At 63.8% G+C, this 41,079-nt stretch carries 39 protein-coding genes and 2 tRNA genes; 22 read left to right on the forward strand and 19 right to left on the reverse strand.

All coding sequences use genetic code 11. The annotated features are described in order from the left end of the window. From M9890_07235 to M9890_07255, 5 genes are all read right to left on the reverse strand, one after another. Window positions 1-1,108: AarF/UbiB family protein (locus M9890_07235; protein ID MCO5176748.1), on the reverse strand; the 1,108-nt coding region annotated here is incomplete at its 3' end. A 1,625-nt stretch (window positions 1,109-2,733) separates the two neighbouring features. After that, window positions 2,734-3,396, reverse strand: a complete 663-nt coding sequence (locus M9890_07240; protein MCO5176749.1) for a phosphatase PAP2 family protein — start codon at window positions 3,394-3,396, stop codon at window positions 2,734-2,736. 234 nt (window positions 3,397-3,630) lie between these two features. After that, window positions 3,631-5,085 carry a M20/M25/M40 family metallo-hydrolase gene (locus M9890_07245; protein ID MCO5176750.1) on the reverse strand — a complete coding sequence of 485 codons (1,455 nt, stop codon included), beginning with the start codon at window positions 5,083-5,085 and terminating at the stop codon, window positions 3,631-3,633. A 136-nt stretch (window positions 5,086-5,221) separates the two neighbouring features. Next, a complete protein-coding gene (gene moaD / locus M9890_07250; protein MCO5176751.1) occupies window positions 5,222-5,923 on the reverse strand; it encodes a molybdopterin converting factor subunit 1 in 702 nt (233 codons plus the stop codon). 45 nt (window positions 5,924-5,968) lie between these two features. Next, window positions 5,969-6,898, reverse strand: coding sequence for a YihY/virulence factor BrkB family protein (locus M9890_07255; GenBank protein MCO5176752.1), 930 nt, complete (start codon window positions 6,896-6,898; stop codon window positions 5,969-5,971). A gap of 132 nt (window positions 6,899-7,030) precedes the next feature. Here M9890_07255 and M9890_07260 point away from each other — a divergent pair, with 132 nt between their 5' ends. Next, a complete protein-coding gene (locus M9890_07260) occupies window positions 7,031-7,318 on the forward strand; it encodes a hypothetical protein (GenBank protein ID MCO5176753.1) in 288 nt (95 codons plus the stop codon). Between the two features lie 16 nt (window positions 7,319-7,334). Here M9890_07260 and M9890_07265 read toward each other — a convergent pair. After that, window positions 7,335-7,407 (reverse strand) — tRNA-Arg (locus M9890_07265). A gap of 167 nt (window positions 7,408-7,574) precedes the next feature. Here M9890_07265 and M9890_07270 point away from each other — a divergent pair. After that, window positions 7,575-8,612, forward strand: a complete 1,038-nt coding sequence (locus tag M9890_07270; protein ID MCO5176754.1) for a flippase-like domain-containing protein — start codon at window positions 7,575-7,577, stop codon at window positions 8,610-8,612. Here the strand turns inward: M9890_07270 and M9890_07275 are convergent. The 5 genes from M9890_07275 to M9890_07295 form a co-directional block, all read right to left on the reverse strand. Further along, window positions 8,601-8,957, reverse strand: a complete 357-nt coding sequence (locus M9890_07275) for a hypothetical protein (GenBank protein MCO5176755.1) — start codon at window positions 8,955-8,957, stop codon at window positions 8,601-8,603. The two genes, M9890_07270 and M9890_07275, sit on opposite strands and share 12 nt — an antisense overlap. Before the next feature lie 19 nt (window positions 8,958-8,976). Continuing rightward, on the reverse strand, window positions 8,977-9,705 hold the full coding sequence (locus M9890_07280) for a metal-dependent hydrolase (GenBank protein ID MCO5176756.1): 729 nt from the start codon (window positions 9,703-9,705) through the stop codon (window positions 8,977-8,979). A gap of 33 nt (window positions 9,706-9,738) precedes the next feature. Beyond that, window positions 9,739-11,334: an amidohydrolase gene (locus M9890_07285; GenBank protein ID MCO5176757.1), complete on the reverse strand. Its 1,596-nt coding sequence runs from the start codon at window positions 11,332-11,334 to the stop codon at window positions 9,739-9,741. A gap of 68 nt (window positions 11,335-11,402) precedes the next feature. Continuing rightward, the gene (locus M9890_07290; protein ID MCO5176758.1) at window positions 11,403-11,798 is read right to left on the reverse strand and encodes an endonuclease domain-containing protein; all 396 of its coding nucleotides are present in this window, start codon (window positions 11,796-11,798) and stop codon (window positions 11,403-11,405) included. Between the two features lie 65 nt (window positions 11,799-11,863). Further along, window positions 11,864-13,492: an amidohydrolase gene (locus tag M9890_07295; GenBank protein MCO5176759.1), complete on the reverse strand. Its 1,629-nt coding sequence runs from the start codon at window positions 13,490-13,492 to the stop codon at window positions 11,864-11,866. 169 nt (window positions 13,493-13,661) lie between these two features. Here M9890_07295 and M9890_07300 point away from each other — a divergent pair, with 169 nt between their 5' ends. Further along, window positions 13,662-14,210 (forward strand): MotA/TolQ/ExbB proton channel family protein, encoded by a 549-nt coding sequence (locus tag M9890_07300; protein ID MCO5176760.1) that lies wholly within the window; start codon window positions 13,662-13,664, stop codon window positions 14,208-14,210. Between the two features lie 78 nt (window positions 14,211-14,288). Here M9890_07300 and M9890_07305 read toward each other — a convergent pair whose 3' ends face one another. From M9890_07305 to M9890_07335, 7 genes are all read right to left on the reverse strand, one after another. Next, window positions 14,289-14,669, reverse strand: a complete 381-nt coding sequence (locus M9890_07305; protein MCO5176761.1) for an RDD family protein — start codon at window positions 14,667-14,669, stop codon at window positions 14,289-14,291. A gap of 281 nt (window positions 14,670-14,950) precedes the next feature. Beyond that, entirely contained in the window at window positions 14,951-15,604 is a 654-nt protein-coding gene (locus M9890_07310; GenBank protein MCO5176762.1) for an RDD family protein, read from the reverse strand. Between the two features lie 5 nt (window positions 15,605-15,609). Then, window positions 15,610-16,410, reverse strand: a complete 801-nt coding sequence (locus M9890_07315; protein MCO5176763.1) for a polysaccharide deacetylase family protein — start codon at window positions 16,408-16,410, stop codon at window positions 15,610-15,612. A 3-nt stretch (window positions 16,411-16,413) separates the two neighbouring features. Next, window positions 16,414-17,235 carry a creatininase family protein gene (locus tag M9890_07320; protein ID MCO5176764.1) on the reverse strand — a complete coding sequence of 274 codons (822 nt, stop codon included), beginning with the start codon at window positions 17,233-17,235 and terminating at the stop codon, window positions 16,414-16,416. Window positions 17,236-17,296: 61 nt separating this feature from the next. Next, on the reverse strand, window positions 17,297-18,472 hold the full coding sequence (locus M9890_07325) for an aminotransferase class V-fold PLP-dependent enzyme (protein ID MCO5176765.1): 1,176 nt from the start codon (window positions 18,470-18,472) through the stop codon (window positions 17,297-17,299). 85 nt (window positions 18,473-18,557) lie between these two features. Next, window positions 18,558-19,703, reverse strand: coding sequence for a PLP-dependent aspartate aminotransferase family protein (locus M9890_07330; protein ID MCO5176766.1), 1,146 nt, complete (start codon window positions 19,701-19,703; stop codon window positions 18,558-18,560). 198 nt (window positions 19,704-19,901) lie between these two features. Next, the gene (locus M9890_07335; protein MCO5176767.1) at window positions 19,902-21,062 is read right to left on the reverse strand and encodes an aminotransferase class I/II-fold pyridoxal phosphate-dependent enzyme; all 1,161 of its coding nucleotides are present in this window, start codon (window positions 21,060-21,062) and stop codon (window positions 19,902-19,904) included. A gap of 175 nt (window positions 21,063-21,237) precedes the next feature. Between M9890_07335 and M9890_07340 the strand changes: the two genes are divergently transcribed. From M9890_07340 to M9890_07350, 3 genes are read left to right on the forward strand one after another with little or no spacing between them, the layout of a single operon-like run. Continuing rightward, the gene (locus M9890_07340) at window positions 21,238-21,489 is read left to right on the forward strand and encodes a hypothetical protein (GenBank protein MCO5176768.1); all 252 of its coding nucleotides are present in this window, start codon (window positions 21,238-21,240) and stop codon (window positions 21,487-21,489) included. Continuing rightward, window positions 21,486-22,232 carry an ADP-ribosylglycohydrolase family protein gene (locus tag M9890_07345; protein ID MCO5176769.1) on the forward strand — a complete coding sequence of 249 codons (747 nt, stop codon included), beginning with the start codon at window positions 21,486-21,488 and terminating at the stop codon, window positions 22,230-22,232. Before M9890_07340 ends, M9890_07345 begins: the two co-directional genes overlap by 4 nt. Then, a complete protein-coding gene (locus M9890_07350) occupies window positions 22,229-22,915 on the forward strand; it encodes an HAD family phosphatase (protein MCO5176770.1) in 687 nt (228 codons plus the stop codon). Before M9890_07345 ends, M9890_07350 begins: the two co-directional genes overlap by 4 nt. 696 nt (window positions 22,916-23,611) lie before the next feature. Here the strand turns inward: M9890_07350 and M9890_07355 are convergent. After that, window positions 23,612-24,097: a hypothetical protein gene (locus M9890_07355; GenBank protein MCO5176771.1), complete on the reverse strand. Its 486-nt coding sequence runs from the start codon at window positions 24,095-24,097 to the stop codon at window positions 23,612-23,614. Between the two features lie 212 nt (window positions 24,098-24,309). On the opposite strand from M9890_07355, the gene dnaJ reads away from it, so the two are divergent. From dnaJ to thiL, 16 genes are all read left to right on the forward strand, one after another. After that, entirely contained in the window at window positions 24,310-25,440 is a 1,131-nt protein-coding gene (gene dnaJ / locus M9890_07360) for a molecular chaperone DnaJ (GenBank protein ID MCO5176772.1), read from the forward strand. A gap of 61 nt (window positions 25,441-25,501) precedes the next feature. Then, window positions 25,502-25,572, forward strand: a tRNA-Gln gene (locus M9890_07365). A 60-nt stretch (window positions 25,573-25,632) separates the two neighbouring features. Then, window positions 25,633-27,087: a bifunctional UDP-N-acetylglucosamine diphosphorylase/glucosamine-1-phosphate N-acetyltransferase GlmU gene (gene glmU, locus M9890_07370; GenBank protein ID MCO5176773.1), complete on the forward strand. Its 1,455-nt coding sequence runs from the start codon at window positions 25,633-25,635 to the stop codon at window positions 27,085-27,087. A gap of 16 nt (window positions 27,088-27,103) precedes the next feature. Further along, window positions 27,104-28,042 carry a ribose-phosphate pyrophosphokinase gene (locus M9890_07375; protein ID MCO5176774.1) on the forward strand — a complete coding sequence of 313 codons (939 nt, stop codon included), beginning with the start codon at window positions 27,104-27,106 and terminating at the stop codon, window positions 28,040-28,042. Window positions 28,043-28,197: 155 nt separating this feature from the next. Continuing rightward, on the forward strand, window positions 28,198-29,391 hold the full coding sequence (locus M9890_07380) for a hemolysin family protein (GenBank protein ID MCO5176775.1): 1,194 nt from the start codon (window positions 28,198-28,200) through the stop codon (window positions 29,389-29,391). Continuing rightward, a complete protein-coding gene (locus M9890_07385) occupies window positions 29,388-29,930 on the forward strand; it encodes a biotin--[acetyl-CoA-carboxylase] ligase (protein MCO5176776.1) in 543 nt (180 codons plus the stop codon). Before M9890_07380 ends, M9890_07385 begins: the two co-directional genes overlap by 4 nt. 131 nt (window positions 29,931-30,061) lie before the next feature. Continuing rightward, window positions 30,062-31,279 (forward strand): acyl-CoA dehydrogenase family protein, encoded by a 1,218-nt coding sequence (locus M9890_07390; protein ID MCO5176777.1) that lies wholly within the window; start codon window positions 30,062-30,064, stop codon window positions 31,277-31,279. 110 nt (window positions 31,280-31,389) lie between these two features. Further along, on the forward strand, window positions 31,390-32,580 hold the full coding sequence (locus M9890_07395; protein ID MCO5176778.1) for an acetyl-CoA C-acetyltransferase: 1,191 nt from the start codon (window positions 31,390-31,392) through the stop codon (window positions 32,578-32,580). Window positions 32,581-32,676: 96 nt separating this feature from the next. Then, a complete protein-coding gene (locus tag M9890_07400; GenBank protein MCO5176779.1) occupies window positions 32,677-33,213 on the forward strand; it encodes a gamma carbonic anhydrase family protein in 537 nt (178 codons plus the stop codon). Window positions 33,214-33,242: 29 nt separating this feature from the next. Then, entirely contained in the window at window positions 33,243-34,019 is a 777-nt protein-coding gene (locus M9890_07405) for an enoyl-CoA hydratase-related protein (protein MCO5176780.1), read from the forward strand. 56 nt (window positions 34,020-34,075) lie between these two features. After that, the gene (locus M9890_07410; GenBank protein MCO5176781.1) at window positions 34,076-34,828 is read left to right on the forward strand and encodes an electron transfer flavoprotein subunit beta/FixA family protein; all 753 of its coding nucleotides are present in this window, start codon (window positions 34,076-34,078) and stop codon (window positions 34,826-34,828) included. A gap of 46 nt (window positions 34,829-34,874) precedes the next feature. Beyond that, a complete protein-coding gene (locus M9890_07415) occupies window positions 34,875-35,861 on the forward strand; it encodes an electron transfer flavoprotein subunit alpha/FixB family protein (GenBank protein ID MCO5176782.1) in 987 nt (328 codons plus the stop codon). 33 nt (window positions 35,862-35,894) lie between these two features. After that, complete coding sequence (locus M9890_07420) at window positions 35,895-37,193, forward strand: FAD-dependent oxidoreductase (protein ID MCO5176783.1); 1,299 nt, start codon at window positions 35,895-35,897, stop codon at window positions 37,191-37,193. Further along, entirely contained in the window at window positions 37,175-38,341 is a 1,167-nt protein-coding gene (locus tag M9890_07425) for an MFS transporter (protein ID MCO5176784.1), read from the forward strand. The genes M9890_07420 and M9890_07425 overlap by 19 nt, the downstream gene beginning before the upstream one ends. A 103-nt stretch (window positions 38,342-38,444) precedes the next feature. Beyond that, entirely contained in the window at window positions 38,445-39,608 is a 1,164-nt protein-coding gene (locus tag M9890_07430) for a glycosyltransferase family 4 protein (GenBank protein MCO5176785.1), read from the forward strand. After that, window positions 39,605-40,666: a thiamine-phosphate kinase gene (thiL, locus tag M9890_07435; protein ID MCO5176786.1), complete on the forward strand. Its 1,062-nt coding sequence runs from the start codon at window positions 39,605-39,607 to the stop codon at window positions 40,664-40,666. The genes M9890_07430 and thiL overlap by 4 nt, the downstream gene beginning before the upstream one ends. Window positions 40,667-41,079: the final 413 nt, after the last annotated feature.

A 41,079-nucleotide genomic window follows, 5' to 3' on the forward strand; every position in this document is an offset into this window, starting at 1 on the left:
GATCGATCTCCCCGACCGGCATGCGCTGGTAGCGATCAATCAGGCGTTCGATGTCGCGCGTGAGTGCGTGCCGATCGAAGCGGCCCTGAATGATGCCGAGACCCGTCGCTGCGTCGATGATGCGATCGGCGTCCTCGCGCGTGGTTGCCCAGAGCAGCGACAGCAGCAGTCGTGAGTTGCGGGCACTCAACCTGCCAACCATGCCGAAGTCATAGGCCGCGATGCGCCCGTCATTGAAGACGGCGAAGTTCCCCGGGTGCGGATCGGCGTGAAAGAAGCGGTGGACGAAGACCTCGTCGAGGATGATGCCGGCAGCACGCCGGGCAAGCGCCGGGCGGTCGATCCCGGCGGAATCGAGCGCGGCGAGATTGTCGATACGGAGGCCCTCGATGCGCTCCATTGTCAGGACTCGATTCGTGGTCAGGTCCCAATGGATTTCAGGGATAACGAGGTCGTTCGACTCAGCGAAGTCTTCGCGGAACGCGTCGGCGTTGCGACCTTCGCGGAGGTAATCAAGCTCGTTCCGCAGCGTCCAACTGAACTCTTCGGCCAGATCGACCAGGTCGTACTGCTCAGCGAGCGGCGAGTGGCGCTGCGCGAACGACGCGAGCTGATGAAAGACGTGCAGGTCCTCGTTGATGCGCTCCAGTACGCCCGGCTTTTGCACCTTGACGACGACCGCGCGGCCATCGGGCAGCGTCGCGCCATGGACCTGACCGATCGATGCGGTGCCGACCGGCACGCGCTCAAACGTCGCGAAGATGTCACCGATTTGCCCATCCAGCTCGCGTTCGATCACGGCGATGATCGCGTCCGCCTCAACCGGCGGGGCGTTCTCGCGCAGCTTGCTCAGCTGATTGACATACTCGGGCGGCAGGAGATCATCGCGCGTCGACAGGATCTGACCCAGCTTGATGAACGTGGGACCGAGCTCTTCAAGCGCCAGCCGCAGATGCTCAGCCTGCGACACGCCGCCGTCGCGACCGCCGCGGAAGCCGAGACGCCCGAGCACCGGGACGCGATCGAGCCCGAACTGCTGGACCAGCCACCACAGCCCGTGACGCGAGACAACGCCAGCGATCTCCCGGTAGCGGTGGTGATAGCGCAACATACGAACGCTCAGAGTCCGGCCCCTTTTCGCGACTGACCGTGCGCCAGATCACGGTCATCTTACGAGTTTCGCGCGCCATCACGCGCATCGTTATCGACGACCTGCGCCGCTGGTACGATTTCGAGGCGCAAGAACCGAGTGCAGCATCTGTGCCGCGCGGAAAGGTGTCGATGGACAGTCCCCGGCAGACATCGCAGCCAGCAACCGAACCAGCGCCGGAAGCTATAGAGTGGCGACCGTTGGCATTCCTCAGCCTTCTGGCCGTTGGCATGGTCGTGCCTGCCATCTATTTCGCGTTGCGCTACCCACTGGCCGAGCACACCTGGGAACTCAGAGATATCGGGCAACTATCCAACTACAGTACCCGATCGTTCCAGATCTTTGTGACCGGGATGGTGGCGTGGTTCCTCATCAACATCAGCGGGTACATCGTCGCACGCCGCAGTAACCAGCAGATCGCGCTCGTCATCGTCCTGACGGCAGCAGCTATCGCCGGCCTGTTCCTTGTCGCGATGTACCCGGTCAACGCCACCGACCTGCACATGTACGCGGCACGCTCGCGGCTCTTCACCGAGTATGGTGTTGACCCAATCGCGGTGACGCCGAACGCATACCCGATGGACCCGTGGCACCGGCTGGTCAGTGGCGAGTGGGCGACCCACACGTCACCATACGGACCGCTCTGGAATCTGATCGCGGCCCCGATCACGGCGCTGGCCGGGGACCATCTCCTCCGTGCGCTGCTCGGATTCAAGCTGCTGGCGTTCAATGCGTTTCTCGCAACCGGCTGGCTCATCGCGAAAGGAGCGTCGCAGGAACCATCGGGGCGTCCAGCAGCGGCGGCGCTGCTGTTTCTCTGGAATCCGCTCGTTCTCTGGGAGGGCATCGGCAACGGGCATAACGATACGGTCGTCGCCCTGCTGCTGGTCGCGAGCGTTGTAGCGTGGCGCTACCGCCGCATCGGACTGGTCATACCGATACTCATTGCCGCCGTTTTGCTGAAGTACGTTGCGCTGATACTGCTGCCTCTCGCTGCGGTTGCAGTCTTCCAGCATGCACGAGCGCACGGCACGCTGCGCCGCACGTCGGTGCTGACCATCATGATGAGCGCAATTGTCCTCGTCGGCGGCCTGGCTCCGTTCTACGACATCGGCGCGATTCGCGCGAGCATCGCCGCGCAAGGCAGGATCTACGCGACATCGCCCGCCTCGATCGCGATTCGGGAACTGCAGTATTTCTTCACCGAGCCGAATGCGTTCCGTATCGTCCAGACGGTGGGTTGGCTCGCCGTAGCCATTGCCGGTCTGGTGTGGGTGTGGCGGCTGATGAAGCGGCCGGAGCGACTGCCGGATGCCATGTTCGAGGTCATCTTCATCTTCCTGCTGCTCGCGACGATGAATTTCCGCAGCTGGTATCTCATCTGGCTCGTTGCGCTCTCTGGTTTGTCCGCTTCGCGCTGGGCTGCAGCGCGCACCATCGCCTGGTCGGTCGGTGCGATGGCGGCGTATCCGCTGCTGATCTGGATCTGGGGCTGGAGCGGGTACACATTCCAGCGCGTGGAGGATATCGTCGTCCTGCTCATGTTCGGTCCGCCAGTTGTCGTATCGCTATGTGGGCTCGCGTCACTGCCGTTCAGTCGTCTGAAGCGTCAGTCGCTGGAACCAGCGGTCAGCAGTGGCAAGCACCAACAGCAGCGTGATCGTGCCCCAGAGCTGACCGCCGAGTACATCCGTGGGCCAGTGCGCACCGGACACGACCCGGCTGTAGGCGGTCGCGACCAGCGCGACACCCGCAGATACCCGGATGATGATCCTGCCGAACCTCGATGTTGAGAGCATCGGCGCGACGACGAACAGCGCTCCGGCGATCAGAACCGTGCCGTAAACGTGGCCGCTCGGAAAGCCGTTACCAGAACTCTGCCGGAGCACCTCGACCTGTTCGGCTGTTGGTCGCGAGCTGTCGATCAGGATCTTCGCCAGGACGTTGAACGGTCGCAGTGCGGCGGAGCCAACCAGCACTGCCGCAACCCAACGCTCGCCCCGCCGAAACTGCCACAGGGCGATCAGCAGTACAAACGGCACCGCAATCGCTGACGAACCGACCCAGTAGCCGAACAACTCCACCCAGCGGTCGGCTGGGAAGGCGAATGCCTGGACGGCGTGCGAAATGCGCAGGTCAATGGCAAGCGTGCCGGGGCCGACGACGATCAGCGACAGCGTGATGGCTGCGGCGAGCAGGACGCAGGCGATCGCGAACCGGGCTCGGGGGTGGGTGCTGGCAGTCACGGCGGGGTATCCAATGGGCTGTTCTGGTCAGCGAGATATGTTCGGTCGAATGTCATTCCTTTTTCCTGCCATCTCGCACTCGTCTGATTCAGCCCAGGGTGCAGGTTGTCGGCGCGGACTGCTCTGCATTATCGGCACCGACGACCTGCACCCTGGGCTGCTCAATGCAGGACGAGAACGAGGGCACATTGCTGCGCCCTCGCATCTGCAACATGACGTGACTCGCAAGCTCGCTTAGTCGTGGTCGACGACCGTGTCCCAGGCGAGCGCAACCAGGTAGCGCGTGATCGACATGATGGAGTTGAGATCGACCGACTCGTTGATGTTGTGCGCGCCGGACTTGCTCGGGTCGGAATCCGGGTGGCCCGGCATGAAGCCGTAGGCGACGTTGCCGAGCGGGCGCACGAATCGTGAATCGGTGAAGCCGACGGTCAGCCCCGGCACGAACTCGACGTCGTCGCGTCCGATCGCCTTCTTCGTGGCGGCCATGATGTAGTCTGCCAGCTCGGAATCGTAGGTCGACGCATTTGACACCGCTGTGTTGATCACCTCGACGCGAACGCCATCGAGGCCGGACATCAGGTTCTCGATCTGCGCCTGCACGTAGGCCGGGGACTGATGCGGCAGCGAGCGGACATCGCAGGTGATCGTGCAGTTCTCGGCGACCGAGTTGGACTTCACGCCGGCGTTGATCATCGTCGCGACGAAGGTCATGCGGCTGGCGGCACGCAGGTACGACGCCAGGCTCGGGTTCACTTCGTTGACCTGAGCCAACACCTCTTCCAGATTGTCGACTGACACCGCCTCGTCGATACCGGCCAGCGTCTTCAGGTCGGTGAATGCGGCGTTGTCGACCGAGACTTCCGGCTCGTAGCCTCGAATGCGGCGGATAACTTCCTCGGCCTTATAGATGGCGTTGTCAGCCTTCCACGGCTGCGAGGCGTGGAAGCCACGCCCGACGATGTGGATGCGCACTTCCATGCGCCCCTTCTCGCCGACGTTAATCGGGTAGATCAGGCGGTCGCCGACCTTGATCGGTGCGCCGCCACCCTCGTTCACCGAATAGTCCGCGCGCAGCACCTCGGGGTAGTGCTGCGCCATCCAGCCAAACCCGTACGCCCCGCCGGACTCTTCGTCCGAGCAGACCGCCAGGGTGAGTTCGCCCTTGAGCTTGACGCCCGCACGCTTAAACAGGATGAGCGCCATCGTTTCGGCTGCGACGATCTGCTTCATGTCCGACGCGCCACGACCCCAGAGGCGGCCATCGACGATCTCGCCGCCGAACGGGTCATGCGTCCACTGCGATACGTCCTCGACCGGCACGACGTCGATGTGCGACAGCATCAGCAACTTCGGGCGAGCGCCCGGTGTGCCGAGGCTGGCGACGATGTTTCCACGATTCTCGCCCGGGATGTAGATCGTGGAGTCAATGCCGTCGGCTTGCAGCTTGTCGCGCAGCAGCTCGGCGGCCGGCAGCTCGTCGCCCGTGCGGGTCGTGCCGCTGCCATCAAATGGCACGATCGGCTCGGGATACGGCTCGCCGGGTGCCGGCTTGCCGGTCGGCGGCCATGGTGCTTCGGCGTTGACTCCCGTATTTACGCTCGGGATCTGCACGAGCTTCTGCGTGAGCTCGATCACCTCATCCCGCGCGTCCTCAACCATTTTGAGCATGTCATCCAGCGTCACCATGTCTTGTCACCCTCCCTGATTCCCATAGACCGTTGGCGGTTCGGCGCACTCTAGACCGCTTTCGGGGCAGGCGCAAGCCTTTCGTGTAGCTCGCGAAGGCAACCTGCGCGCTCCAGTGCAAGCCTTTCAAGGGTCACTATTGAGGAGCTGGAGTTCTGCCAGTCTCGACCTGATAGGCAGCCTCGCTGCCAATCCAGACCTCGCCGTCGGCATAGGCTTCCTTCTTCCAGATTGGCACGATCTCCTTGATACGTTCGATGCAATAGGCGCACGCCTCAAACCCGGCGGCTCGATGCGCAGAGGAAACGGCAATGACAACGCTCGCCTCGCCGATCTGCAACCTGCCTGTGCGATGCTCAATCGCGACCGCCAGCACTGGCCAGCGTTCGCGCATCTCAGCGCAAATCTGGGTCAGCATCTTTTCTGCCGCCTCGGGATACGCTTCATAATCCAGCCACAGCACGCCGCGTCCGCGTGCGTTATCCCGCACCACTCCGGCGAACGTGACGATCGCTCCCGCACCCGGATGCTCGGCGTGGGCCGCAATTGCCACCTGGTTGAGCGGCTCATCGGTCACACGCACGTGATCGTCACTACCACCAGAAACCGGCGGAATAAACGCAATCTCGTCGCCATCTTTCAGCGCCTCACCACGGCCAACGTACTCCTGATTCAGCATGACCATTGACGCCCGGAACAGCGGCGCGATCTCGGAGAACTCGCCATCAACCCAGGCCATTACATCGGCAACCGTGCTCCCCGCAGGCAACTCAATGGTCCGCTCGGACTCACCGATGCGTTCTCGGACGATCGCGAAGAACCGCAGCGAAATCTTCAACGGAGAAACCCTTCAGATGATGCAGTCGATTCCGACAGGTCAACCTTACTCCGAGCCGGGCGCGTGTGGATCGGGAACATGGTCGGCGGAGTCAACGGCCCGGCGTATAGCAAGCTCGCGGGTGACCTCGGCAGCCAGGATCACAATCATGGCGGCGAAGTAGATGAGGCCGAGGAACGAGATCAGTCCGCCTAGCGCGCCGTAGACCCCATCATTGTCGGCAACCACCGCAACAAACCAGGCAAATACACGTGTGAGAAATTCCAGCCCGATTGCCGAGAATAGCGCGCCAATCCAGATATCGCGCAATCCGAGCCCATGCTGAGGAACCCAGCGAAAGATGAGCAGGAAGGTGAGGAACGACAATGCAACCGGGAGCGCTGCAAAGAAGATTGACCAGAGCCGGTCAGAATACAGCAAATCGAACCGGCCGAATGCTCGCGTTCGCAAAATACCGACAGTGATGGTCAGGATCGTTGAGGACAACAAGAGTAGTGATAGACCAAGCACCGACGCCAGATCCTTCAGCCGCGCATGGACCATCGATGGCCGTACCGCGACATCGAACGCGCGATTGAGCGAACGACGCAACGCGCCGAAGAAACCGCTGGCTGTCCAGGCTGCACCAATGATGGCTGGAATCGCCAAGACCGTACTCTGAATATTTGCGACCGATTCGACGGCACTCGCAATCGGCTTATCCAGATTCGCATCAGCCGGAAGATACGCAATGATGCTGTTGGTGATCCGCAGCTGCAAATCAGGATCGCGAATGAAAAAACTGATAACTGCGACCAGAAAGATGACGAACGGGATCAGTGACAGCAGCGCGAAATAGGTAATCGCTGCTGCGTAAATGGTGCCGTCATGAGACAGAAAGCTCATGTATGCGCGATAGATCGGGTTGGACGTGACGAACGAGTGCGCCCGGTCGTACTGATTCCGCACCCCGGAGGGCACTGCAGGAAGGCGCATGCTGGCAGAAACCCTTCGACCACTCGCGGATCGTGGAAGTCGCGGCGAGCGACTTGCTGTACGAACATATGCAGCACGCCAGGCTATCTGCGTGCTCAACGCCTGAAGATCATATCCAAAAGGGAAGAACCGATGTCCGTAAACAGATTCACCCTGACCGATGGGTCAGCCGTGACGATCCATGATTCATCCGTCACGCTGGAGCCACGCGCTGGCGCATCGCTGCTGATCGACTGCACGCAGATCACCACCGTCAGTCGCGGCGGCACCGAGCTGATCGTCGCCCGGCGCGAAGCCGACCCGCTGCGCATGCAAGCCGCGTCCATCGCCGACGCCCGCGCTATCGAGCAGGCGCTCCAGACCTGCTGCGGCATCAGCCCGCTCTATCGCGCGCGCTGGAACCCGGAGGAGGATGCTTAAGGTTGTCGGGTGAGAGTGCCCCCGGCAGGACTCGAACCTGCGACATGCGGCTTAGAAGGCCGCCGTTCTGTCCCCTGAACTACGGGGGCGGGCGTGGAGCATGCATCCGGCTCGCTCAGAAGGGAGTCGAACAGGTATCTCCAACAGCGAATTCTATCCCAGCCGCGGTGGCTTCGCTGGATCACGTCGGCACCTGCCGTCGGGTATCCTCGTGCGACGCAGGTGACTGGTCGTGCATCGCTGAGGATAGCAACAGATGACGCGCGCATTGCGCAACCCGCGATTCTGGATCGGGATACTCGCCAGCATTGTCGCGCTTATTATCGTCGCACGCGGCGTCAATCGGAATGAGGTCGCGGAGGCGTTTCGTGACGCTCATTACTGGATGCTCATTCCAGCTGTTTCGCTGGCTGTTTTCTCACTCGTGACTCGCGGATATCGCTGGCAGGCGCTCTTCCATCCGCTTCGTCCGCCGGTCGGGGAACTCTTCGGCATCATGATGATCGGCTACACCGTGACGGCGGTGCTGCCGTTGCGGCTGGGCGACTTCGCGCGGATCTACTTGCTCAGTCGACTGAAGGGTTTCCGAACGCTCCAGGTGGCGGCGACAATCATTGTCGAGCGTTTGCTCGATGTTTCGACCGTGATCGTCATCATGGCTTGCCTGATCCCGTTTGTGCCGCTGCCGTACGAGGCACGTGTGGGCATGGGTATCGGTCTTGCTGCTGTTGTGCTGATCGGTCTGGCCATCGGCATCAGTTGGGTGCAGCGCGACGCAATCCAACGTGTGCTCGCACGCCGTAGCAGCGCGACTGGCGGCCGCTTGTGGGCGAAGATCGAAGATTTCTCGGGGGCGGCGATCGACGGCTTCAGCGTGCTTGGATCAATTCGCGCGACCGGAGCTGCCGGTTTGCTCTCACTGGTGACCTGGCTAACCGGTGGGCTGACGATGTGGGCCATGTTGCGCGCCTTCGATCTGCCCAGCTCGCTGTCGGCGGCGCTCTTCATCCTGACCATGTCGGCCCTGTCGATGGTCATCCCATCGTCGCCCGGCTTCGTGGGCGTCTACCACGCTGTCCTCGTCGAGGCGCTGGTAACCGTCTACGATGCGCCGCGCGGCCCGGCGGTGTCTTTCGCCATCCTGACGCATCTGGTGATGTTCCTGCCGCCGGTAATTCTCGGCGTGGGGTATCTCATCAAGGAGCATCAGATCTGGGATGCGCTGCTGCGCTGGGGGCAGAACGACCCGGAGTCGACTCCTGATGAAGCGAACTCCGGCCAGCTAGTCGACTGACGTCTTCCCGGCGGCTGGCGGTCGGCGGGCGCGTAGCGAAGCAGCAAACTCCGCCAGGTGCGTCGAGAGCGATTCTCCGAACCCCGAGATGGTCACCATCGTCACTTTGCCCTTGCCGACGTTTGCCTGCACGAGGATCTCGGCGGTGACACGCGGCAACACGCCCTCGCGGCCACCCATGACGAACGCCTGATTCGGCCTGCCGGTCCGTCCGGAGCGGTAGCCGCGCTCAGTGAAATACGCAACGGCGGCGTCGAGAACTGCGTCCGGCGGTTGCCGCGCCACGACCTTGCGCTGGAATTTCGTTCTGGCCATCTCCGCCGAGACAGTCTCCCGGTCGCTCATCCTCCCAGCCCTTTCGACATTATTCCTGGAGCGTCACCGTCCACGACTCGCCCGGTGCCATCACGACGCACTTCGCGCTGGTCTGCTCTTCAACCTTCTTGCGAAACTCTTCAGGATCCTGCTTGATCGGCGGGAAGGTGTTGTAGTGACACGGAATAACAACCTTGGGCCGCACGAAGCGCGTCGCCTTGACCGCATCGTCGGGACCCATTGTGAAGAAGTCACCGATCGGCAGAATGGCGACGTCGATACCCTCATCGCCGATGAGCTGCATGTCGAGGAACAGAGCCGTGTCACCGGCGAAATAGATCGTCTTGCCGGCGAAGCGCACGATCAAGCCACATGGCTGGCCAAGCGGACCGCCTTCGGAGTGGTGCGAGGTGTGCCAGGCCGGTGTGAGCTTGACCGTGCCGCCATCGAACGCCGCCGTGCCGCCGTAGTTCGGTGTGATTGTCTCGCAGCCCTTGCCGGCCAGGTAGCCGCTGAGCTCAACCTGAGCGACGACGGGACAACCGGTCTTGTCGGCCAGCTTGACCGTGTCGCCGACATGGTCGTCGTGGGCGTGAGTCAGGAGGATGACATCCGGCTGGATATCGTCGGCGGTGATCGTCGCCACCGGATTGCCGGTGATGAACGGATCAATGGCAATCACCTTGCCGTCGGATTCCAGCGTGAACGCTGAGTGACCGATGTAGCGCAAGGTTACTTCCGGCGCTTGCTCCTGCTGTTCCTGCTTGTCCGCTGTCATCCGGGTTACCTCCTCCTGGCTCGTGGGGTGGGCCTAACGCTCGAACACGATATTCCCGCCCGACATCGTCATGTCAACCTGAACTTCGTGGAGCTGCTCGGGATCAACCGAGAACGGATCGCGATCGAGCACGATGGCGTCCGCCAGCTTTCCGGCGACCAGCGTACCCTTGATCGCTTCCTCGAACGATCCGCGTGCACCGTTGATCGTATACATCTCCAGCGCCTCGGCGACGGACACGCCCTGCTCCGGCCCCATCTTGTCACCATCGAGCGTTAAGCGCGTTACCGCAGCGCGGATGCCAACCCACGGCTCTGCCGGAGTGACCGGCGCATCGGACGAGCCGATTGCCAGGATGCCGCGATCCAGCCAGTCACGGGTCGGGTAGGACAGCTCAAGCGTCTGCCGCGAGAAGTTGCGAATGTACGAGTCGCCGAGATAGTGAATGAACGACGGCTGCGGCACGGCGATGAGCTTCAGCTCGACCATGCGATCGAGCAGGTCGTCGCGCAGCAGGCCGCAGTGCTCAATCCGCCAGCGCGCATCCTCTTGCGGGTGCGCCTGGAGCGCCTTGTCCATCGCGTCGATGATCATCTCGATGGCGCGATCGCCGATAGCATGGGCGCAGCACTGGAAACCGGCGGCAGCGGCACGCAGGAAGGCGTCGTCGAGCTCGTCCTGCGTGTAGACCTGAATGCCGTAATTGTCCGGTTCATCCGGATACGGGAACGACATCGCGGCGGTGCGGCCGCCACCCGAACCATCCTGGAAGACCTTGGCCGGGCCAATCCGCAGCCACTCGTCGCCGAAGCCGGTCTTGATGCCGAGCGCTGCAAGTGCGTCGAGCGTGTCGTGGATCAGCATCATCGTGTAGGTGCGCACGGGCAGCTCGCCGGCCTCGCGCAGCTCCTGATAGGCCATCAGCTCGTCGGAGCGACGGATGCTGGCGTCGGCCCACGAAGTGATGCCCATCGAGAGGTACTTCTTACCGGCGACGATGAGGTTGCGCTTGATGTCGTCCTTCGTCGGCGGCGGCACGAGGCTGCGCACCAGTTGCTGCGCCGTCTCGCGCAGAACGCCGGTCGGCTCGCCTTGCTCGTCGTGGTCGATCTCGCCGCCCTGCGGGTTCGGCGTGTCGCGGGTGATGCCAGCCAGCCTCAGTGCAGCGCTGGAGGCGACACCGATGTGGCCACAGGTACGGGTCAGGTATGCGGGACGGTCGCCGACAACGGCGTCGAGATCGTAGCGCGTCGGGTGGCGCATTTCGGCGACGCGCGTATCGTCGTAGCCCCAGCCGTGAATCCAGGCGTCGGGCGCGGCAGCGGCGGCGGCAGCGCCGAAGCGCTCCGCGATCTCGGCGATCGACGAGACCGACTGCGCCGTCGCATCGACGAGCTGCAGGTTTGCGCCGTACATTGGCGGGTGGCAATGGTTGTCGTTGAGACCGGGCATCAACACGCGACCGCCAAGGTCGATGACCTTCGTCTCCGGCCCCTTCAGCGCGTCAATCTCATCGGCACTCCCGACGGCCAGAATGCGATCGCGGAAGGTCGCCATCGCTTCGGCGCGCGGGTTTGCGCGATCGATCGTGTAGATTGTTCCGTTTGTATAGATAACGTCTGCTGGCATTGTGGTTGGCCCTCACCCCCCTGCCCCCTCTCCCAACGGTTGGGAGAGGGGGTGTCATGTAATTCAGATTATGGCTGCCGTTCGGATGGCGTAGATATCAGGTTCAGGATGGTATCCAGTACCCAGCCGTGGCGATGTAAGACATCATCATTGGTGAAGCGGATGACGCGGTAGCCGTAATGCTCAATAGTCTCAGTTCGGCCTGCGTCGTATTCTCTTTGTGTTTCGTGTACCTCCCCGTCAATCTCGATAATCAGACGAATTTCGGGACAACAGAAGTCAACGATGTATGGGCCGAGCGGATGTTGGCGGCGGAACTTCAGGTTAGCCACTTGTCGCCCACGAAGACTCTGCCACAAGCACTCCTCGGCCGGTGTCATCCGCTGCCAGAGCACACGCGCCATGCCATCGTTGCTGCGGCGAATCCCCCGAATCCGTCCGCTTGTGGTCTCCCGCCGATCCATATCTATCCTTCGTCTCCCCCTCTCCCAGAATTGGGAGAGGGGGTCGGGGGGTGAGGGCCGCTTTCCTACCGCGAATACACCACCCGCCCATCTGCGACCGTCATGTCGACCTTCACCGACCCGACTTCACCCGGTTCGACACTGGAGATGTCGGTCTCGAAGACCACGGCATCACCGAGCTTGCCGGGCGCGAACGAGCCCTTGATGTCTTCCTCGAACGATGCGTAGGCACCGTTCCAGGTGTAGGCGCGCACGGCTTCGTTGAGCGAGACAGCCTCTTCAGCCCAGATGACATCGCCATCTTCGGCGCGGCGGGTCATCATCGTCTGCAGGCCGATGACGGCGCTCGTGTCGACGACCGGAGCATCGGTCGAAGCTGCAGCAACGATGCCGTGCTCGTAGAAGGTATTCATCCCGTAGGCGTAGCGGATGCGGTCGCGTCCGAGGTTTTGCAGGTAGGCGTCCTTGAAGGCGTAGAGGAACGTCGTGCCGGGGATCGGCACCGCACCGACGCGCTGGATGCGTTGGACCAGGTCGTAGTCGATAATTGAGCAGTGTTCAATGCGGTGACGATGGTCGGGACGTGGCGTTTCGGCTAGTGCTTCTTCGTAGGCGTCGAGCAGCAGCGAGATCGCGGCGTCGCCGATCGCGTGCGCGCAGCACTGGAATCCGGCGTTATGAGCTTTGATGAAGCGCGCCTTGACGGCGTCGATGTCGTCGTCCATCCAGAGACCGACGTTCGTCTCTTCTCCAAGGTACGGCTGCGACATGCGCGCCGTGCGACCGCCGATCGAGCCATCGAGGAAGAACTTCGCCGGTCCGATCCGCAGCCACGCATCGCCGAATCCGGTCTTGATGCCGAGCGAGATGAGATTATCGAGCGTCTCGTCAATCATCATCATCAGGTAGGTTCGCAGCGGAAGGCGGCCATCGTTACGCAGCTCGATGTAGGCGCGCATGTGCTCTGGCGTGCGGACACCCGCCTCGGCCCAGCTCGTGACACCCTTGGACAGGAAATCCTGCCCGGCGAGGAGCAGCAGCTCCTTCATCTGTTCGACGGTCAGCGGCGGAATCTGGGATTGGACCATCTGCAGCGCCGCTTCGCGCAGAACGCCGGTGGGCTCGCCGTGCTCGTCGCGGTCGATTGTGCCGCCCGGCGGGTCATCGGTCGCGGCGGTAATGCCAGCCAGCGCCAGGGCCCGCGAATTGGCGACGCCGATATGGCCACAGGCACGAACGACGACAACGGGATTATCCGGCGACACCGGGTCGAGATCATCGCGGGTCGGGTGGCGCTGGTCATCGAGCCGCGCCTGATCGTAACCGCGTGCCTGCACCCAGTCGCCCGAGGGTGTCGCGCGCGCGCGCTCGGCGATCTTCGCGACGATGTCAGCGACCGTACGGTTCGGCGGTGTGCCGGCGTCGATGTTGTGCATCGCAGCGCCGGTATAGAGCGGGTGGCAGTGGGCATCGTTCATGCCGGGGGCGACGGTGCGACCCGCCAGATCCACGATCTCAACGCCCGGAGCGCGCCAGGCCAGCACATCCGCATCGGAGCCTACTGCGGCGACCTTGCCGACGCGGATCGCGACGCCGGTCGCGTTGCTCGACTCCAGCTCGCCGGTCAGCACATGGCCATTCACGAAGATAACATCGCCGACAGACGGCGAGCGATCACGATCCCAAACCAGCATGGCGATTCCCTTCCCTCGTCGTCCTCACTCTGTAGCGCATGATACGTCAGCCTGCGCGCAGGCTGCCTGACAAGCAGGTACTGGACAATACAGTGGAAATCGTGGAAGATGTGCTCATCGTGTACGAACACACTGACCAGATACTGGTGTGTATTGAAGGGATGCAGCTGTGCAGCCTGCTGTCGGGTCCTCCATTGTCGATCGCATGATCGGCGTCATGAAGCTCGATGGACCGACCTATGAGGAGATTGAGCGCGATCGGGATGCGACGACCCAGGCGCTGATTGTCGTTGCGATCGTTGCTGCAGCCGGCGGCATCGGTGCGATTCGCGATAACGGTGTGAGCGGCCTGATTGGCGGAATCGTCGGCGCGATCATTGGCTGGATCATCTTCTCTTTCGTCGCCTATTTCGTCGGCACGAGATTGATTCCGGGCAAATACACTGCGGCGACGCCGGGCGAGTTGCTGCGTGTCATGGGCTTCGCTCAGGCTCCGGGCGTGCTGTCCGTTTTCGGCCTGATCGCCGTCATTGGCCCGCTGCTCGGGTTCATCGGTGGCATCTGGGGCATCGTCACCGCCATCGTTGGTCTCAAGGCGGCGCTGGAGATGTCAACCGGACGCGCGATCGCGACTGGGCTGATCGCCGCGATTCTGTCTGGCATCGTCGTAGCAATAATACTGTTGCCGTTCGGGCTCGCTGCCTGGGCGCTGGCCTAGGCTCGACCAAGCTGAACCACAGAGAACTTCAGGGGACGCTTCGTGCGTCCCCTTTTCTTGCGTCTGAATCGAGATGAATTAGCGGCGAAGCACGATTGTGGATGCAATCATGTCGTGCAGGGCCTGCTTGCGAGCCGTGAATGCAGCGATGAGATAGCCAATACCGAAGAACATGCCGGAAAGATACTTGGCGAAAAAACGCCCGGTTGCCCGGCCGAATGTCAGTGGCACCCCGAACTGATCCGCTACGATGATGCCAAGCGCGCGTTTGCCAAGTGTCGCCTGGTACGAAGAAGATTCCTGGAGGGAGAAGTACAGCCACACTCCAACGAGTCCGAGAAAAAAACCAAGATCATCCAGAGTTCCGACAAGAGCAGCCAGGCCAACCCACACGATGATGCCATCGATGACAGCGGCGGCTGCCCGCTGCCAAAACCCCGCGTACGACTTGGATCCCACGTGGCTGGTGCTGTCGACAGTCGGCTGTGGTCCCGCCTGAGCCAGCGGAACAGCAGACGCAAAGCTGGGTGCTGGCGGCACAGAAGCAGTTGTCGCAACAGCCTGACCGCAGCTTGTACAAAAGCGCGCGCTCGCATCAAGCGACGCACCACAATTCATGCAGAACATTTCGCTCCCAATTATGCTCGGGCCGACATTTGAAGTTACGAATGAATTGTATCGCGAGGATGCTGTGTCGCACAAGGCATGTGTCTCTTACGACACGTTGCTGCAAGTGCCGGTTACTTCCTGAGGACCAGGGTATTGGCGATCAGGTCGTGCAGCGCCTGCTTGCGTGCTGTTAAGGCGGCAATGATATAGCCGACCGAGAAGAACATGCCGGAGAGCAGGCGGGCGAATGCACGGCCACTGGCTCGACCGAAGGTCAAGCGCTGTCCCTGCTCTTCGGTGACGATGATCTTCATCGCCCGTTTGCCGAACGTTGCCTGCTTCGCGGAACTCTCCTGCAGGGCAAAATAGATCCAGTGGATGACGAACACCGCCGTCACCACCACGAGTCCGGCCAGCGCGTCGGCCATGTCCGAGTTGCCCACGACGACGTATACGAAGACCGCCATGACGAATCCAACGACCCAGAACATCAGTGTCAGGATGATCCAGTCAATCATGAGCGCAATAAAGCGCTCACCGAACGAGGCGTATGCCGTTGTGACCGGGATGCTCGTCGGCCAGGATTGTGGACTCGCCTGCGTCGTCTCAGAGGTCGGTGATTGATAGGCCGGTGGAGTGAACGTCGGCGTCGATGCTTCGGCCCTGCCCGGAGTTGAGGGAGTTGGCGAAGCGACGACAGCCGCGCCGCAGACGTGGCAAAAGCGCGCGTCCGAACTAAGCGGTGCGCCGCAGTTGCTGCAAAATTTCGCGGACGATTGATCCACGCGGCCTACCTCTCTTGCTCCAGCCACCAGCGCGCAACGTCATCGGCACGAGCGATCCAGATGTCGCCCTGGTCGATTGCGTAGTCGAGCAGGTTGGCCAGCGCGCGCGATGGCCCAGGGCGTCCGCTGACCCAGGGATGCAGCGTCAGGCAGAGCAGCTTGCCCTCGTCGCGCAGCACATCGAGATCATCACGCCAGAACTCGGCGGCGTGGCGTGGGTTCACCGTCCAGTCAACGAAGTAGGTGTAGTCATCGTAGAAGCGCGACGGTGGCAGGTGCACGACCGGGTCGCGATCAGCGAGCGGCGATTCCAGCCAGGGCAGGTCGGAGCGCGCAACATCCATTTGCCAGCGCAAGCCCAATTGCTGCACTGCGGCAGTTGTCTGGTCGTTGTAGCGCCAGGCGGGCGTCTTGTGGCCGGTCGGGCGCTGGCCGGTCACCCGCTCGATCGCGTCGATCGTGCGTGACATGTCAGCGATCTGCTCATCCAGCGTCATCGGCGTGTAGTAGCGATGGTCCCATGAGTGGATCGCCGACTCGTGCCCCGATTGGTGGGCGCGCGCGACCGCGTCTGGTCGGTCTTCCACACAGCGGCCGACCCAGCAGAACGTGCCGGCGACCCCCCGGTCGTCCAGCAGCTCAATGAGCCGCCAGACGCCGGTTTCCAGATCGTATTCCGCTTGCGACCGCCAGTAAAAGTCATCCGGGCCGTGGTGGTTGACCTCGCCGTAGATCCCATCGACGTCGATGCTGACGATCAATGCCGAGCGGAAGTTGGCAGGCCAACGGCCTGGTCCGTCAACCATTCGCTACTCATCCTCGTCGTAGGTTGCGAACTCATCGCCGAGGTCGAGCGGAGTCCAGGCGACCAGCTCTTCAGTGAAGGCGACGAAGTTCTTCAGGCCGGTCTCGATGATGTCGTTGCCGTATTCGAGCGTCGCGCGTCGCGCGTCGCCGAGCGCGCCGTTGCGGGTGTACTCATCGAAGCGATACGGCACGTTCACGTTGTAGCGTTGCAGCGTCTTGCGGAACTCGTAGGTGAGATCGGTGAGCTCGCCGGCGGCCAATGCATCTTCCTTCACGACCTGCGGCACCAGTGCCTTGGCGACGGACGTCTCCATCTCGCAAGCGTGGCCGGTGATTCCGGTCTTGTCGTGCTTCTCGGCCAGACCCGGATCAGCGAACGAGAAGTAGGAGCAGGCACCAATGAACGTCGGATCGATCTCTTCCTTGATGCGGACGGTCGCGACGCCGAGCGCCGGGATGTTGCCGCCATGGCCGTTGACGATCAGGAAGCGCTCGAAGCCATGCTCGTAGAGCGACGACACGACCTCGGCCAGCACCTGGACGAACGTCTCGGGCGCAAGCGTGATCGTGCCAGGGAAGTTCATATGGTGGAACGACACGCCCCACGGCATTGGCGGCGCGACCAGCAAGCGCGGATGAGCTAGCTCAGTGGCGCGGCGGCAGAACTCGTAGGACGCGGCGATGTCCATGCTCAGCGAAAGGTTCGGTCCGTGCTGCTCGTTCGAGCCGACCGGCAGCAGCACGACTTCGACCTGTTCGATGATCTCATCGACTTCCGGCCACGACAGGTTCGCCAGTACCAGATCTTTCGTTGACTCGCTCATTCTCTGCTCCTCTGTGGTGTCGACCGCGTGGGACGACCGATCGTCGGCATAGGTCTGTGACCTACCCGCGGCGGATCTCCTCGATAGCCGCGCCGAGCTGCTGAATTTCTTCCTCGGTATTGTAGAAGCCGGTCGAGAGTCGCACGCAGGCGGGCGACGGAATCGTGCGCAGGATGAAACCACGCTGATCCAGCGCCGCAACGAGGTCGCCGGGCGCAACGCCGGTCAGATTGAACGTGATCAGTCCGGCCATGCGCGACGAGGGAGTGATGACCTCGACACCGTCAATTGCTGAGAGCGTCTTGTGCGCCAGTTGGCCGAGCGCGGCGATGCGGTCGTAGATCCAGTCCATCCCGACATCATCGACAAGCCACTGCGTGGCTGCTGCCTGTCCGGCGATGAGCGGATAGTAGGTCGCGATGCGGTCGAATCGTGCTGCGCCGGGCGTCGGGGTCAGGTAGCCACCGGCGGTATCGAGCCCGCCCATCGCGTTGAAGTAGCTGACGTAGGTCTGCTCGAACCACGAGAGGCGCTCCTCGCGGATCCAGAGCGAGCCGGTGCCCTCCGGACCGCAGAGCCACTTCTGGCCCGGCATCGCGTAGCCGTCGGGATCGTTCTCGTACAGCTTCGGATCGAGCGAACCGGCCGACTGCGCAGCATCAACCAGGACGAGCACGTCGTTGCGCCGGCAGACGTCGACGATCTCCTTGAGCGGCAGGACTGCGCCGGTGTTCCAGGCGAGGTGCGAGATGATGAGCGCGCGCGTGCGGCGCGTGATGAGGCGCTCGATCTTGCCGGCGACATCACCATCTCCAACGCCGAGGTCGGCGAGCTTGATGCGCACGCCGTGGCGACGAGCCACGACATAGAGCGGCAGTTGTCCACCCGGGTGCTCCAGGTTGGTGATGATCGCCTCGTCGCCGCGCTGCCAGTCAACGCCGTGGATCATGATGTTCATGCCTTCGGTCGTCAGCTCGGTCAGCGCGATTTCGCTGTCCTTGACACCGAGTGCCCGCGCGACCGCATCTCGCGCAGCTGGCTTGAGCTTCATCTTGGCTTCCCAGCCGCCCATCTGAATGCGGCCGTCCTCGAACTCAGCGCGGGCCATGTTGGCCATCGCTTCCGCCGCAACTCGCGGGAGCGGGCCGTTGGTGCCGGTGTTCAGGTACGCCTTGCCCAGGACTGCGGGCACCTGTTCGCGGATCGAGGCGACCCTGGAGTCAGTCGTTACCGTCACGTGTCCTCCTCATCGCTGCGGGTCGTGGTGACTGTCGGAATACGGTCGATGTCGCGCATCCTAACCGCTTTCGCCGCTGCCCGCATTACCCGCGTGAGGAAGCCTCCAGCGCCTGCTCGAAGTCGGCGATGATGTCGGCGATGTTTTCGCAGCCGACTGAAACACGAACGAGGTCCTGGCGATGCGGCCAGACCAGCGTCGAGACATCGCCGAGATGGACGGCGTGAGCACAGAGCTTCAGCGCGTCGGCAAAGCGGTTGCCCTGCGCTGTCTTGCCCTGCATGCGGAACGACAGCACGCCGCCGTAGCGCCCGCCGGTCAGCTCTTTGGCGATCGTGTGGCCGGGGTGCGATTCCAGTCCGGCGTAGAGGACGACCTCAACCTCCGGCTGGCGCTCCAGGAACAGCGCTAGCTCCAAAGCGTTCGCGCAATGGCGCTCCATGCGCAGCTCCAGCGTCTTGACGCCGCGCAGCAGCAACCACGAGTTGAAGGGGCTGACCGGAGAGCCGAGGATCTCAACCTGGTGGCGGACCTGATCGATCAGATGCTTCGATCCCGCGATTGCTCCGGCAATCGCGTCGCCGTGGCCGCTGATGTACTTGGATGCCGAATGCAGCGACAGGTGCGCGCCGTGCTCCAGTGGACGAAAGAGGTACGGACTGGTGAACGTGTTATCGATGACCAGCAGCGCATTGTGGTCGCGCGCGATCCGGCCCAGCGCCGGGATGTCGCTGACGCGGTTGGACGGATTGGCCAGGAACTCGGTGTAGATCATCGCTGTCTCGGGCCGCATTGCCTGCCGCACGGCGTCGAGATCCGTGATATCGACCGGTGTCACATCGATGCCGAATACCGGCGCTTCTTCATACAGGTAGGTTTCGGTCGACTCGTAGATGTCGTTCGAGACGACGATGTGGCTGCCGGGGCGGGCGAGCGCGTGGAACACCGCGACGATAACGGCCATGCCGGATGCGGCAACGACCGCTTCTTCGGCCCCTTCGAGGTCCGCCAGCTTGCGTTCTATTGCATGTGTCGTCGGATTCCCCATGCGGGTGTAGACGTAGCCCTCACGCTCGCCCGCCTGAACCGCCAACTTCTGTTCAGCCGAATCGAACGCGAATGTTGCAGTTTGATAAATCGGCGTATTGTGCGCGCCAGTCGCCGGATCGTGCCGCTCCCCGGTGTGGATCGCGCGTGTCGAGAAGCCCAGACCTTCTCGCACTTCTCCCATGCAGTCCCCCTCATCCCCTCGCGGCGACGTTGAATCCCAGCCGACGCCATCCGAGCCGGGCGCGTCGTCGCCAACACTTCGTAATAGCACCGTTGTGGCGGTCGTCGCAACCTCTTGATTCGCGCGGGTGCTGCAAATGACAGAGAGCAGGGCTCGTTGCCCTGCTCCCTGATAACGTGATCGATGTGGTGATCGGCGTCAGTCGGCTACCGGTGCGGCGGAGGAGACGTGCTCCAGCGCCTGCTCGAAATCAGCGATGATGTCCTCGGCGTTTTCGCAGCCAACCGACACTCGAACGAGGTCGTCGCGGTGCGGCCAGACGAGCGTGAATACGTCGCCGAGGCTGACGGCGTGATCGCAGAGCTGCAGTGCGTCGGCGAACCGGCTGCCTTGCTCCGCACCGCCACGCATGCGGAACGACAGCATACCGCCGTAGCGACCGCCGGTCAGCTCCTTGACCAGTGCGTGACCCGGATGCGTCTCGAGTCCGGCGTAGAGCACCTGCTCAACCTCGGGCTGGCGCTCAAGGAACTTGGCAATCTCCATCGCGTTGGCGCAGTGGCGCTCCATGCGCAGCTCCAGCGTCTTGATGCCACGAAGCAGCAGCCAGGAGTTGAACGGGCTGATCGGCGAACCGAGCACCTGAATCTGTCGATTGACCTGCTGGATCAAGTCAGCCGATCCGGCGATGACGCCGGCCAGCGCATCACCGTGGCCGCTGATGTACTTCGTCGCGGAATGCAGGGAGAGATGCGCACCGTGCTCCAGTGGCCGGAAGATGTACGGGCTGGTGAAGGTATTGTCGACGATCAGCAGCGCTCCACTGTCACGAGCGATCTTGCCCAGCGCCGGGACGTCGGCGACGCGGATCGTCGGATTCGACAGGAACTCGGTGTAGAGGATGGTGGTATTGGGCTGCATCGCTTCGCGAACGGCGTCAAGGTCGCTAATGTCGACGCGCGTGACTTCGACGCCAAACGCCGGTGCTTCTTCCGACAGGAACGTCTCGGCCCAGTGGTAGACATCGTCGGAGGCGACGATGTGGCTGCCAGCGCGGGCGAACGCGTTGAACGCCCCGGCGATAACGCCCATGCCGGATGCCGCAGCGACCGCAGCCTCGGCACCCTCGAGATCGGCGATCTTGCGCTCGATGGCGGTCGTCGTCGGATTGCTGGCCCGTGTATAGACGTAGCCTTCGCGCTCGCCGGCCATGATCGCGGCCTTCTGTTCGAGCGAGTCAAAGGCGTAGGTTGCGGTCTGATAGATCGGCGTGTTATGCGCGCCGGTGGTCGGATCGTGATGTTCGCCCGCGTGGATTGAGCGCGTCGAAAACCCTAGCGATTTGCCATCCCCAGTCATCGTAGCCTCCTGTCGAGTCCATTCATTTCGTGTGTGGCGGCATAGTGCCATATTCTGAGCGGGCATGACGCCAATGCCCGATATGACAAGCCAGATGCCCACGTCCTTGGCATCATTGTGGATGACTGCCGGACTAATGGCTGCGGCACTACCTGCTGAAGGATGCGACGAGGTCATGACGAACGAAGCACGCACGCCGACAATCAGCGATCGGATGACCGGCGCGCTCCTGGGTATGGCGATCGGCGACGCGCTCGGGCTGGTCGGCGAGTCACCGCTGGTCAAGCGCCCGATCACCGGCTACGAACCGGTGCGCGACGCATCGGGCGCGACGATTGTCGAAGACGGGCCAGTTCAGCGCACACACGGAGTTCGCGCTCTGCCTGGCCAGGCGCTATCAGCGGCGGCGGGTTTGTCGACCCGGTGACGGCCGGCTATCGCTTCGCGCAGGTGCTGCGCAGCGAGCACGCGCACCTGGTTGACCCGACGAGCAAGGCAGCGCTGGAGCGTGCGATCGAGTCTGGCGACTTTCAGGCCGGGCTGTGCGACGGTGAGGTCGTGAGCGCCGGACCGGCAGCGCGGATCACCCCGATCGCACTGATTCACGGGATGGGCAATGCCAACCCGCAACTCTTCATCCGCGAAATCATGCGCGCGACGCTCATCACCCACTGCGATCCGCTGGCGGTCAACGGTGCGCTGGCGATGGCCTACGCACTAAACCGGGTTGTGCGGCGCGAGACCGATCCGACTGTTCTTGTGCCGGAGGTGCTCGGATTCATCGACGAGGACGCTGTCGCACGGCGACTGCGCGAGATCGAGCTGCTGCCTGAAGGTGATGATGCCGAGACGATAGCGACTGGCATCGCTGCCTTGAACCGGGATGGCTCGATTGCCGATGCGGTTGCCACTGCGATGTACCTGTTCTCGCGGCTGGGATCGGCGTTCGAGGCGACGGTGCTCGCGGCGGCTGCCGCAGGTCCGGCGTCAGCAGCGATCGGGGCGATGGCCGGCGCGCTATCTGGTGGCTGGGTTGGTGCGCGCGAGATCCCGAGTCGGCTGGTTGATGGACTCGATGGCCGCACCTATCTGTTGATGGCTGCACCTGCCCTCTACCGCACCGCCCAGCGCCGAGCCGGGTTCTACCTGCAATTGCATCAGCGCGTATGAGCACACAGCTCATTCGAGCGGTCGTCTTCGACCTGGACGGGCTGCTGGTTGATTCGGAGCCGTTGCAGGCGTGGGCCTGGGACGCCTACGCGCGGCAGCACGGCTCTGAGTTGCGCGCAGATGTTCTGGCTCGGATGCTCGGTCGTCGCGCGGTCGATGCTGTCCAGACCTTCGTGGCTGACCTGGCGTTACACGTGTCGCCTGAAGTTGCGCTGCGGGAACGCGACGAGCTGTTCCTCGCCGCCGTTCCCGGTCGGATCGCCGCGCACTCCGGCGCAGCCGAACTGCTCGCCTATCTGCGCGAACGCCACATTCCGCTGGCGCTGGCGACATCAGGGCATCGGCGTTATGTCGATTTGGCGCTGGAGAGTGCAGGACTGTCTGGCTCGTTCGACGTTGAGGTCACCGGCGATCAGGTGACGCACGGCAAGCCGCATCCGGAGATTTACCTGCACGCCTGCGAGCGGCTGGGCATTCCGCCCGAGAGCGCGCTGGCGCTTGAAGACGCGCCGAACGGCGTGCAGGCGGCGCTGGCCGCCGGGATGATCTGCTTCTCCGTGCCGGAGTCCGCCGATCACAGCGAGATCGAGGATGCGCACGAGATTCTGGGCAGCCTGCGGCAGGTTATCTCGATGCTGGAAGAGCCGAGCCCATATCGGCTTGTTAGGCCGGGGGCGGGATAGAGGCTGCGGGTATTGCGGTGGCTGGGTTGCATGGCGGTGTTTGGGTTGCATTGCGGTGTTCGTGGGCCAAACGGGCGTATGCAATACGCCCCTACATTTGCAGATCTCTGCCGCAATCATTGGTCTGTTATATACGATTATTGGCGTGCTACACGACCCTAACGCAGGGGCGTATTGCATACGCCCGTTTGACCCACGAACACCGCATCCGCACGCCACGCCTTTGCTCAGCCGATGACCCGGAGACACGCCACCGTTGCCATTCCGCCATCCGTCATTCTGTGCGCGCACGCGAGATCGCTCCCCTGCGTTGGACTGGGTCGGACGGGTGGGAGATCACTCACTGCCGGGTGTCACTGCCCAGAGGGCTCCCGGCGGCAGATGACAGATTACGGCGGCGGCTGCCGATCTGGCAACTCAACATTGACAACGCACCCAGTAGTCGAGCGCAGTGAATCTGATGGCCGACAGCCTACCCCGTCCTCTGTCATTTCACGCCCAGAGGGCACCCGCGCAGCCGAGAAATCTCCCCTGCGTTGGACTGGGTCAGACGGGTGGGAGATCACTCACTGCCGGGTGTCACTGCCCAGAGGGCTCCCGGCGGCAGATGACAGATTACGGCGGTGGCTGCCGATCTGGCAACTCGACATTGACAACGCACTCAGTAGTCGAGCGCAGTGAATCTGATCACAGCCCTCAGCGAATGTCATCCCAGGGATAGACCACCCAGTCGTCGGTCATTTCAGCGTAGTGGTCGGGGGTATCGTCGGGGTAGCGCGAGGCGCGGGGCTTGTAATGAAGGACGGCGACTTCAGGGCGGCCGCCGGCCTTGCGGACGCGCTCGCGGACTGCGACGGCGGTCTGGCCACTGTCCCAGACATCGTCGACGATCAGGACGGATTTGCCCCGCAGCAGGTCGTCGGAGGGGAACTGCAGGAACGTGGGGCGTTCGAGCGTCTCGCCGATGCCGGTATAGAGTTGTACAGCGGCGACGATGATGTTGCGGATATCGAGGCGTTCGCTGATGAGGCAAGCGGGAATCATGCCGCCGCGGGTGATGACCAGCATGGCGTCGTAGTCGGTTCGGAGCCGACCGGCCAGATCATCAACGTTGCGCTCGATGTCATCCCAACCCAGGATGCGCTTGAGCGGCTCAACTCGAACCTGTTCGGTGTCTGTCATCGCTGCCAGCCTCCGGCCACATGTGCGTGTCGGACTCGTACATCAATGCTACCCGCCCAGCACGGTCTTGCGCTATGATGCGGGTCACAACGCTACAGATGTGCCATAACGTGTATCATGATTGGCTGACGCGGCGTGAGCCGCGCGGTGCCGTGCGTCCACGCCGGCCACACCATTTTGCCGCCACAGAACAGCAACAGGTGAACGACTCGATGGAGCAGAAGCGCGACTATTACGAAGTGCTGGAGGTCTCTCGCACTGCGTCCAGCGACGATATCAAGAAGGCGTATCGCCGTCTTGCCCGCAAATATCATCCAGATATCAACAAGGATGCGGACGCCGAGGAGCGATTCAAGGAAATCAACGAGGCCAATGAGGTCCTGAGCGACGCGGATCGCCGCGCCGCCTATGATCGCTATGGCCACGCAGCGTTTGCCGGGGGCAACGCTGGTGCATCCGGCGATCCATTCGGCTTCGGCGGGTCACCATTTGGCGACCTGTTCGAGACCTTCTTCAGCGGCGGTGGATCAACCGGACGCCGTCAGCGACAGGTGCCGCGCGGCGGCGATATCAAGGCGACGATCTCGCTCGCGTTCGAAGAGGCCGTCTTCGGCGCTGAGAAGGAGATCGAGGTCAATCGCTACGAGCCGTGCGACGACTGCCACGGCACGCGGATGCGCGACGGCGCGACGCCGCAGACCTGTCCGCAGTGCAGCGGTTCTGGTGAAGTTCGGCGTGTCCAGAACACGATCCTGGGCCAGTTCATGACGGCGACGACCTGCGATCGCTGCGGCGGCGAGGGCGTCGTGGTCACTGACCCATGTCCGACGTGTCGTGGACGTGGTCGCCTCTCGAAGGCACGCAAGATCGTCGTGACGGTGCCACCCGGCGTCGATGAGCAATCGACGCTGCGGCTGAGCGGTCAGGGCGAGCAGATTCGCGATGGCGTGCCGGGCAACCTGTTCGTCACGCTGCGCGTGAAGCCGCACCCGACGCTAGGACGCAACGGCAAGCAGATTCTATTCGATCTGCCAGTCACGGTCGCGCAGGCAACGCTTGGCGACGAGATCGACATCCCGTCGGTTGACGGCGATGTTGCGTTCGTGGTGCCGACCGGCACGCAGCCGGGCCAGCAGTTCCGATTGCGCGGTAAAGGCGTGCCTGATGTCCGCGGTGGGGATCGGGGTGATCAGATCGTCACCGTCCACGTCGTCATCCCGCGCGACCTGACGCCTGAGCAGCGATCGCTGTTTGAGCAGCTCGATGCCGAGCTGGGCCGCGATGTGGAGATGCCGAAGGAAAAGGGCTTTTTCGCCCGGATGAAGGACGCGCTCGGCGTCTAGCAGGCCGAAGACACCGCCCGCATGGGCCGCGATAGCCATTTGTTACACTAGAACCAGTCGGTCGCGGGTGGTGAAACGGTATCACAAGGGCCTTTGGAGCCTTTGTTCCAGGTTCGAATCCTGGCCCGCGAACTACCGTCGCCAGGACGGTAGCGCGGGCGACCGTTCAGATCGCGGTGGTGATCGAGGCACTTGGACTCAGACGGTAGTACATCCTCCAACGACGCGGAGGTCCCGGATAGTCAGCCGCCAGTTCGCTCGAATGCGGATGTCGCGGTTGTCGTCCTGACCGCCGGGCGTGGGACGCGTATGCGTTCTGCGCTGCCGAAGGTGCTGCATCCTCTCATCGGCCTGCCAATGATCGAGCACGTGGTTCGCGCCGCCGAGGCGATCGAGCCGGGGCAGGTGATCCTGACACTTGGCCCTACTTCGGAAGCGCTCCGCGAAACCTATGCAGGCCGCGTTGACACGGCCTGGCAGCCGGAGCCGCTCGGCACCGGCGACGCCGCTCGTGTCGCTCTCCCTGTCCTCAACAACACGATCGAATGGGTCATGGTCATCTTCGGTGATCATCCGATCGTCGATGCCGCGACCCTGGCGCACCTGATCGACACGACGCGTGCCGAGGAGCCGATCCTCGCGACGGTCGCTGTCGTGCTCGACGATCCCGGTCCGTATGGGCGGTATCGTCGCGATGGCTCGCGCATCGTCGGCATCGTCGAGGCGCACGAGGACGATCAGACCTACGACGTGCCGATCCCGGTCAACAGCGGCATGTGCTGCATTCGGGCCGACTGGCTGCGCGACAACATCGACCGCCTGACCCGCAGTCCGAAGGGCGAGTACTACCTGACCGAGCTTGTCGCGCTGGCGGCTGGCACCGAGTGGCCGCGCGACCCGGTACGGCTGGTGCTGGCCGAGCCGGAAGTCGCCTGGGGCGTCAATGATCGCAGTGAGCTGGCGCGTGCCGAGCGTGTGCTGCGCGAACGGATCAATCGCGCCCACATGCTGGCCGGAGTGACAATTGTCGACCCGTCGAGCACCTGGATCGATGCTGATGTGCAGATCGGGCAGGACACGCGGATCGAGCCGGGGACGATGCTGCGTGGTCGGACGGTCATCGGAAGTGATTGCCGCATCGGGCCGCAATCAGTCATCGAGGATGCGGTCATCGGCGATCGGGTGGTCGTGCGCGGATCGTGGATTGAGCAGTCGGAGGTCGGCAGCGACACCGACATCGGCCCGTACTCGCACCTGCGCCCGGCGACGCGGATTGCACCGCACGTGCATATCGGCAACTTCGTCGAGATGAAGAACGCGCAGGTCGGCTCGGGCACCCAGGTCGGCCATGTCAGCTACCTCGGCGATGCCGAAGTCGGCGAGCGGGTCAACATCGGTGCCGGCACGATCACCTGCAATTTCGATGGCGAGAAGAAGAACCGCACGACGATCGGCGACGACGTCTTCGTCGGCAGTGACACGATGCTGGTTGCGCCAGTCGAGCTGGGCGACGGCAGTCGCACCGGCGCGGGATCGGTCGTGACGAAGCCGGTTGAGCCCGGCAAGCTGGTCGTTGGCATCCCAGCCCGACCAATCAGAAGAACAACCCGCCCGGCGGAACCGGACGCCGAGCCAGGCACAGAGTAAAGAGCTGAAGGGGAGCATGGACGGACGGCTGCAGGTCTTCGCGGGGAATGGCAATCGCGCGCTCGCTGAGCGCATTATGGGCGAGCTCGAATCGTCGCTGGGCCGCGCAACAGTCGATTCCTGGCGCAACGGCGAGACACGCGTCAAGCTGGAGGAGAACGTCCGCGGGTCGGATGTCTTCGTCATCCAGTCGCTGTCGAATCCGGTCAATCACCATCTGGTCGAGCTGCTGATCATGATCGACGCGATTCGCCGTGCGTCGGCGTCGCGCGTCACTGCGGTCATCCCCTACTACGCCTACGCCCGGCAGGAGAAGAAGACGAGTGGTCGCGAGCCGATCAGCGCCAAGATGGTGGCGAATCTGCTGGTGACCGCCGGAGTCGATCGTGTGCTGACACTCGACCTGCATGCGCCCGCGATCGAGGGGTTCTTCGACATCCCGGTCGATCATCTGCGAGCCACGCCGCTGCTGGCCTCCTACTTTCGCCGCCTCGATCCGGACGGCATCGTCGCAGTCAGCCCGGACTCCGGCGGCGTCGGGCGAGCGCAGGAGTTCCGCCTGCGGGCCGGTGGCGGGCTGGCAATCATCGCCAAGAATCGCCCGGCGCCGGACGACACCGAGGTGATCGAGATGGTCGGCGATGTCGAGGGCAAGACGGCGGTGCTGGTCGACGACATGATCTCGACCGGCAGTACGCTGGTGCAGGCTGCCGAGATGCTGAAGCAGCGCGGCGCTGCCGCTGTGCATGCCGCCGCGGTGCATCCGGTGTTCGCTGGCGATGCGATGCGGATCATCAATGACTCGCCGATCGAGCGTGTGATTGTCACCGATTCGTTGCCGCTGCCGGATGGGCCATGCAGCTCGAAGGTCGAGGTATTGACGGTCGCGCCGCTGCTGGCCGAAGCCATCATGCGCATCCACAAGGATCTATCCATTAGCGCGTTGTTCAGCTGACCGCGCGAACGTCCTAGCTGGAGAGGGCTGTTTGAGTACCAACCAATGGATCGAGCTAGCTATCGCCGCCGTCGCGTTACTGACCTCGGCGGTCGCTTCTGGTCGAACTGAGCCTTGTTGCCGTTAGCCGCGTCGACATCCGTCGACTTTTCGACATCCGGCTCTCGCGCGAAGACGCAATTGCGATCGAGCGCACCCAACGGCTCCGCGCAGCCGTCCTGCTGATCGAGGTCCTGACCGCAGCGCTCGCTGCGGCCCTGTTCACCTGGGTATTTGCCGACCTGTTCGGCACCAACGGGTTGCTGTGGGGGCTGGTCGCCGCCCTCGGGTTGCTGCTCGTCGTCGGGCGCATGATCCCGCGCATGCTGTCGTCCGAGGAATCCGCCGGTGAGAACGACGCGCCCCACAAGGTCGGTCGGATCATGGCGATGATCTTCTTCCCGATCGTCCGTCCGGTCGAGTGGATCGTCAGCCTGTTCAGTCGTTCGAAGCGCCGACGGGCCGATGTCGACGACATTGACGACGACACCGCAGAATCAAACGGCAGCCAGCACACGCAGGAGTGGGACCGCACCGACCCGTACCCGATTGAAGAGGCCGAGCAGGACATGATCTCCGGCATTCTCCACCTTGAGGAGGTGACAGCGCGGCAGATCATGGTGCCTCGGATCGACATCGTGGCTGTGGCGCGCGACACGTCGCTCTCTGAGGCGGTCGATGTCGCGATCGGTGCCGGGCATTCTCGTATCCCCGTTTTCGGGCGAAACATGGACGAGATTCTGGGTGTGATCTATGCGAAGGATTTGCTGACCTACGTCAACGAATCGCACGAGGGCATCACGGTCGAGACACGCATGCGACCGGCCTATTTCGTGCCCGAGTCGAAGCGCGTTGACGACCTGCTTCATGAGCTGCAGCAACAGAAGATCCATCTCGCCGTCGTCGTTGATGAGTACGGCGGCACAGCCGGTGTCGTCACCATCGAGGACATCCTTGAGGAGATTGTCGGCGAGATTCAGGACGAGTACGACCGCGAGACGCCGCCGTTCGAGGTGGTCAGCGACGACGAACTGGTGGTCGATGGCCGGCTGACGATCGACGATCTGTGCGACGAGATGGACCTCGAATGGCCAGGGCCACAGTCCGGCACCGTCGGCGGATTCATCCAGCGCCAGCTCGGGCGCATCCCGGCGCGGGGCGAGCAGGTTGAGGTCAATGGCGTGCGGCTGACGGTGCTGCATGTTGAGCATCGCCGCGTGCGCAAGGTGCGCGTAGAGCGGCTGTCCGAGTTCAACGACATCGGTGTCTTCGAACACGGCGCGACGGCACAGCCGATCGATCAGGCGTGAGCCGTTCGCTGATCGAACACCACGAGTCGCTGCCGTCGACGATGGACCGCGCCCGTGTGCTGGCCGAGCAGGGCGCTCCGGGCGGCACGGTCGTCGTCGCAGACTTTCAGTCGGCCGGACGGGGCACACGCGGTCGCGTCTGGCAAGCGCCGCCAGGCTCGTGCCTGATGTTCACGCTGGTCGCGCGTCCGTGCCTTGAGCCGTCAGCGTTGTCCGATCTGCCGGCAGCCGTGGGTGCGTCGATCGCTCGCTACCTTCAGGATGCGCTGCAACTCGACTGCACAGTCAAGCCGCCGAACGACATCATGATCGGAGGCCGCAAGCTGTGCGGCGTGCTCTGCACGTCGAAGATCGTCGGCGAGCGGGTTGAGTACGTGCTGTGCGGCATCGGGCTGAACTCGCGGATGACGACGGAGCAACTGCCGCTGGAGACGGCAACGAGCATTCGGGTCGCGCTGGGGCACTGCCCGGACCACGAAACGCTGCTCGACGGGCTGCTGGCGACGCTGGGATGGCTGGTGGAGCAGGCGTCTGGCTGAAATGCGCGCAGAGACAGGGGATCGCGCATATCCCGTACAATTGACATGATACAGATGAATGCCACGACCGGCATGAGACGTTTGGGATGGTTCCGTCGGCCCGGAGGCAGGGGAACAGAGGCAGGGAGCGCATGGATTTCAGGCTAACTGACGAGCAGATCCAGGTTCGCGATATGGTCCGCGAGTTCGCCGAGAGCGAAGTCGCGCCATACATCCAGCAGTGGGAAGCCACGGGTGAGTTCCACCCCGAAGTTTTGCAGAAGATGGGCGAGCTCGGGATTCTGGGCCTGCCGATCCCCGAGCGCTACGGCGGCGGCGGATTTGACTACGTGTCGTTCGCGCTGGCTTGCGAAGAGCTGGAGCGTGTCGATACGTTCCTGCGCGTCATCATGAGCGTTCACGTCGGGCTGAACAGCCTGGCGATGCATCAGTGGGCGACCGAAGAGCAGAAGATGCGCTGGCTCAAGCCGCAGGCCGAGGGCACCAAGTACGCCACGTTCGGCCTGACCGAGCCGGGCGCAGGTTCCGACGCGGGCAACATCGCCTCGACGGCGGTTCGCGACGGCGACTCGTACATCCTCAATGGCGAGAAGATGTGGATTTCGCTGGCCGATGTGGCCGATCACTTCCTCGTCTTCGCCAGCCTCGACCGCTCCAAGAAGCACCACGGCCTGTCGGCGTTCGTTCTCGAGCGCGGCATGGAGGGCTTCACCACCGGATCGATCAAGGGCAAGATGGGCGTCCGCGCCGGTAACACCGGCTGGCTGGCGTTCAACAACGTCCGCGTCCCGGTCGAGAACCGCATCGGCGAAGAGGGCGAAGGCTTCAAGATCGCCATGTCCTGCATCGACCAGGGCCGCTTCACGGTCGGCGCTGGTGCGGTTGGTCTGATTCAGGCCAGCCTCGATGCCAGCGTGAAGTACTGCCACGAGCGCGAGGCGTTCGGGCAGGAGATCGGCCAGTTCCAGCTTGTCCAGCAGAAGATCGCGCACATGGTCGCTGGTCTTGAGGCGTCGCGGCTGCTCATCATGCAGGCCGCCGAGCTGAAGAACCGCGGCATCCGCAACACGCGTGAGACCTCGCTGGCCAAGTGGTACGCCTGCGATGAGGCACTCAAGGCTGCCGACGAGGCGATCCAGGTACACGGCGCTTATGGCTACTCGAACGAGTATCCAGTCGAGCGCTACTACCGCAACGCCCGCGGCGCGGTGATCTACGAAGGCACGCGCGAGATTCACCAGCTGATGCAGGCGTCGTACGCGCTGGGCTATCGCGTTGACAAGCCGCTGCGCTGCCCGCAGCCGCCGGCCCAGGCGTGGGAGGAATCGCCGGAGCTAGTCAAGGCCTGATCGTCGGCCGTCCTTCGCAACAAGTCGTCGCACTCGGACGGCCAGCCAACCCGGCTGGCCGTTCCTACGTTCAGGCCCGGTGCAAGCGGGCAGAAAGGATCGGCAACGTCATGGGACGGACTGTCATTCTCGGTGGCGCAAGGACGCCGTTTGGCCGAATGAATGGCGCGCTGGCGAGCAAGACTGCGGTTGAGCTCGGCGCAGTCGCCGGAACAGCGGCAATCGAGCGATCGGGCGTCACCAACGACGACATCAAGCACATCATTATGGGGCAGGTGCTGCAGGCCGGTGCTGGCATGAACCCGGCACGACAGGTCGGCTTCAAGATCGGCCTCGATCGCGAAGTCACCGCCGACACGATCAACAAGGTCTGCGGCAGCGGCATGCGGGCGGTGGCGTTGGCCGACCTGATGATCCGCTCCGGCGAGACGTCGGTCGTGCTGGCCGGTGGCATGGAGAGCATGTCGAACGCACCGTATGCGCTCGACAAGGCCCGCTCCGGCTACCGCATGGGCGACGGCGCGCTTCTCGACCTGATGATCCACGACGGCCTCACCTGCGCGGTTGCCGGCGTGCACATGGGCATCCACGGCTCGAACGTGGCTGCCGAGAACGAGTGCAGCCGCGAGCAGCAGGACGCGTTCGCGCTGCGTAGCCACCAGCGCGCAGTCGCTGCGATCGAGTCCGGCAGCCTCGGTGAGGAGATCGTGCCGGTTGAGCTGAAGGATCGCCGTGGGAACGTGACGCTTGTCGAGCGCGATGAGTCGCCACGCGCCGACACGTCTGCCGAGGCGCTGGCGAAGCTGCGACCGGCGTTCGATCCGCAGGGCTCAGTAACGGCAGGCAACGCGCCGGGCGTGAACGATGGCGGCGCTGCGCTGGTCGTCACCAGCGAAGAGGAAGCCGCTGCCCGAGGGCTGAAGCCGCTGGCCACAATCATCGCGACCGGCACGTCGGCGTGGGATGTCCCCTATCTGGCGTACGTCCCGGAGATGGCGGCGCGCAACGCGCTAAGCAAGGCGGGTCTGTCGCTGGAGGATATGAGCGTCATCGAGATCAACGAGGCGTTTGCCAGCGTCGCGCTCATTTCATCGGCGCGGCTGGGAATCGATGCGAACTCCGATCTGGTCAATCCCAACGGTGGTGCCATCGCACTCGGTCATCCGGTTGGCGCGTCCGGCGCGCGGTTGATCCTGACGATGGCGCATGAGCTGAAGCGACGCGGCGGCGGCTACGGCCTTGCAGCCATCTGCTCCGGCCTGGCCCAGGGCGACGCCATGATCATCAAGGTTGATGCGTAGGAGGCGGACAAAGTGGTTGTTGGGGCGCATTGTATACGCCCGTGCAGCGCCACATCCGTGCGAAAAACAACATTCCTGGTTGTGAAGGAGATCCAATTGCCGAGGCCATTGCGTCCAATTCATGGCGTGTTCCCGAAGATTGCCGATGATGTGTTCGTCGCGGATAACGCGATCATCACCGGCGATGTCGAGATTGGCGCGGGGTCGAGCGTCTGGTTTGGCGTCGTCATGCGCGGCGATAACGCGCCAATCCGGATTGGTGAACGCACGAACATCCAGGACGGCACGATCATTCACGTTGACGCAGACGCGCCGGTTTCGATCGGGAACAATGTGACCATCGGCCACCGCGCGATCATCCATGGCACAACGATTGGTGACGGCGTGCAGGTTGGCATGGGGTCTGTCATTCTGTCGCGATCAGTTGTCGAACGCGAATCCATGGTGGGGGCGAGCGCACTCGTGCCGGAGGGCGCTGTTGTCGAGAGCGGCACGGTTGTCATGGGAGTACCAGCAAAGCCGCGCCGAGCGCTCTCGGAGACTGAACGCGCGCGCGTGCTCAAAGCAGCGGCGCATTACGCCGAGCTGGCCCAGGAGTATCGCGCACTGCAGGACGCGGCCGACGCGGACTGAACAAGCTTGTGGCGGACACAGGAGGAGACATGGCAGTCAACATCGAACGCGACAATGGGGTCGCAATCGTCACGATGAGCCGGCCGGAGGCGCTGAACGCCTTCAACACGGAGCAACTGAAGGCGCTGCGATCGGCCGTCGACGAGGTCGCGGCCGATCGCTCGATCCGTTGCGCGATCCTGACCGGCGAGGGGCGGGCATTCGCAGCCGGAGCGGACATCAAGGAGATGGCGGCCAAGTCGCCGCAGGAGGCGCTGGCGTTCGGCAACCTCGGCCACGGTATCGGCATCGCCATCAACGAAGCGCCACAGCCGTGGATCGCCGCCGTCAATGGCCACGCGCTGGGCGGTGGTTGCGAGATCGCGCTGGCCTGCGACATCCGCCTGGCCAGCGAGACAGCGACACTCGGGCAGCCGGAGGTGAGCCTCGGCATCCTGCCGGGCTGGGGCGCAACGCAGCGACTGACGCGGCTAGTCGGACCCGGAGTTGCCAGCGAGCTGATCTTCTCCGGGCGACGATTGAAGGCGGCTGAGGCGGCGGCCATCGGGCTGGTGAACGCCGTCTATCCGTCCGACGTCCTGATGGACAAGGCGCGCGAGATGGCGGCGGCGATCGCTGCCAACAGCCCGACCGCCGTAACGGCCAGCAAGCGCATGATCGCGCTGGCGTATGACGGACCGTTGGCGCAGGGGTTGGCGCGTGAAGCCGAGACGTTCGCGCTGTCGTTCGGAACGGCGGATCAGCGTGAGGGCATGGCGGCATTTGTCGAGAAGCGCCCGGCCGAATTTACCGGCGAGACGGACTGACGATCTGGAACTCATTTGTCTATCCTTCGTGGGTGTGTAGGTGAGGGGGAGCCTTCGTGAAGATCCTTGTTCCGGTCAAGCAGGTGCCGGATCCGAATGCAATTCGCTTCGATGCGTCGGGCACGTTCGCGTCCTCAACGCCGCGCGTCGTCAATGAGTACGACCAGTACGCGATTGAGGAAGCGATCCGGCTGAAGGAGTCGGGCGCAGCGACGGAAGTCGTCGTGATGACGATCGGGCCGTCCGGCGCACGCGACGCGGTGAATCGCGGTCTGGCGATGGGCGCTGACCGTGGGCTGCTGGTCGTGGCGTCGGACACTGATCTGGAAGCCACCGATGTGGCCGCAGTGATCACTGCTGAAGCACGCGATGGTGGCTACGACCTGGTGCTCGTCGGGCAGGAAACCAGCGACGGTGGCTCCGGCGTAGTCGGACCGCAGGTGGCAGCCAAGCTCGGTGTGCCGCTGGTCTCGAACGTCGTGTCGCTGGAGGTTGGCGACGGCAAACTGACGCTCGGCCGTGAGGTTGAGGACGGTCGCCACATCGTCGAGACACCGCTGCCGGTCGTCGTCTGCGCACTGACCGGGCTGAACGACCCGCGCTCTCCGTCGCTCAAAGGCATCATGGCGGCGCGCAAGAAGCCGGTTCAGGAGGCGCAGATCGCGTCGTATGAGACGAACGGCGCTGACATCAGCTGGGGCAAGCTCTACGCTGAGGAGCGCGTCGTCGAAGGCACAATCATCGAAACCGACGCCGAGAGCGCTGCGCGCCAGGTCGTCGAGCTGTTGCGCGAGAAGAAGCTCATCTAGGCCACAAGCGCCTCGAGCACACGACCTGAACAGACTGAGATAGGAGATGCCAGATATGGCGAGCGGCGTGCTGGTCGTCGTTGAGACGAGCGCCGGGGAGATCCGGGAATCCTCACTGGAACTGATTGGGCCGGCCAAAGCGCTGGCTGGTGATGGCGGCGTAACCGCGCTGGTTATTGGCAGTGGCATTGACGGCGTGGCTGCTGATGTTGCTGGCCGCGGTGTCGATCGGGTGCTGGCGGCAGACGACGAGGCGTTGTCGCGCTACACGGTCGATGGCTACGCGGCAGCGATTGATGCGGCGATCGGGCAGGTTGATCCGGCGCTGGTCCTACTGGCCGGCACGACGTCTGGGCGCGACCTCGGGCCGTACCTGGCCGCGCGCGCCGACAGCGTCTGCCTGACCGACTGCACGGCGGTGCGCTGGGATGGCGCGACGCTGGTCGGGACGCGGCCGGTTTATCAGGGCAAGATGCTGACCGATGTTTCGACGACGCCGAGCGGTGCGGCATTTGCCGTGCTACGGAGCGGCGCGAATCCGGTCGCGGCGGCTGGGCAGGGGTCTGCGCCGGTCGAGGCGCTCAGCGTCGATCTTGGCGATAACCTGCGGGTGAAGGTGCTGGAAGTGGCTGTGCCGCCGGCTGGGGACTCAAGCCTCGACAGCGCCGATACGGTCGTTGTCGGCGGGCGTGGCGTTGGCTCTGCCGAGGGATTCGCGATGATCGAGGGCCTGGCTGCGGCGCTGGACGGCGCAGTCGGTGCGACGCGCGCGGTGACCGACCTCGGCTGGCGACCGCATTCCGAACAGATCGGCCAGACCGGCAAGGTTGTGCGACCGAAGCTGTACATCGGCGTCGGCGTCAGCGGTGCGGTGCAGCACACCGTCGGCATGCAGGGCTCCGAGACGATCGTCGCGATCAACCGCGACAAGGACGCCCCGCTGTTCAAGCTGGCCGAGATCGGCGTCGTCGGTGACCTGAACGAGATCGTCCCGGCACTGACGCAGGAGATCAAGGCAGCGCGAGGCAAGTAGAGCGGCGAACGCGCCAGCGAGACGGGAGCCACGGTGGAAGAGGAACGATTCGACGCGATTGTCGTCGGGGCCGGGCCGGCCGGAGTGTCGGCTGCGCTCACGATGGCGCGCGCCGGACTGGAAGTCGTCCTGCTCGAACGCGGGTCGTTTGCGGGCGCGAAGAACGTCATGGGCGGCATTCTCTACTCGCAGCCGACGGCAGAGATCATCCCGGACTTCTGGGAGCAGGCACCGTTGGAGCGCCCGATCATCGAGCAGCGCTACATGCTCCTCACCGAGGACTCGCACATCGGGCTCACGTATCGCACGCAGGCATTCGCCGACGCACCGTACAACTCGTTCTCGGTGATGCGGGCGGACTGGGACCGCTGGTTCGCCGAGCAGGCCGAAGCCGAAGGCGTCTTCATCATCCCGGAGATGGTCGTAACTGACCTGCTCTGGCGCGATGGTCGCGTCGTTGGCGTCCAGACGGCCGGCGAGGAAGGCGAGTTGGAGGCCAACGTCGTCATCATCGCCGACGGCGCGAACTCGCTGCTGGCGCAGAAGGCCGGCATGCACCGCGAATGGCAGCCGGATGAGCAGGCGCTGGTCGCCAAGGAGCTGATCCGGCTCGATGAGCAGACGATCAACGATCGATTCAACGTGACTGACGGACACGGCGTCGCGATGGAGATCTTCGGCGCTTCGACGTCGTACCTGCTGGGCTACGGCTTCATCTACACGAACAAGGACACGCTCTCGATCGGGACCGGCGCGCTGCTGTCCGACCTGATCGAGAGCGGCCTGAACGTCAGCGACATGCTGGACACGTTCAAGCAGCATCCGTCGGTCGCGCCGCTGATCGCCGGTGGCGAGATGGTCGAGTACTCGGCACACCTGATCCCCGAGGGCGGCTGGAACTCGCTGCCGACGCTCTACATCGACGGCGCGATCGTCTGCGGTGACGCGGCGATGATGGTGAATGCGATGAATCGCGAGGGCTCGAACTTCGCGATGATCTCCGGCAAGCTGGCCGGTGAGACGGTCATCCGCGCCAAGGAGCGTGACAACTTCTCGGCGGCCACGCTCTCCTACTATCGCGAGCTGCTGGACGACACGTTCATCATGAAGGACCTGCACAAGGTCAAGGACGTGACCGCGTTCGCTCACGACCGACCGTACTTGCTGCGTGATCTGCCCGAGGCGGTCTCGCAGATGCTGCGCACCTACCTGCGGGTGGACAGCGTGCCGAAGAGCACGAAGCAGAAGGCGATGGCGGGCATTCTGCGAGACGCCCTGCCGATCAAGCGCTCGATCCGCGATGCGCTGGCGGCATGGAAGGCGATGACCTGACCGACACCGGCACTCACATCCACGTCGGGGCGGCGCGACTCGCTGTCCTCACGCTCTTTCTCGTCAACGGCGTCGCCGGTGCGAGCTGGTTCGTTCGCATCCCCGATGTTCAGGAATCGATCGGGCTGTCGAACGCGCTGCTGGGCGTAACGTTGCTCGGCCTGCCGGCCGGGGCGGTGATCGCGATGCCGCTCGCCGGGCTGGCGACGGCCCGTGTCGGCAGCCGCCGGATCGCGCTGATCGGTGCGTTTATCGTCTGCATTGGCGTTGGCCTGCTTGGCTTCGCCGACAGTGCAGCCATCGTCGCTGCAACGCTGGCGCTGTTCGGGATCGGCAACGGCGCGATGGACGTGGCGATGAACGCGCAGGGCGTCGAGGCCGAGAACTACGCTGAGCACTCGTTGATGTCGCAGTTCCACGGCGGGTTCAGCGTCGGCGGCATTGCGGGAGCTGCCAGTGGCGGGTTCTTCGCCAGCCACGGCGTGGCGGTGCAGCCGCACCTGCTGGGCGTCGGCATCGTATGCGCGCTGGCCACGCTGGCGATTTCACGGTTCTTGTTGCCGAAAGCTGCCGAGCACGAGCACGCTGACGCTCCGGCGCTGACGCTGCGTGCGCCGTGGCCGATCGTGCTGTTGGGCATCGTCGGCTTCTGCGCGATGCTGACCGAAGGCGCAATGTCGGACTGGACGGCGGTCTATCTGCGCGACATCGGCGCGGGGGCGGGACTGGCGGCGACGGGTTACGCGCTGTTCTCGATCACAATGGCGGCTGGGCGGCTCTCCGGCGACCGGGTCATCGACGCGATCGGTGGCCAGCGCCTGATCCGGACCGGCGGTGCTGTGGCTGCCATCGGCATCGTGCTGGCGATGCTGCTGCACGACATTCCGGCGGCGTTGATCGGGTTCGGACTGGTTGGTATCGGCGTCGCGACCATCGCGCCGATCGTCTACAGCACGGCTGGTCGCTCGCGGATTGTCCCGCCGGGCACAGCGATCGCTGCAGCGACGACGATCGGCTACCTGGGCTTCTTGGCCGGGCCGCCGCTGATCGGGCTGACCGCCGGCATCACCGGCCTGCGCTGGGCACTGATGGTTGTCGTCGTCATGCTCGGCGTCATGGTGACGCTGGCCGACGCGATGGAGCACTAGCCACGGTCGGCAGATGTGCCTCAATGGCGCGACGTGCTACGCTTGGCGATTGTGCCGCACCGGCAGGCACGATCAACCCGCCAGCACGTAGACGGACGAGAGCATGCGCGTCGGACTGATCGGACATCTTCTGTCGTTCGAGCCAACCTATCGCCAGGCGGGGGTGAGTCGCTACGCTGAAGCGCTGGTTCGTGAGCTGCCGAACGTCGATGATGACCTCGATCTGGTTGTTTTCACCGGCCCGGATGAGCCACCGCAGGATCGTGAGTTTCCGGACACAGTACGCTGGCGACACGCCAGGCTGAGAACAGGCCAGCCCGTGCAGCGCATTGCCTGGGAACAGACGGTCGGCCTGACGATCGGGCGGCGCTGGGGTCTGGATGTCATTCACGCGCCGGTCAACGTCGCGCCGCTGATCACCGGCGTGCCGCGTGTCGTGACGGTGCATGATCTGGCGTTTCACCTCTTCCCGGAGCAGTACCCTGGCCGGAAGCAACGCTATCTGCGGACGATGACGAAGCTGTCGGTGCGGCGTGCCGCGCGTGTCATCGCCGTCTCGGAAGCGACGCGACAGGACATCATCCGGCTGTACGACGCCGACCCTGCACGGATCGTGACGGTGCCGAACGGCGTCGGGCCGGAGATGCGCCGACTTGATCCGGACAGCATCGCCGCGTTCCGCAAGAAGCACGGGCTGACAGCGAATTTCGCGCTGTTCCTTGGCACGCTGCAACCACGCAAGAACCTGGAGACACTGCTGCGTGCCTACGCCCGCACGGCGAACGAGACTGGCTGGGAGCTGGTCGTGGCCGGGGCGACGGGCTGGCAGCACGAGCAGATCTTCGACCTGGCGCGTGAGCTGCAGATTCTCGATCGCGTGCGGTTTGTCGGCTTCGTGCCGCCGGAGGATCTGCCGCTCTGGTACAACGCAGCTGACGCATTTGTGTATCCATCGCTCTATGAAGGCTTCGGGCTGCCGCTGGTCGAGGCGATGGCCTGCGGCACGCCGGTCATTGCGTCGGACACGCCGGCGTTGAGCGAGGTCGTCGGGTCGGCGGGACTGGTGGTCGGGACGAAGGACGTTCCGGCGCTGGCGCAGGCGCTGCTGGAGCTGGCTCGTGAGCCAGAGCTGCGCCACGAGCTGATCGAGCGCGGTCTGCGTCGAGCGAGTGATTTCTCATGGCGACGCACAGCGGAACTGACGGCAGCGGTCTATCGCGCGGCGACAGGTGTCAACGACACGATCATGACGAAGGAGACTCCATGAGCGGCGGCGGCAAGCGCATATCCAGCGTTGGCGAATTTGCGCTGATTCGCTCGATCAGCAATATCCTGGCGTCGTCGCGGGTCAAGTCGTCGGGCACGCTCCTCGGGCCGGGCGACGACACCGCCATCTGGCAGCCGCGACCGGGGCGAACCGTCGCGATGACGACGGATGTGCTGGTTGAAGGCGTGCACTACCGGACCGACTGGTCGACCGCCGAGCAGATCGGGCACCGGGCGTTGGCGGTCAACATCAGCGATCTGGCGGCGATGGGTGCGCGCCCGCGTGTGGCGCTCGTCTCGCTGGGCTTGCGCGGCGACGAGATGGATCGCTGGGTCTACGACATGTATCGCGGCATGCTAACGCTGGCTGGTAAGAACCACCTGCGCATTATCGGCGGCGACGTTGTGCGCTCGCCACGCGCGCAGACGATCTCGGTGACGGCCATTGGCGAGCTGCGACCTGGGCAGGAGATGCGCCGTGACGCCGCCCGCGTCGGCGACATGATCGGCGTGACCGGCCCGCTGGGCCTCGCCGCCGGGGGCGTCAGGCTGCTGGAGCAGGGTGGCGACACGTTCGACGGCGCGCCTGTGATGAAGCATGCTCACCGTGAGCCGCGGCCGCAGGTGCTGGCCGGGCTACTGCTGGCGCGCGCAGGTGTGCGCTGCGCGATGGACATCTCCGACGGCCTGCTCGGCGACCTGCCGAAGATCTGCGAGGCCAGCGGCGTGTCGGTGCTGCTGGAGCAGGACGACCTGCCGATCCCGAACAGCCTGCGCTGGAACTTCCCGGACTGGTTCGATCTGGCGCTGCGCGGTGGCGAAGATTTTGAGTTGGTCTTCACCGCACCGCCTGAGGTGTTCGCCCGCGCGGTTGATCTCTTCCGCCGTTTCGGCCTGCGACTGCCAATCGTCATCGGCGAGGCGATCGCGCCGACGCCACAGGGCCCACGCATCTCGATGCGCTTCACCGACCTGCACCGCGACGTGCTGGAGCCGGGCGCAGTCGATCACTTCCCGGTCGCGCCGACAACGCGGGCGGCGTCGGCGACGGTTCGGTGAGGGTCGACAAGGCCGAAACCTCACCGGTGAATCTACCGCCTATTGAAGAGCGAGGCGGCCATCTATTCCTCCGTACGGACAGGACCCGGCCTGTCCTCGCCGTGAGGCGACCCACACACACACGAACATTGGCGCTCTGAATGCACGAGCCCAGCATGAGGCCGTGGACATGTAGGGGCGTATTGCATACGCCCGGCCAGAGCCGCGGCCAACTAGCAGATGCACCCGAACAACGTGGCTGCCGATCGGTCCGGATCGGTCGGCCAAATGGGCGTATGCGATACGCCCCTACATTTCGGGACCGACGCGGTGGTGACACGCCGAGGCCGCCATTATCCAGCATGGGGCGTCGCCATGGCCCAGAGGGCGCCCCGCGAGGACAGGCCGGGTCCTGTCCGTACGGAGGGATGGAC

The sequence above is a fragment of the Thermomicrobiales bacterium genome, from assembly GCA_023954495.1.
GTDB lineage: Bacteria > Chloroflexota > Chloroflexia > Thermomicrobiales > CFX8 > JAMLIA01.

Excerpts from the sequence above, each read along its gene's own strand:
- M9890_07245 (MCO5176750.1), bottom strand. The coding sequence starts at position 5,085 with ATGGTGACGCTGGATGACATGCTCAAAATGGTTGAGGACGCGCGGGAT.
- M9890_07255 (MCO5176752.1), bottom strand. The coding sequence starts at position 6,898 with ATGCGCCTTCCTGCAGTGCCCTCCGGGGTGCGGAATCAGTACGACCGG.
- M9890_07260 (MCO5176753.1), top strand. The coding sequence starts at position 7,031 with ATGTCCGTAAACAGATTCACCCTGACCGATGGGTCAGCCGTGACGATC.
- M9890_07270 (MCO5176754.1), top strand. The coding sequence starts at position 7,575 with ATGACGCGCGCATTGCGCAACCCGCGATTCTGGATCGGGATACTCGCC.
- M9890_07275 (MCO5176755.1), bottom strand. The coding sequence starts at position 8,957 with ATGAGCGACCGGGAGACTGTCTCGGCGGAGATGGCCAGAACGAAATTC.
- M9890_07280 (MCO5176756.1), bottom strand. The coding sequence starts at position 9,705 with ATGACAGCGGACAAGCAGGAACAGCAGGAGCAAGCGCCGGAAGTAACC.
- M9890_07285 (MCO5176757.1), bottom strand. The coding sequence starts at position 11,334 with ATGCCAGCAGACGTTATCTATACAAACGGAACAATCTACACGATCGAT.
- M9890_07290 (MCO5176758.1), bottom strand. The coding sequence starts at position 11,798 with ATGGATCGGCGGGAGACCACAAGCGGACGGATTCGGGGGATTCGCCGC.
- M9890_07295 (MCO5176759.1), bottom strand. The coding sequence starts at position 13,492 with ATGCTGGTTTGGGATCGTGATCGCTCGCCGTCTGTCGGCGATGTTATC.
- M9890_07315 (MCO5176763.1), bottom strand. The coding sequence starts at position 16,410 with ATGGTTGACGGACCAGGCCGTTGGCCTGCCAACTTCCGCTCGGCATTG.
- M9890_07320 (MCO5176764.1), bottom strand. The coding sequence starts at position 17,235 with ATGAGCGAGTCAACGAAAGATCTGGTACTGGCGAACCTGTCGTGGCCG.
- M9890_07330 (MCO5176766.1), bottom strand. The coding sequence starts at position 19,703 with ATGGGAGAAGTGCGAGAAGGTCTGGGCTTCTCGACACGCGCGATCCAC.
- M9890_07335 (MCO5176767.1), bottom strand. The coding sequence starts at position 21,062 with ATGACTGGGGATGGCAAATCGCTAGGGTTTTCGACGCGCTCAATCCAC.
- M9890_07340 (MCO5176768.1), top strand. The coding sequence starts at position 21,238 with ATGACGAACGAAGCACGCACGCCGACAATCAGCGATCGGATGACCGGC.
- M9890_07350 (MCO5176770.1), top strand. The coding sequence starts at position 22,229 with ATGAGCACACAGCTCATTCGAGCGGTCGTCTTCGACCTGGACGGGCTG.
- M9890_07355 (MCO5176771.1), bottom strand. The coding sequence starts at position 24,097 with ATGACAGACACCGAACAGGTTCGAGTTGAGCCGCTCAAGCGCATCCTG.
- dnaJ (MCO5176772.1), top strand. The coding sequence starts at position 24,310 with ATGGAGCAGAAGCGCGACTATTACGAAGTGCTGGAGGTCTCTCGCACT.
- M9890_07375 (MCO5176774.1), top strand. The coding sequence starts at position 27,104 with ATGGACGGACGGCTGCAGGTCTTCGCGGGGAATGGCAATCGCGCGCTC.
- M9890_07390 (MCO5176777.1), top strand. The coding sequence starts at position 30,062 with ATGGATTTCAGGCTAACTGACGAGCAGATCCAGGTTCGCGATATGGTC.
- M9890_07395 (MCO5176778.1), top strand. The coding sequence starts at position 31,390 with ATGGGACGGACTGTCATTCTCGGTGGCGCAAGGACGCCGTTTGGCCGA.
- M9890_07405 (MCO5176780.1), top strand. The coding sequence starts at position 33,243 with ATGGCAGTCAACATCGAACGCGACAATGGGGTCGCAATCGTCACGATG.
- M9890_07415 (MCO5176782.1), top strand. The coding sequence starts at position 34,875 with ATGCCAGATATGGCGAGCGGCGTGCTGGTCGTCGTTGAGACGAGCGCC.
- M9890_07425 (MCO5176784.1), top strand. The coding sequence starts at position 37,175 with ATGGAAGGCGATGACCTGACCGACACCGGCACTCACATCCACGTCGGG.
- M9890_07430 (MCO5176785.1), top strand. The coding sequence starts at position 38,445 with ATGCGCGTCGGACTGATCGGACATCTTCTGTCGTTCGAGCCAACCTAT.
- thiL (MCO5176786.1), top strand. The coding sequence starts at position 39,605 with ATGAGCGGCGGCGGCAAGCGCATATCCAGCGTTGGCGAATTTGCGCTG.